The sequence below is a fragment of the Cohnella hashimotonis genome (genome assembly GCF_030014955.1).
GTDB lineage: Bacteria > Bacillota > Bacilli > Paenibacillales > Paenibacillaceae > Cohnella > Cohnella hashimotonis.
On the sequence record NZ_JAGRPV010000001.1, the window covers coordinates 5,415,533 to 5,473,203 of the forward strand.

Genomic DNA, 57,671 nt, shown 5'->3' on the forward strand with positions numbered 1-57,671 from the left:
TCAGCGCGCACCACAGGGCTCTTGGGGTTGAACTGCTTTCCGTCGCCTTGCATCAGGCCTTGCGTCGACGCTTGCTCGACGGCTGCGATTGCCCAGGCGGAGATGTCGGCCTGGTCGGCAAATGCAGTCTTGCCTGCGCTCGCCCCGCTTCCGCCGCTCAGGCTGAAGTATTTGGCCGCGCGGACCAGCGCGACCGCCGCTTCCTCGCGCGTGATCTTGTCATTCGGACGGAAGACGCCGTCGTAGCCGGACAGAATCCCAAGCGCGGATGCCATAGCGACCGGCTCGGCATAGTACTGGCCGGCTGCGACGTCCTTGAACGGCTGGGCCGTGCCGGCAGCCGTCGCCGGCGCTTCGCCCTTCCAATCGACCGCGCGCATCAGGATCGTGGCGAACTCCGCGCGGGTGATGCTCCGCGACGGCTCGTAATGCGTCGCGTCCACGCCGGTGACGATATGCTTGGCAGCCAGCGAGCGGACGGCGGTTTCAGACCAATGCGACGCCAGATCGGCGAAGCGCTTGTCGTACTGAAGCACGGCATACGTCGAGAAGTGCTTCGGCTTAAAGGTCAGCACGCCGCCATCGACCGTGCCGCCCGCATACTCGGCCTGATCTCCGTTCAGGAAATAGACGCCTGCCGTCCGGGCAGAAATGGCCGCCGCCTGTTCCGGCGTCAGCTTGATCGTGACCGTGGCGGGCTTGCCCAGGTTGTGGATGTCAGAGCTCGTGCTGCCGGACAGAAGCTGAATGTTCACCGACAAGACGACGCCTGTGGATTTGTAGGACGCGTCAGAACGAATCGAACGGTCGATCTGGCTTTGCGCATCGTTGGTTAAAGAGGTATTCAGCGTTAGCCGCACCTTGGACTGCGCGTCGCCGGACGCGGGAATCGCGCCGGCGGGCAGCTGGATCTTGAGATCGCCGGCAGACAAGATCAGCTCCCGGTTGTTGTCGCCGAGCGACTTGAACGAGACTGCGGGCAGCTCAAGCGGCGTGCCGTTCTTGAGAGCGGCCGCAGGCAGCTCAATGGTTACGCTGCTGCCAGGCTGCTTGATCGCGGCATCCATCGTGTCGGCACCGATCACATAGCGGCCGTCCTGCGAGAGCTCCGGCTGCGCGACCGAGCCGGATGCCTTGCCGGCTCCCGAAGGGATGGGCGAGCCGTTCGCCGGCGTCGTGCCCGGGTTACTGTTGCCCGGATTGTTGTTGCCCGGGTTCTCGTTGCCCGGGTTCTCATTGCCCGGGTTTTCGTTGCCGCTGCCGAGCTTTTCGACGACAGCGAACGTTTTCTGAGCCGACGCCGAGCCGGATCCGGCGATCACCGTGTAGGTGCCGTACGGCGCCAAGGCCGGGTCGGACGGGATCGTCAGCGTCTTGGCGTAGCTGCCGTGCGTTGCCGTCAGCACGTCGACGTAGAAGGTCGTCCGGGCAGGGCTCACGATTTTCACCGCGACCTGCGCGTCGTTGCCGGCGCCCGTGCCGGACAGCGTGATCGTGCCGCCGCGCAGCACCTCCTTCGCGCTTACGGCAAGCTCGAAGGAAGCGGCTGCATAGCCGGCTGCCGGCGAGAGCGCGAGTATCCATAACATAACGGCCGCCACGTATTTTCTCACCGCGTTCATTCCTCTCCTTCTCTCCGTCACTGAAGCACCTTCGCTCTCGCTAGCTGCTCAGGCAGGCTCGCATTGTTGTCGAACTGATCAAGCACGAGCACCTTCACGCTGTACTCCGCGCCGCTCACATCGAAGAATTGCGCGATGCTGAGCTTGTCTTTCTTGAGCGGCACGGCGTTGATCAGTTGCGGCGTTTCTCCCTTAAGCAGCTGGAACACGACATAGGCATCGCCGTCGTACGTTTCCAGCCGCTCTACCGTAACGTTGGCCTGGAGCTTGTCTCCGCGCTTCAGCTCGCCTGCGATCTGATACGTATCAAGCTTGCCGTTGACCGTAAACGGCGCATCGGAGAGCAGCGGCTCGCCTGCTGCGGTGCCAACCGTTTCATCTGCCGCTACGCGCACCTGTACTTTGCCTGGCGCATAATCCATATCGCCGATCGGCTGCGGGTTGACTGTAGCCGGCTGCCAAGAATCGCCGCCGTCGACGCTGAATTCATAGTCGGACACCTTGTCGTAGCCCTGCACATTCGTCCAGCCGAACGTGTTGCGTCCGTCGTCGACCTTCGGCGCGGTCGGCGCCGCCGGAGAGAGGCCCACCGTGCTCGCGAAAGCCGGATCCGAGTTGTCCCGCTTGTCTACCGCGCGCACCGCAAACTTATAGCCCTTGGACGCGCTCGTTCCTTCTACCGTATAGCTGTAGTCGGTCTGCCCTGCGGCAACCGGCATGTATACGCTCCAGTTGGCGCCGAGCTTGCCCGTCGCTTCGTAGATACGGAAACCGCGAACCGCGTCGTCCGTGTTGGACGCAGGCATGCGCCAGGAAAGCTTCGTCTTGCCAGTTCCCGCCGGGGCGGCCTTCAGTTCCTCAACCGCGGATGGCTTGCCGTCCTTTCGGACGATCGTGTACGTATCGAACGGCTTGTCCTGCCCGGACTTGTACGAATCGATCGTGAAGCTGTCTTCCGTCATCCGGATGCCCGAGTAGATCGGCTCGTACGGCTGCTCGTAGACGGCGGCGTAATAACGATCCACGCCGTTCTTGAGGTCGTAATACTTAGTCCCGGCCGAGTTGTTGATCATATACAGCGTGCCGTCCGGATTGAGCGGATTGCCGTCCTCGTCCTTTTGGATGCTGGCGACCGGCTTGTTGTTGTACATCTGATAAGAACGCATGAACGTATGGTCGTGTCCCTGCAGCACGACGTCGATGCCGAGCTCGTCGAACGCCGGATAGAGCGTTTCGCGCAGGGCCAGGATATCGCTGTCGACGGCGTGGTTGCCGAGCGAGTAGATCGCCTTATGGAACGCGACGACCTTCCACTTTTTGTCCGTCTGCGCAACCTCTCTTTTTAGCCACTCGACCTGTTGTCTGAACGATTCCTTTTGATTGTCGTCCCAACCGATATCCATCGTATTGAGCACCATGATATGAGCGTCGCCATAATCGAACGCGTATACGCTGCCCGGCGGCAACGGCTTCTCGATCGAGTTGTTCGGATAGTTGAGGTGGTAATAGTAATTGTCGTTATAAGGCCCTTCGTGGTTGCCGACCGCGGCCATCAGCGGCAGGTTCATGAGCAGCTTCTGCGGCTTGCCGAAGTAATCCAGCCACTGCGACTCCAGCGCGCCCGCATCCACCTGGTCGCCGGTCATGACCATGAACTTGGCGTTCGGATAATCGTCCAGCGCATTGCCCAGCGTTTTCGCCCACACCTCGTAATCGTTCGTGTTGGCGCCCTGGGAATCGGTCATATAGAGAAATTCGTAATTGTGGTCGTCGTTGCCCTCTGTCGTAAAGCTGCCGACCTGGCTCCAATGGCCGTCGTTGCCTACCCGGTATTGATACGCCGTGCCGGGCGTCAGGCCGTCGACCAGCACCTTATGGCTGATGAATGAGCCGGTGGTGGAGTTCGTAATCTTGAGGTTCGTCAGCACCCGCGTCTCCTCGGGTTTGCCTGCGTAACGCTTCGCGTCCTGCGAGTCGAACGCCTTGCCCGCAGGGACGACCTCGACGATGCTGTCCAAAATGTTGGCCGGCGCCGCATTCGGCTTGTCGTACGGCGTGTACCAGGCGAACGAGCGGTTCGTCTTGGCGCTGCCGTACAGCGACATCGCGATCGCGATCGGCTCGTAGCTGATCGCTTCCGAGTTGTTGGAAGGCGTAAAGCGGAAGGACGCTACCGGCGTGCCGTCCGACAGCTGCAGTCCCGCTTGTCCGTCGTAGGAGACGTTGACACGCTGGCCTGGCTTCACGGCCGTTCCCAGGTTAAGCGTCAGGGACGTCGCCGACGCTCCGGCGCCTGCAGCGAGGAGCTGGAGCGGCTGGTCGTCAGCCGTTATGGTCAGATGCGTCTGCAGCTCTGCCGGCGGCGCGTTTAAGTCCGCATACGTAGCCATCGTGACGCTTAAGCCGTCCGCCGAAATAAAGCCCGACACCGGTCCTGCGTACCCTTCAGGGATATAGAATGCCGATGCCGGCACGATCTCCTTGGCTATCGTCGCCGTGGACCACCTGAGGTAAAGGTTCGAGCCGCCGAAGTCTTCGAAGTACTCGATCTTGATCTTGTGCTTCGTTCCGCCCTGGAGAGAGATCGGCGCGCTCGTCTGCTCCTTGTCCCAATCGTTCACCCAGTGATCGATGACCGGCTGGTCGTCGATCCATAGTCTAAATCCGTTGTCGCCCATCATGTAAAACGTATAATCGCCCGTCTGCGGCACTGCGAGCTGGCCTGTCCAACGCACGTTGGCGTTGTCCTGCTTGCCCGTATAGGTCTGCAAGATGGGATCGAGATTCGTAAAGTTAATCTGCGAATCGATCGTCGTGCCCTTATAGTCGCCGAAGTCGAAGCTGCTCGTGCCGGAAAAGTACTCGCCAAGCAGACCTTGGGCCCCCCCTGCAGCCTGCGTCGCTCCAATCAGATTAGCGCCCGTCTCCGAAGCGACCGTCGTTACGGCTTCCGGAGCTCCCGTCGTACCGTCGCTTCCTGCCGCTTGCACCAGATAATAGCCTCCGGAAAATACCGAAGTCCACAGCAAGACAGCCGCCAGCAGGCGGCTTGTCCGCGCGGGTTTTCTCTTCACTTCCATTCCCTCCCAATGAAAAAGTCGCCAGTCATTAGGTAACCTTACGCGCTGGAAGCGCTGCGCATCTAGGCACGGAATGTAAAGTGATAGTCAAATTTCGGTAAATTATAGTTAGTATGTTGGCTTTAAAAGGAAACGTTTCGTTAGGGAAAAGGGTATATAGATGCATTTACGGGAGGTGCCTTTTCTCCTTTTCGTGCATAATCCGGAAATCCGAAGACATCCAGCCAAATCAATCAATGCGAGCACCTGATTCAGCAGCTCGTGAGCCAAACCCAACAAGCGAGCCAAATGTATCAACAACTGCAGCAGCAGGAGCAGCAAAACGCTTCGCGCCTCGAAGAGCTGGCGCAACGCGAGCATAAGGCCGCCCAAATCATCCAGCAAACGCTGCACGGACACCAGACGGCGATTCAACAGCTGCAGCAAGTCAGCCAGATCTGTCGCCAGCTGGAGCAGACGGTCAACATGCAATTGTCGCAGCAAGCGATTCAATCTCAGCCGTCCCATTCGCAGTTCGGCGGCTTCAATTCGTTCCCGCAGCAGCAACAACAGCCATTCTCGTCGATCAACGGCATGAACAGAAGCTTCCAATAACATCTGACTTCCCACTGCAAAAAGCTGAAAAAGGTCGCCTGCCCGTCCGGTGATATTCACCGGCCGGCAGGCGACCTTTTTCGCAAGCAAGCGGCAGCGTTCGAATGTGCGCATGCCGCATTCAGGTGCGTTCGAACCGCAGGGAGATCGCGTCTCTGTACAGCGCATACAGCTCCCCTTCGCTATCGGGATGCTGCCTGTAATGGTCGCCGAGCATCACCTTGTGATTGATCTCGATGACCAGCGGCCCATGCAGCGCGCTGTCGAGAATGTCGACTGAGCAGAACACCATGTCCAGCGCCGCGGCAGCCTTGACGGCGAGCGGCGACAGCCGCATGCGAACGTTGGCAGGCACCTCGACGGAACTGGCGCCCTCCGCCAGGTTGTGCTTCCATGAACCGTTGCGTCGCTTGCCCACCCATACGCGCGCTTCCCCGGACAGCACGACGATCCGGTACTCAAGCTCCGCCTCGCGATAGGGCGATACTGCCGCATGCCGCTCGATCGCAAAGACGGCGCGAAGCGCCTCCCGCAGCTCGTCCTTATTGCGAACCCGGTAGACGTGTCGGCCCTGCGCTCCGTCGTCCGGCTTGACGACCGCGTCGCCGCCGAACCGCGCGAACGCGGCTTCGGCGCGCATGTACGCGTCCTCTCCGCCGCGGAAACGGTGGCCCGGATGCGGCAGATAGATATGCGCGACACAGGGCACGCCGGCCGCACGCAGCGCATCCGAAGCGGCGGATTTGCTCACCGCGAGCGCCGATGCCGAGCTTGGGTTAAGGCCGAGCTCCGCATCCGTCATCAGGAAGCTCGCCTCTCCCCTTCGCGCGCGGTAAGTCAGGTCGGGCGTTATCGTCTCGAACGAGACGCCCTCCGCCTCGCCGGACCGCTGGATCAGCTTCAGGTAGGGCCGGGTCGTCCCTTGTCCATCCAACAGACCCAGCCAATCATGGCCCTGCGGGAACTGCGTGCCCAGCGCATCGCGCAGCCAAGCGCGCTCCGCTGCAGTCAATTGCGGCCGCACAGTGTCCAGATCCAGCCGATCCTTCTCCCGGATCGACGCGCTGCCGCCCTTATACAACAACTGAATCTCGGGGCGAAGATAAGGAATCCCCCTCTCCGTCCGCAAAAACAGCTCGGCCGCCGGACGGCGAACGGACCGCGATCTGCGATACGTCCACATGCCGTCTACGACATCGATCAGCATGAGCTGGAACGCCCAAGGCGATTGCGCGTCGCGTCTGACCCAAATGTCGGTCTCCTCCGTCAGCCGATCCTCGGCGCCAAGCAGAGTCAGCCGTCCGTTTTCCGCCAAGTGAAGCTCCCAATCCGCGGCCAGCCAGGCATAGATTGAAGCATATTCCGCAAGCGGGAGCAGCACGTCGATATCGTCATGCGGCCGGGTCTGCCGGCCAAGATGCAGGTCCAGCGCCCATCCTCCCGCGATCCCCCAAGCCCCCCGCCAATCCGCGAACAACCGTCGAATCTCCTCTACGCCAAGCGGCGCCCATCGGTACATTGCGTCCGTCATATCCGTTTTCACCCGTTCGCTCGTGATTCTTCTATTGTAATAGATGCCGCGCGCGTTGCGAAGCGATCTGCCGTCCGCCTCCGCGGCTCTCCCTCTCAGCAGCACTCACTCTCATTCAGCCAACTTTCAGGCGGGCTTAAATGGCGTTTAAGGTTGACGGCGCATAATGGGTTACATCATCGATCAAGTTTAATGGCTACGATAAAAGAGGAGGGCGTTTATGGCCCAGCAAAAGTGGATCAAGTGGATCGTCGGACTGTCGGGTGTCGCTTTATTTACAGGGTTTGTCGGGCTGGTGTCGGCCAAAGGCGAGACGGCCTCGAGCACGCCCGCCGAAACGTCGAACAGTTCGATTGCGCAAGGAGACGACCAGGTGACCGACCAGTGGCAAAGTCAGACGGATGACGGACAGACGGGCGGCTTCGGACGCCGCGGCGGAGGCCGATTCGGCAATTCGGAATCGGGCAGCGGCACGAACGACCAGATTCCCTCAGGCAATCAAGGCGGCATGAGAACGCATGCGTCTTAACAATCATTAAGTTTCAGGAGGCGGCGCGTATGGAAAACGATCAATTCCGGGCCATGAATACGACGATCGTCACGCAGGGCTTGCCGGTCCGCTGGCGCGCGCAAGCGAGAAACTGGTTCGCGTTCGCGGAAGCGCAGTTGAGCCGCTTCCTCATGGACAGCGAGCTGTCGCGGCTGAACCGTGCGGAAGGCCGGCCGTTCCTGGCAACGCCGCTGCTCTATCAGGTACTCGCCGAAGCGGATCGTTATTATCGCGAGACCGGTGGGCTGTTCAGCCCTTATCTGGGCAAGGAGATGGAGCGGCTCGGGTATGACATGAGCTTTGAGCGGCTGAAGGGCGCGGAAGAGGAAGCAGGCAAGGCAGACGACGCTGCTGGCCCAAGCTTGGAGGCTGATGGTTGTGCGGATTCAGGCGTAGGTACGAATGTAGTTGCGGGCGTGGCTACGGGCGTAGGTGTGAGTGCAGTTGCGGGCGTAGATTCGGGCGTAGGTGTGAGCGCAGTCGCGGGCGTGAATTGGGGCGTAGGTGTGAGCGCAGTCGCGGGCGTGAACTCGGGCGTAGGTGTGAGCGCAGTCGCGGGCGTGAACTTGGGCGTAGGTGTGAGCGCAGTCGCGGGCGTGAACTCGGGCGTAGGTGTGAGCGCAGTCGCGGGCGTAGGTGTGAGCGCAGTCGCGGGCGTGAACTCGGGCGAGAGCGGCGCATCGCTGCCGAACTCGGGCTTCGCTCCTGCTGCCGAGCTGGAACCGGGCAGCCGCGCGATCCGGCTCCGGCCGGACGCAGCAGCCGATCTTGGCGGCATCGCCAAGGGCTGGACGGCCCGGCATTTGGCGAAGCTCGCCCGTCAGGACGGCGTGCGCACCGGCGGCATCGGCGCGGGAGGCGACCTCGTTCTCTGGGGTTGCCCGCCCGACGGATGGCGGATCGGCGTCGCGGATCCTTGGCGTCCCGAGCAGGACGCGACCGGCCTGACGCTTCGCAGAGGCGCGGGCATCGCTACCAGCAGCGCGGTCAAGCGGCGCTGGAAGGACCGGGACGGACATGTGCGTCATCACATTGTCGATCCGCGCACCGGCCGATCGGCGAGCACCGATCTGGCGCAGGTCACGATCATCGCGCCGGATGCGGTCATGGCCGAAGTATACGCGAAATGCGTACTGCTGCTCGGCTCGGACAAAGGCCCCGCCTGGCTGGAGCGGGCGAACCCCCGCTGCGCGATGGTCGGCGTTCGGAACGACGGGACGCTTGTTTACGCCGGGGATCTGGAAACGTATGTGATAGAGGAGCGTGCTAGCTATGAACGGATTGGCTGACTGGCTGACCGTGTGGACGACAACCCGCGCGGCCGGCATTACCTGTTACCTGCTGCTGTTCGTCTCGACGGCCGCCGGCATACTGACGAGTCTCAAGCTGTTCGCGCCGAAAACCCGCGCAACCGTGCTCTTCATCCATCAATCCGCCGGCTGGTTCGGCTTCTTGTTCGGCGCCCTGCACGGGTCTGTGCTCTTGTTCGACAAGTACGTTGGCTACAGCCCGCTTGAGCTGCTCGTCCCGTTCGCCGCCCACACCCACCCTTATCTTACGGGAATCGGCACGCTGAGCTTTTACATCGCGGTCCTTCTGCTCGCTTCTTCGGACATGATGAAGCGGCTCGGCAAGAAGACCTGGCGCACCATCCACTTTCTCGCATTTCCGGGCTTCTTCATGGGCCTCGTTCACGGACTGCTCCTCGGCACCGATTCGAGCGAGTCCTGGATGAAATGGACCTATATCGCGACCGCCGGCTTGATCGTCGCGCTCACCATCTTCCGCATCGCCGTGCCCAGCCCGGCGGGCGTGCCGAAGCCGCGAGCGAAGGCGGCGGCTTAATTTCTACTTTTCCCATGTGGCCTTAGCGGCACACGCTGCCGCTAAGCCAACAAACCGGCGGCACGCTGGTGTAATAGCGGCACGCGCTGCCGCTAAGGCCCACAAACCGGCGGCACGCTGGTGTAATAGCGGCACGCGTTGCCGCTAAGGCCGTCAAACCGGCGGCACGCTGGTGTAATACCGGCACACGCTGCCGCTAAGGCCGACAAACCGGCGGCACGCTGGTGTAATAGCGGCACGCGCTGCCGCTAAGGCCCACAAACCGGCGGCACGCCGGTATAGTAGCGGCACGCACTGCCGCTAAGGCCCACAAACCGGCGGCACGCCGGTGTAATAGCGGCACGCGTTGCCACGCCGCACGCCGTTCACCAAAGCCTGGCGGCAAAATAAAGCAGGCATGTTCGTCCCGACCCAGGACAATCATGCCTGCTTTTGCATTCAGCCGACTCGCACCACAAGCGCATTGCTCAGCAGGCGCCCCGGCTTCGTTACATATTTGCCGTCCACCCACAGCCCGCTCGAAGCGCCGCCGTCCAAGTTCATCGCCTGCCACGCGCCGGCCTGCTTCATGATCTCCGCCAGCTGCGGTATCGTGGCGCCGCCCGTCGTGAGCAGGATTAGCCGATGGTCCCTGGTAATCCCAAGCGCGCTGCGGGCGCCGCCGTTCGTTAAAATTTTCGGATCCTTGAAGCCTTCGCCGGCGATATCGAGCGCGACTTTGCCGTTCGCGACGAGCTGCGGACCCGCTTGCAAAGCGCCCTCTACGGTGCCTTGGTTAAAGCGTTCCATGAACGAGAGACCCGGTACGATCTCTGCCAGCTGATCGGCGTCGTACAGGAACGTCGCGCGCTTGTCGCCCGAGCTGTTTTTCTTCAGCTTGCCGCCGCCCGCGATGTATCCGTACGGCACCTTGTAGTCGCTGTCGGTATAGGCGTCGAAAAAGGTGCCGTTGATCGCAACCCGCGCCTTCGCTCGTTTCGCCATGCTGCCCAGCTCTTCGACCTTCCCGATCTTGTCCCCGGCGAGCACCGTATCGAGGCGAACGGACGGATGCAGCAGCGCGATGGAGACGACTTGGGCGGAAAAGGTTTTGCCGCCGACCTTGAAGCGCTGAGACGATTGAACGACCGGCGCCAACTCAACAGGATGCTTTCCTCTGGCGACGGGCAGCCGCAGGGTCTCGCCGGATAGCCCCTGCAGCTGCGCCGCGTCGACGTCTCGCTCCCAATACAGCGTCCAGCCGAACGCCGATATCAGCGCGGACAGCGGCACGAAGACACTGCCTCCTTTGATGAACGGCACAGCCTTCAGCGCTGAGGCTTTCCCGTTCAACGCGGCGGTCTTGCTGCCGATCGAGAGTGCCAATTCGGCGTCGCCCCGGTATAGCGCGAAGGAACGACCACCGTCCGCCGAAGCAAGCCGCCCGCCGTCGAATCCGTCCAGCGTGCGAAGCGTTATATAGGACACGCCCTGGGCATCCACATAGATCAAGCTTTTGGCAGACGGAGGCACTGCCGCTGCCCCGGCCCCATGCTGCGGCGCCGAGACGCCTGCGAGCGCCAGGAAGGCGCAGATCAACCACAACCAACTTCTTTTCATCATCCATGTCTCCTCATTTACGACTCTTTTCTTTTTATCGGCAGTACCTGGCACAAAACAAAGAAGCGGACGCTCCTCCCCGCTGGGAAAGAACGTCCGCTCTTGTCGAGAGCGCCGGCATGCACCGATCGTCAGGCAATTATAGCGTTGCCAGCAGCCTCTGTATGTCCGGACTCAGATTCAGCATGTTGAGAAGCACCGTCATCGCTTCAGCCCGTGTCGCGTTCCCCGACGGATCGAACCTGCCCTCGCCTCGTCCGTCGACAATGCCTGCCCTGGCTGCATCTCTAATGGCGTCCGCGGCGTAAGTATGCCCGATATCTGAAAATTCGCCGGTCGAGCCGCCACTGGCCGTTTGCGCTGCGGCTTCGAGGTTGATAATCCGCGAGAGGAGCACGATCATCTCCTCGCGAGAGATCGTACGATCGGGACGGAACGTGCCGTCGCCGTAGCCGCCGACAATACCGGCAGCGGCGAACTTCTCGATCGCCCGGTGCGCCCAGTGGCCGCCGATGTCCCGGAGCTCGGCTGCCCGCGTGCTCTCCACGTCGATCAGGCGGTCCAGCACCGCTACGAACTCGGCGCGACTTATCGGCCGATTCGGCTTCGCGGTCCCGTCCGCGTAGCCTTTCAGAACTTGAAGCTTTAAGAAAGTGTCGATCGTTTTTTCCGCCCAGTGTCCGAGCGCATCGTCAGGCGTCTTCGCCTGCGAGGGGTTTTCGCCGGCTTCGGCAATTCGCGCCTCGAAGGCCTGAGCGATCTTGGCTCCGGATCGGAAAAGCGCATTCCCGGGCGCATTCGTCGGTTCTACCGATGGCGTCGGCGTCGGGCCTTGCGGCGTAACCGGCGACGGTGTCGGCGTCGGTTCTTGCGACGGCTTCGGTGTCTGCTCTCCCGGCTCTCCCGGTTGTTCGGGATCCGCGCCTTCCAGCCGCAGCGCGATCGTCAACGACCTGCCGAGCGTATCCTTCACGTTCGCCTTCAGCTTCACCGTCGGAGACAGTTGCAGCACCTCGATCCGATCGTCCTTGGCAATCAGCCCGGCCGCACTGCGGTCCAGTTCAAGCTGAATGTAGCCTGCATTCTCCAGCGTCGGGTCGGCGACGGCCAATTCGACAGTACCGTCAGCTTCATCCTCGCGGAGCATGACGGATGCCTTGCGGTCGGACGTCAGCCCTCCGGCCGACGCGATCTCATCCCGCCAGAAGCTGAAGCCCGTCGCGTGCAAGCTATCTTCACGCACCGCCTGCACGGACGCCGTGTTGGCGACGATGCTTACGTCCGGCGAGCCGGCATACGACGCCGTTCTCGCTTCGGTCGCGCCGGGCAGCAACACGTACTGATACGTTTCGTCCGACGGGGTCGTGCCGTGAGTCAAGCGCATCGTGAGATAGTAGTCGGACAGCAGCTGGGACGGTACGGTCGCGGACGGCGGATTAGCGAGCGCGATGTCCGACCAACGTCCCTCCTGCAACTGACGCGACACGATCAGCGGCCCGCCGTCGGGGAACACATAGCCGATGTCCGAGCCTTCGCCCGCGTTGCCGTCCAGGTGCGCCCATCGGGCGTTCGCCACAATCCGATCGGCAAAAGTACCTTCCATCGACTCGCCGTCCACGCTGAACGCGTTGGCGTTGTCGCTCTTCAGCTTCCGCTGCTCGACGATCGTCTCTACAGGAAGCGAATCGCCGCTTGAGATACCGGCTCCAAGCGCCACGATCTCGTCGTCGAAGGCGAACCACGACTTGTACGCGTTCAGCGAAGTGCCCGTCTGCATCAGATTCATGCCGGTGACGCCATAGCTGCCCAGCGTCGCGCCGCCGGCCCACGAATTGGCGGGCGTCGTCTCGCCGTCGCCGTTCTGATAGTCGGCGGCCTGTCTGTCGCGAACCGCGACCGTCGTTCCGGGCAGGCGCTTCCAATCGACGGTCGCCCAGAAGCTGTCCGCGTATTGGGACAGGTCGCTGTTGTACAAATACGTCATGCCGTCGCCGGTGTACCAGCCCTTCGGATTTTCCCCGTTCGTCAGCTCATAGGTGGCGATTCGCTTGGAGCTCTTGCTGACCCCGAACAAATAGTCCGATCCTTGGTGAATGCTTCTCGCCATCCCGTTCAGCTCGTAATGGGCCGGCAGCTCCTCTGCCGCCGGGATCGAAACGTCGTTCATCCAGTCCTTGACGGTGTCGGCCAGATCCAGCGGCAGACGATAGTACGACACGCCCCGCTGCAGCTGGTATGCGAACTCGCCTTTGACCAGCGCCTTGAGCGCTTCGGCCTGCGAGGCCGGAGCCGTCTGCGCGATGCGAGCGATACCGGTCAGAATATTGCGCGCCGAGTAGTAGGCGTCGCCGGCCGGACGCACGATCGCTCTGCCCCGCGTCATATCGATCGCTTGCCCCTTGTACAGGATCGGCGCGAAGCCCTTGTCGATCCACTCGTAGATGCGGCCGGCTTCGGGCGCCACGGGCTGCCAGTCGCTGCCGTTAAGCAGCAGCATCAAGTTGCCCAGTCCCTGAATCAGCACCTCGCCGTAGCTGCCGGTATAGGCGATCGTGGTGTGCTGCACGTAGGAGCCGTCTTCGTAGAAGCCGTCGCCGGATGTCACGTATTCGAAAAGCGGCGTCATGCCGTCCCGCGCCTGCATAAGGCGCTTGTAATTGTGCTCAAGCAGGCCGAGCCGCACTTCGATCAGCATGATGTCCGATCGGTTGGCGCCCGTCTGCGTGAACGAAGGGGACGCGATATCTCCGATATGACGATCGATGCTCGCCGCGGCTGCCTTGATCTGCGCCGGCGTCAGCTCGTCGTACATGAGAATCAGAATGTCGGTCAGCCGGTTCGGAACGCCGATCTGCCAGTTCCACCAGTTGCCGTACTGCGCGGCGGTCGGCGTGTACAGATGCGATTGGAGCCAGTCCAGCGCCGCGACGATATCGTCGCCCAACCGCGCATCCTGGTACAGCGACGTGCCCGGCGTGGCGTAGGCCAGAGCCATCGCTTTCAGCCTGGTGTAGTGCGTGTTGATAAACGTCGAGTCCGTGGGCGAAGCCGGGAGATCGGACCAGAGCGTGCCTCCGCTGCCGGACAGCGCCATGCCCGACCAATAATCCCGCGCAGCCTGGGCATTCGCCTCCAGTATGCCTTTGACGGTCGGATCGCTCGGATCGAGCGTGCTTTTGCCGGTCAGCGTCTCTCTCCACCGGATCCGCAGCTTGTCGTAAGCCTCGGGATCCGACAGCTCCGGTGCGCGTACCCGAATGTTGGCCGTCGCCGACTTGCCGGTGGCAGCCGCAGTGATCGTCACCGACCCTTCCGACTTGGCCGTCGCCAGGCCGGCGGCGTCCACAGTCAGAACCGACGGATCGCTGGACGACCAGCTTATGTCCGGGTTGGTAGCGTCCTCGGGCAGCACCCGGGCGCCGAGCTGCAGCGTATCGTCCAGCATCAGTTCGGCCGGATGCGGAAGGATCTCGATGCCGTCTACCTTGACCTCGGCGGTGACGGTCACCTCCGTCGTGCCGGACAGCGACGGATTCGAGACGGACGTCGCCGTCACATGCGCCGTTCCCGCCGATACGGCAGTCACGTTGCCGGCAGCGTCGACCGCAGCAACGCCAGGCGCGTCGGAGCTCCAGGTCAGCGCTTTTTCCGTCGTATCGACCGGCGCGAAGACCGGCTCGATGACCTGCGACGCCGTCTCGGCCAGCGTCAGCGTCGCCGGCAGCTTCACGGACTGCACCGCGATATGCGGCTTCACGTTGACGGTCACCGTCTGCTTGAAGCCGCCGTCCGCTGCAACGACGGTCAGCTCCGCCTGCCCCGCGGCGACGCCGGTTACGCGGCCGTCCGCTACGGCTGCGACGTCAGGATCGCTGCTGCTCCAAATGAGCCGGGCATCGGACGCGTCGGCCGGCAATGCGGCGGCGACAAGCGCGGCGCTCTCCCCGACGGGCAGATCCAGCGACTGGACCGGCACCGATACGCCGGAGACCGGCACATCATCCTTCAGCAGAACGTTGTCGACGAACAGGTGGTTGACTTGTCCGCTCTTGAACGTCTGAAGCAGGTACAGGTGCCGAACGTTGGACCAGCCTGCAGGCAGCGTGCGCTGACCGAGGTACGCTCCGTTCACGAAGTAATCGACGGTTCCGTTCGCGTTGTCCACCAGCAGCTTGAAGTCGTACCACGTGTCGACCGCGTAGGAGACGAGCGGCTGGCCGTCCGCGCCGTTAATCGAGCCGTTATCGGCAAACGAGACGACATTCGCGTTGGTCGTCGCGGAAGTCGACCCACCGTTCAGGCTGCGGAGCTGGATGTCCCGCCTGGCGCTCGTACCGCTCACGCGCAGCGAGGCATCGAGCTCCAGCTTGCCGGTCAGTCCGGTCGTGCCGCCTAGGTTGTTGCGCGCCGTCTGGACGTTTTTGGCGGACGAGACGAAGTGCAGGCTGTAATCGCCCGCATCCCTGCCCGGTCCCTGCTCGGCCGCCACGTAATCCGTATCCGTCTGCGTGTTGGAGATGTTCCAGGTACCGACCGCGCCGGTATAGGTCGTGCCGGCGTACATGTACACGCTCTTCGGAACGGAGGCTTCGTCATAGTTGATTTTCACATATTCCGCGCCGGTCGCATGGACCGCGCGAACGCCGCCGGCAGCGGGAGCCACGAGCTCGAGCAGTAAAGCGCATAATACGATTGCACGGCAAAAGGCTTTCATCAGAAAGATTCCCCCTTGATTGCGTCAACCTGATTGGCGGATCGTCGTTAGCCGATTATCCCTTCACCGCGCCGACGGTCAGACCGGAGATGAAATACCGCTGCAGGAACAAAAACACGGCGACGACGGGAATGAGCGACAGCACCGCGCCCGCCATAATGAGCTGCGTCTCTGACGTAAATTCGCCGTTAAGGGAAGCCAGGCCGAGCGGCAGCGTCTTCAGCTTGTCGCTGAACAGGTAGATCAGCGGCGCCTGGAAGTCGTTCCACACCGAAGCGAATACGAAGATGCCGAGCGTCGCCAGTCCCGGCTTGGCCAGCGGCAGGATGATGCGTGCGAAAATGCCGAACTCCGAGCTGCCGTCGATGCGCGCCGCCTCGGACAGCTCCATCGAGATTCCGGTGAAAAACTGGCGCATCAGGAACACGCCGTAGGCGCTGAAGCTTTCCAGCAAGATCAAGGACCAGTGCGAATCGACGAGCCCGAGCGACCGGACGACCATGTACTGCGGGATCATAATGACCTGGTAAGGAATCATGAACGCCGCCAGGTAGATGATGAACAGTTTGTTTTTGCCCGGGAAGGCCAGACGCGCAAAAGCGTATCCGGCGAGCGAGCAGGTGATCAGCTGTCCCAGCGTGACCGCGACCGACACCTTGATCGAATTGAAGTAGTACAGCGGGAATGGAATCGTCGTCCACAGCTCCGCGTAATTCCCCGGCTTGAACACTTTGGGAATCCACTGGATCGGATACGCGAACACATCCTCCTGGGGCTTGAACGACGCGGAGACCATCCAGACGAAGGGGAAGATCATGACGACCGACAGGATCAGCACGACGACGTAGGTCGGCGTTCTCGCTGCGCCGCGACTCAGTAGTGAACCCATCGTTTCTCCCCCTTAAACTGCAAGTACGTGATGAGCATGACGATCAGGAAGAGCACGATCGCTTCGGCCGAGGCGTACCCGAATTCGCCGTTGCGGAACGACATGGCGTAAATATCGTAGACGAGCATCTTGGTCGAACGTCCCGGTCCGCCGCCGGTCATGATGTAGACGAGATCGAACGACTTGAACAGGCTAATGATGCAGGTGATGATGACGAAAAAGGTGACCGGAGACAGCATCGGCAGCGTGACGCTGCGGAACTGCCGGAAAGCGCCCGCGCCGTCGATCCGCGCCGCCTCGTAATACTCCGAGGAGATGCCCTGAAGGCCCGCCAGAAACAACAGCATGTAATAGCCCGCCATCTTCCAGACCGTGATCAGAATCAAGCTGAACAGCGCCCAGTCCGAGCTCGTCAGCCAGCCGGGCGGGTGGTCCGTGAAGGTTTTGAGAAACATGTTCAACGGCCCCTGCGACGGATTCATGATCGCCTGCCAGACGACCGCGATCGCTACGAACGACGTGATATGCGGGAAGAAGAGGGCGGCCCGGAAAAAGGCCTTGCCCTTCAGCTTGCCGTTGACCAGAATCGCCAGAAGCATCGAGGCGACGACGACCAGCGCGCACGAGGCGAACGTGTAGACGAGCGTGTTGCTGAGCGAGATTCTGAAGTTGCTGTCCTGCAGCAGCCGGGTATAGTTGCGAATGCCGTTCCACTGCATCGGGTTGTAGCCGTCCCACTTCATGAAGCCGAGCACGAAGGCCATCAGCCCGGGAATTGCTATGAACACGGCGAACCCGATCAGGTTGGGCAGGATGAACAGATAGGCCGTGCGGGCTTCGGGCGTCAGGAACCGCCTGATCGCCCGCTTCGGCTTCGTCGCCGAATCCGCGCGGGTCGCGGTCGCTTGCAAAGTTTTGGCGTTCACTGGACCCACTCCTTGCTTATTCCGTTATTTCTTTGTCGCGCCTGCTCTTGATGTTGTCGATCGCCTGCTGCGGCGTGATCTCGCCGAGCAGCGCGCGGGAGCCCTCTTCGTCGAGAATGATGTCCATCTGCGAGATGCCCGCGCGGACTTCGCGCTCCGGCACCGGGATCAGATTAAAGATCGCGTCGAGGTTGACCGAGTCGTTGGTGAAGTTCTGCTTGAACACTTCCCGGACGGTATCCGCATTCGAGGCGGGCGTCTGGTACTTGGCGACGATCTGCTGGCCTTCCTCGCTCGAGATGAAGCCGATCCACTTGATCGCTTCCGCCTGATGCTTGGCGTTTTTGTTCACGCCGCTGACGACGACCGCGGACAGGCTCGTCTTGTTGGCGACGCCTTCCGGATGCGGCGAGTACGTCATGCCCCATTCGAAGTTCAGCTTGCCGTCCTTCTTGTCCTGCTCGAGCATGCCGGGGAACCATGTGCCGGTGTATACCATCGCGACCTTGCCTGTCAAAAAGGCGGTACGGTAGTGCGCGTTGGTAGCGGTGTTCTCGGCGATGCTCGCCTGTGCGCCGGAATCCGTGAGCGCCTTGCGGTCCTCGAGGCCCTTGAGGAACGGCGACAGATCGTCGGCATACAGCGAAGCGCCCTGCTGCACGCCTGCGGCGTACCACGTTTGCGCCCAGTTCGGCATGAACGAGCCCCAAATTTTGTCCTGACCTTCGCCCTTGGTCATTTTTTTCGCGAGCTCGAAGTACTCGTCCCAGGTCAGATCGTCGTCCGGGTAAGGCACGCCAGCCGCATCGAACAGATTTTTGTTGTAATACACCGCCCACCCGTCGTTGCGGAAAGGGAGACCGTACAGCTTGCCGTCGATCTTGACGTTGTCGAAGTATTGGCTGACTGACTTGAATGCGTCGGCGTTCGCGCTCACTTCGTCGTCGAGCTCGGCGATCCGGCCCGTCGAGGCCAGCTTGTAGTAAGAGGGCATATCCTTGAAGGCAAAGGCGTCGACGTCGCCGCCGCCGGTGAGCGTTACGGTCAGCTTTTCGTTGTACGTATTGGCGTCGTTCGTCAGGAAGTCGACTTTGATATTCGGGTTTTCCTCCTCGAACTTCGCCTTCAGCTCATCGTACATGCTCTGCGAGGCCGAATCGCTCCAGAACATGAACTTGATCGTAGCCTTCTCGGCGGAAGGCGCCGCCCCGCTCGCGCCGGCGCTTCCCGATGCGTTGTCGTTTCCGTTCGAACCGCAGCCTGCCAGGACGACGGCGGCCAGGCCGAGCCCTGCCGACGCTTTGTACCATTTGGACATGTTGTCTTTCCCCCATTCGTTTGTTTGGATAGATCGGTTGATAAAACTGATTATAGGGACGTCAAGCGGTCGAGTCGTTAGATCAGCTTTAGATTTATTGTGCTGCAATCCACAAAAATACGCTTACATCTACCTTTTCACGTCATGTTAAATGACATGAATCGGCATATGCAAGCGTTTTGTACGCACCGTTTGACTCGTATTCATTTCATTGTGCTAATCTTCAGGCCGGGCTTGCCGCGACGGCCGATCGCTTCAACCGTTCAGGAAGCCGTTGCGGTACTCGGTCGGCGACTTGCCCGTCGTCTGCTTGAACAACCGCGAGAAGTGGCTCAGATTCGGCATGCCTACCCGCTCTGCGACATCCTGGACGTACAGATCGCTCTGCTTCAACAGCTCCTTGGCGCGTTCGATACGATAGGCCGCAATATAGGACATCGGCGTATCGCCCGTCTTCTCGCGGAACAGCGTCGCGAAATAATTGGCGTTCAGGTGTGTCGCCTCCGCCAGGCGCCGCAGCGTGATCTTCTCCCCATAGTGCTCGCGTATAAAGCGCAGCGCCGCATCGACCTCTCTGCTCGTGCCGGTCCCGGTTCTGCCCCCCGTCGCACGTACGAGCAGCGCCGCCGTCTCCCCTATGAGCTGCTCGGCCGTGCGGCTCGCCTGGAGCCGGCCGATGAACGAGTCGGGGCCGGTCATGCTGTCTTCATGCCAGACCTCCTTGGGCAGGTGCTTCACCAGCAAAAAAGACAGCTCCTGCACCAGCCGCCTGGGGTGCACGCCGCGCGCGTCGGCCTGGCGAATCGCATGCTCGAGCGCAGTCAAAAAGTCGTTGCCGCGCAGCGCGCCGAGCAAAAAAGCGAGTTCCTCCTCGAGCGCCGTGTCGAGCGCGGCCTCGCGGCGATTAAAAGCGCGCTTGCCGGCATAAGCAAGCTGCCTGCCCGCCCCTGCATAGAACAAGTCCTCCTGAAGCTCCTCCGCTTCCCGCAAGCCTCGCTCTGCCTCCCGCGGCAGTTCGATCGGCGAGCTAGCCAGCACAGTCAAGCCCGCTTCGACGCAGCGCGCCGGCAGCTCCCGCTCCTCCTCGCTTCCGTGTTCGAGGATCGCATGCATTCTTTTTTCCACGTCCAAGAACAAACGCCCCTCCGCGACTGCGCCAGGAGAGACCGGCCCCGGAGCCATGTCGCCCGACAGGAGATCAAGCTGAGACTCCGCTCCGGCGTCCAGAACGATATGCCACGTCCAGCGGATTTTCGCATCTTGTCCGGTCATCTGCTTCGTCACCCATTGGACCGGCTCCAGCACCGCGGACAACGGCTGAAGCTGGGCCTCCTTCGCTTCGCCGTCCGCGTCCTCTTGCCGTACCGCCGGCTCGGCGTTCTGCCTGCGGTCCTCGACCGCCCGACGCAGCCGATGCAGACAGTCGCCGATCTCCTCGGGAGACAGGCGAAGCTTGTCCATATACTCGAATACGCCGAGCCGGATGCCCTGCTGCACGAGCTCGAAGTCGGTATGGCTGCTCAGGATGCAGATCGGGATCGTCGGCGCGCGCTCGCGGATGCGGCGAATGAAGGTCAGTCCGTCCATGACGGGCATGCGAATATCGGTGAAAATCACGTCCGGCTTCAGAACCTCGAACCGATCGAGCGCTTCCTCCCCGTTCGTTGACTCCTCGATCACTTCGAAACCGTGGCTTTCCCACGGCACCCGCAGCCGCAGCGCCTCTCGCACCAGCCATTCGTCTTCTACCAGCAGCACGCGAATCATCTGGATCTCTCCTCGTTGTCGAATAAGCTTCTCATCGTGCCATGCTACAGCGGCCTGTCCGGCAGCGTGATCAGGACGCGGCTGCCGCGGCCCGGCTCGCTGTCGAAGGTCAAACCGAACGCTTCGCCGAAATGAATGCGAATCCGCCTGCGGATATTGGCAAGCCCGAGCCCCGAATAGGACAATTCCTGCCGCGTCGGCGCGTCGTCCTCTTCCGGCGACACGGCCGCACTGCCCTTACCGTTATCGGTGACCTCGATCTCGATCGTCCCGTCCGACTCGTAGGCCTGCACCCAGATGAGCAGCGGACCGCTCGCGTCCATGCCGTGATAGATGCTGTTCTCAACCAGCGGCTGGAGCAAAAATCGGGGCACCGCCTGCTTGCGGAGCGACGGCGGCACGTCGACGATGACCTGGAACCGCTCCGGGTACCGGATTTGCATAATGCGCACATAATGCTCGAGCGCTGTCAGTTCTTCCTCGAGCGGGATAAGCGGCCGGTCGGCATAGATGCGCGACGATAAAAAGTAGCCCAGCGAATGAATCGCATCGCGAATCTGCTCCGTCTTCCCCATGAGCGCGAGTCCTTCGATGGACGCCAGCGTATTTTTGATCATATGGGGGTGAATTTGCGACAGCAGCGCCTGGAACTCCAGCTCCAGCTTTTCGCGCTGCTCCTCCTGAATCTGCGTCTTCAATTCCCCCAGATCGTCCGTCATCCGCCGGAATGCCGTCTGCAGCAGCCCCAGCTCCGGGTCTGCCCGAATCTCTCCGTCGCCGCGCCATTCCCCGTCCGCCCGCCACTCTCCGCTGCCCACCTGCCTCATCATTTTAACGAGCTGCTTGACCGGTCTGACGATGCGCCCGATGAACAGATGACCGAGGAAAATCGACAATACGGCACCGGCCGCCGTAATAAGCAGCAGCAGTCGGTTGACCCGCTCCAGTCCGGCCAGCATCGCTCGATACGGAACCGGCTTGATATACACCGTGTCGCTGAGCAGGCGTCCAGCCAAATAAACCGTGTCGTCGGCTCCGCCCGACGGATGGATCACTTCGCTCTCCTCTCCCCGATCGGCGCCGAGCGCAGCGGCTCTTACTTCCTGCGGCAAAGCCGCTGCGTCCCCTCCACCAGGCGCATGGACCACGCCCTCATGAATGAGATAAATGCCCGCGTCGGAGAAAAAAGCCGAGTTCGGCGCGCTGATCACGATTTTGCCGAGCAGCGTGTTCGTCCCCTGCAGATAGTAGTTCGCGACATACGAGATCATCGCGCCGCCGTTCGAAGCGAAGGTAAAGTCCGGATGGGAAAAAGACCAGTAAAAATCGCGGCTCGCCTCCGCATCCACCACGCCCTGAAAGGCAGCGCTCCGGTTCAAATAGTCGGCCAGCGATTCGCCTCCGCCGGTCTCCCAGTTCACGAAGGCTTTGCCGTTGTAGCCGACGACCGTCACGAGCGGCGTCGTCTTGAATTCGACGAACACGTTCTTGTTCAGCATCGAGTTGAATGCCGTCCACTCGTTCAGGTACTGGCGGATATTGTCCGGGGAAGCGTTCGGATCCATCATCCGCGCCATGCCCTCTTCGCGGATCAGCGCACCTGCGAGCTGCTGGAAGGCCAGCAGCTTGCGGTCGATCTGGGCGATCTCCCGCTCGAGCGACTGCGATTGGATGCGCGTCGCCTGGGTGATGATGATGTTCCTCGAAACCTGGTACACGGTCGTGCCGATGGCGGTCATCGGTACGACGCCGAGCAGGAGCAGGACGACGATAAAGCGAGTGCGCAGCGTCCACTGCCCGATCCCTCTGCCGATGCGTATCACTTGCGGCGACACCTCGTTTGCGCCGGCCGGCATGCCGGCGCCGCCGACGCGCGCTGCCGCGCGGCCTGGCCCCCGTCATGCAGCCGGAGATGGACGCATCGTAATCCCTAATCCGGCTTTTTGTCAAGGCTCGGCCTATGCAGGTGCACTCGCCGGCACAGTCAGCGGCATGCAAAAAAGGAATGTCCTGCGGCCCGCCTCGGGCCGTGCAAAACATTCCTTCGTTTGGGATCGCGCAGAGCAGTATCATGCCACGATGCACGTTGGGTACCTGCATGCGTTTGCGGACCACGGGATGGCGACGGGAAGCGCAATCAGCGCCCCTCGGCGCCGTTAAGACCTGCGCGTATCCGTCGGCTGCGCCTTCAGCGAGAATGGCCGCGGCCCTTGGTGCGAACGCCCGGCCGGCTGCTGGCGCCCGCCGCCGGTCTGCGTCTGTCCCGCGCGCCCTTGCGAGGCTGCGCCGCCGCGACCGCCCTGGCCCGCCGGCGCCTGGCCTCGGCCGGCGCCGCTGCCCGGGCGGCCCTCGCCGCGAGGCGCGTCGGACCTGCCGCCGCTGCGCGCCGACTCAGGCCGGCTCCCGCGGTCTGTCTCTTGCCTGCCGCCTGCTGCGCCTTGACGTCCCGCTGCCTGGCCGCCGCTGCGACCGGCTTCTCCCCGGCCGCCTTGGCCGGCTCCCTGCCGCCCACCGCCTTGACGACCGCGTCCGCCGCCGCGCTGCTGGTCGCCTTCGTCCTTCGGCTCGGCCGGCGCGGAGCCCAGCGGATAAGGATGCCCCTTGATTTCGGGGATCTTTTTGCCGATGAGCTTCTGAATATCCCGCAGGTACGGCAGCTCCTCATCTTCGCAGAGCGAGATGGCGGTGCCACTTAGGCCCGCGCGGCCGGTACGGCCGATGCGGTGCACGTAAGTCTCGGGCTCGTTCGGCAGGTTGAAGTTGATCACGTACGGCAGCTCGTCGATGTCGATGCCGCGCGCCGCGATATCGGTCGCGACCAGAATGCGGGTCGTGCCGTTCTTGAAGCCCGCAAGCGCGTTCTGCCGGGCGTTCTGCGACTTGTTGCCGTGGATGGCGGCCGACGAGACGCCCGCCTTGGCCAGATGGCGGACGACGCGGTCGGCGCCGTGCTTGGTCCGGGTGAACACGAGCGCGGACGTGATCTTCTTGTCGCGCAGCAGATCAAGCAGCAAACTCTGCTTGTTGGCCTTGTCCACCAGATAGACGGATTGCTCGATCCGCTCGGCCGTGGAGGATACCGGCGTCACCTCGACCTTGGCGGGATTGACGAGAATCGTCTGCACCATCTTGGTAATCTCGGTCGGCATCGTCGCCGAGAACAGCAGCGTCTGCCGCTTCTGCGGCACCTTCGCGATGATGCGCTTCACGTCGTGCACGAAGCCCATGTCCAGCATTCGGTCGGCTTCGTCAAGCACGAGAATCTGCACGTGCGACAGATCGATGAAGCCCTGGTTCATCAGGTCGATCAGACGCCCCGGCGTAGCGATGACGATATCCGCGCCGCGCGCAAGCGCATCTTCTTGAGGCTTCTGGGACACGCCGCCGAAAATGACGATGCCGCGCACGTCAAGGTGACGTCCGTATGCGCGCACGTTGTCATAAATCTGGATCGCCAGCTCTCGTGTCGGCGTCAGAACGAGGGAACGAATGGGCCGGCGCTTGCCCGGGGGCTTCTGCTGATCGCTCAGCAGCTGAAGCATCGGCAGCGAGAAAGCGGCCGTCTTGCCCGTACCGGTCTGCGCGCAGCCGAACAGGTCCCTGCCCGCCAGCACGACGGGAATCGCCTGCTCCTGGATCGGCGTAGGCGTCGTATAGTTTTCTTCGCTCAGCGCTTTGAGAATCGCCGGCTTGAGCTTAAGGTCATTGAAGTTCATGGAATCTCCTTTATGTTAAAGCGTATCGTACGAATGGTCATGCCAAGCATTATACCTCACTTGAGACTGCGAATGAAAGGCAATGACGCCTTATGGCCGCATGAAAATGCAAAAAAAGGCAATTTCCCCGATGCCGCGAAGCAACTGTCTACCGATTCTGCTACTATTAAAATAAAAGTACCCTTTCCTGAGGGAGGCTACCCATGATGAATAGCGACGCACCGGAACTTACGGAAGGCCGCTTCAAAGTCGTCACGCTGTGCGGATCCACGCGGTTCAAGCCGGAATTTGAGCGTATCAACGCCGAATTGACGCTTGCCGGCAACGTCGTCATTTCCGTCGGCGTATTCGTGCACGCGGGAGGTCCCGCGGTTTCCGAAGCGCAGAAGCGTCTGCTGGACCATATTCATTTGCAAAAAATCGACATGGCCGACGAGATTTTCGTCGTCAATCCGGGCGGTTACATCGGCGACAGCACGAGAGGCGAGATCGAATACGCAACGCAAACGGGCGTCCCCGTCCGTTACCTCGTTCCTCCGGATCAAGGCGAGACAGACAGCCAAAACGACGGGAGGCTCGTCCCTTGACCCTTATCGTCCATATCGAAACGCCGGAAGGACGCCATTTGCGGCAATCGGATCCCGTACTGGGCCAACTGATCGAACGTATCGGCGAGATTCGTCTGTCGCCGAGCCGCTCGCCCTACGAATCCCTGGTGGGCTCCATCGTCTCCCAGATGCTCTCCGCCAAGGTCGCAGGGGTCATCAAGCAGCGGTTAACGACGCTGATCGGCGGGTCGCTCACGCCCGAGTCCCTGCTTGCGCACGACGAGGAGACGCTGCGGAGCATCGGACTCTCCTATGCCAAAATTCGTTCGATCCGCGATCTCTCCCGGCGGACCTTGTCCGGCGAGCTGGACTACGAGGCGCTTGGCGTTCTGCCGGAGGCGGAAGCCGTCGCCATGCTGACGCAGGTGAAGGGTATCGGAAAATGGACGGCCGAGATGTTCCTGATCTTCTCACTCGGCCGCCCGGACGTGCTCTCTCTCGGAGACGCCGGCTTGCAGCGCGCGGCCCAATGGCTGTACGGACGCCTTAATCCCGGCGAGCCGCCGGGTTGCCTGGGTCGGTATGCTGACAGGTGGAGTCCCTACCGCAGCATCGCCTGCCTTTATTTGTGGCGGGCGATCGACGACGGCTACGTGGACGGGCGGTCGGAGCTGTAGCGGGTGAACGCGCATCGCCGGAATGGGTAAAGCATTCTTAGTTCAAACGGACAAGAAGCCCGGACCGAGGGGATGCATGCATGAAGCCGTTCGATTATTCGCTGGACTACGCCAATCTGGATCTGCGGGCGCATCCCGAGCTGTACGCGGTGGGCCGGGGCGAGCAGGGCGTGCTGATGGTGGAACCCTACAAAAGCGAGATTTTGCCGTTTTGGCGATTTAAGACGCCGGAGGAAGCGGTTGAATCGTCCGAGAAAATTTACGCCATGTTCCTGGATTACAAGGCGGCGGACGACTTCGTCGGCATGGATATGGCCCGCAAATTCCTGCAGATGGGCTTCACCCGTGCCCGGCGCTATGCGAACCACAAGAGCGGCCGCAAATACGCGGCGTCCGGCGGCGGCAAACTGCCCGACCGGTACGACCCGGTCAAGGCGAAGTCCGCGACGATCTTTAAAAAGAAATGGGACGAGGCGCGCACCGATCCCGGCTACTTGGAGATGAAGCGGCGCCACCGGGAGCGGTACGAAGGCAACGAGTCATAAGCCCGTCCCGAACTACAAGCAGCCAACAATCCAGCCCTCCAGCGCTGCGGTCCGAAGCTCGTGCGGCGTGAGCGTCTCCAATCGGAAGTACGGCGCGAGCGCGCCTTCCCTGTCGCGCTGCTGCGCCCATTCCGCGACGGCGAAGGCGTCGATCTCATGGGCAGACAGCGTACTGCCGCCACGCGCGTCCGGCGGGGAGAACCTGTACGCGAGACGCTCCTTGCAAATTTTCGGATAAACTTCCGCCACCACATGCCCGTCGACCGGCCGAACGTTCGCCTCCCCGCTCTCGGACACGTGGATATGATCGTAAGGCCAGCATCGGACCCGGCCGCGATCCGCGCGCTGCCTGAGCTCAGCCAACCAGGGCAGACCCGCATGCGTCGAGTAGGAAACGGTTTTAGTCATATGCCCGTAACTGCGATCCAGATCGAGAACGCTGCTGGCGCCGACGGCGTAACGAGCCTCGGCAAGGCGCAATGAATTGGCGTTGCGGTAGGGCGCGCCGCGCTTCTTGCAATCGTCCACGGACCGCTCTCGCGTGTCCCAGTTAAGCGAGAGCCACGCAAGAAAATCGTCCCAGGTTTGCAGCCCATAATAGGCAAGCTCCGACAGCGGGTACGAGAAGCCGTGATCGATGCCGACGAACGCGCGCCGGTCCGTCTGCGCAAGCTCCGACATCAGATAACCGTGGACAGCGGACCGCGACCACCTTCCCTGCGGGTGATGAGGATTGCGTACGACGGCAGGCGGATCGCCGCCTTCGGCCTTTACGACCGCAAGTCCGGGAATCGCCTTGGCGGGAAGTCCGGCTCCCGAGTAGTCTACGCCGATATAGATGTCGAACAGCTTGTCGTTTATCGTCATGCCATTTGTCCTCTCCGCTTTTTTTTGCGCAATCGCCGTTATTGTTCATTTGCGGTTGCGATTCGCGCTCAGCCACTTTTCCGCGGCATCGACCGCTTGTCTCGCCCCGAACAGCCGGCACTCGGCTTCGCCGATTCGGCCGGAAGCGACATGTCCGCTCTTGTCGAAGGGAATCCCGATCCGTTCGAAGTCGTCCGCGTCGTAAGCATAGTCCTCGAACCAGCGCCACGACCGCTCCCCGTCCGTCAGGATGGCGGTTCCCATGCGCTTCTTCGGCATGCCCGGGACACGCGTTTCGGCCAGATGCATGCAGGTACACGATTCGTACCCCGCGCCGAGCAGCAGCACCTTCGCATCCAGCCCGCAGAGCTTGCCGAGCGGCGATGACTCCCCGAACTGCGGCGTCAGCGGATGCTCGGATACGATGTACGCGGCCTGCTGTCCATTTGCCGTAAAGGACACTTGCGGATGGCTTGAGCGCAGCGTGCCCGGCCAGGTCCGGAACAGCTCGGCGATCCGCCCCATCCCCCGCGTCGGCGAGAGCGCCGGATCGAATGCGGGCATCTCGCGGTAGATCGTCTCGAGCCAGTCCGCGGGCACGGCCGGATTCTGCCATTCGGCCGGATCGCTCCAATCGCCGCTCTGCGCCGGCATGACGATCGTGCCGTCTTCGCCGACAGCCTGCAGGAGCGCCACAATCACCGCCTGCGGTCCGCCGCATACCCAGCCCATCCGGGACAAGGAGGAATGGACGAGCAGCGTGTCGCCGAGGCGAACGCCGAGCTGCCCGAGCTGCGTCTTTATCGACGATATCGTGTTCGGCCGCCGCGTGCGATCGACGATGTCTTTTTCGCTCATCGCGTTATCGCCCCTTTCTAATATAATGAAGGCACTCGAAAAAATCGGACAGACTTAACTTTTGCCGCCCGGCGTGTTATATCTGAAGGATAAACGCGTGTATGAATGGAGGATTCCCGGATGAACGTCCCGTCGCTGGTCAAGTACATCCTGACCAAAAAAGGCGCCATTAAAGATTATCCGTTCGGCGACCAGCCGCTCGTGCTGAAGGTGTCGGGCAAAGTGTTCGCGCTGGTGGACGAACGCGGCGAGCCGCCCTCCGTCAGCTTGAAATGCGATCCTGTGCTCGCTGAGAGTCTCAGGCAGCAGTACGCCGCCGTCATTCCCGGCTACCATTTAAACAAGATGCATTGGAACACCGTCCGTCTCGACGGTACCGTGCCTGACGAGGACTTGAAGGCGATGGTCGATCATTCCTACGATGCGGTCGTGAGCAAGCTGAAAAAAGCGGACCGCGAAGCGCTGGAAATGCGGCTAGCCCCATATCCTAAGGACGATGATGCCCGTCGTAATAAGCAGTGAGGCCGCAAGCCGCCTCATCCCCTGCTTTTCCTTCGGCAGCCTTACGCCAAGCGCGGTGCCGAACACCGTTCCGATCGCGCGCATCGGCGCGAGCTGGGTGACCGGCGCATGCCGAACATAACCCGCTTCGCCGATCCGACCTGGAAAGGACCGCTCCTTCGAGCGGTCCTCTTCGTTCCTAATGCTCTTCGTTCCTATCGCTCCACGAACAATTCGCGGTACCGCTCGTAATCCGCCGCCCTGCAGCTGAGAGACAGGCGCGTGCCCGTTTCCTCGTACTCCGTGCTTCGTACGTCAGCATGCTCGTTAAAGTAAGCGACGAGCCGGCCCTGGTCGTACGGAATCAGCACCTCGCCCTCGACATAGTCGCCGAAGACGCGGTCCCTGATCATCTTCACGAGCTCTTCGACGCCTTGGCCGCTCGCGGCGGACAGGTAGACGATATCGCCGTCGACGCGCGGGAAGTCGGCGTCCGGCAGCAGATCCGCCTTGTTGTAGGCATAGATGGCCGGAATCCCGTCGGCGCCCAGGTCCATCAGCGTTTCCCGGGTCACGGCGATATGCTGCTCGTATTCGGGATTGGCGGCGTCCACGACGTGGACGAGCAGATCCGCCTCGGACACTTCCTCTAGCGTGGAGCGAAACGCCTTCACGAGATGGTGCGGCAGCTGGCTGACGAAGCCGACCGTGTCCGCTAACAGAAAGGTTTTGCGGTCAGGCAGCGAGATGCTGCGAACGGCGGTCTCCAGTGTGGCGAACAGCATATCCTTGGCCAGCACGCGCTTGCCGGATTCGGGTTCGTAAGCTGCCAGCAGCGCGTTCATGAGGCTGGACTTGCCGGCGTTCGTGTAGCCGACGAGCGCGACGACAGGCACCTCGTTTTTCTGGCGCTGCTTGCGCTGGACCTGGCGGCGGGCGACCAGCTTCTCGAGCTCCTGCTGCATATGCGAGATGCGCTCCTCGATCCGCCGGCGGTCCAGCTCCAGCTTGGTCTCCCCGGCGCCGCGGTTCTTAAGGCCTGATCCGCCGCCTTGACGTCCGAGCGATTCGCGCAGACCCACCAGCCGAGGCAGCATGTACTGGAGCTTCGCCACCTCGACCTGCAGCTGCGCCTCCTTCGTCTGCGCGCGCTCGGCGAAGATGTCGAGGATCAGGATCGTGCGGTCGATGACCCGACGCTCCAGCGCGGACTCCAGGTTGCGAATTTGCGAGGGGGACAGCTCGTCGTTAAAAATGACCGTCGAGGCGTCGAGCTCCGCGGCGATCGCCTTCAGCTCCTCCACCTTGCCGCTGCCGATATAATGGGCGGAATTCACGCGTTCCGCCTTTTGCGTCAGCTCGCCGACCGTCTCGATGCCGCATGCGTCCGCCAGGTTGCGAAGCTCCTGCATGGCATATTCGAATCCCGGCGCGTTGTTCAGCTGAACGCCCACGACGACGGCGCGCGCCAGGTTGTTCGGTTCGATATCTTCTCGTTCCATATACTCATCATCCTCTCGTGATCGGTAAAACAAAAAAACACAGGCTTCGTCCGCCTGCGTTCAGGGTGATCAGATCGAGGAAACACGATTCCCCCGACATGGGAAAATCGCGCTCGAAATCGTGCCTATCCAAAGGCCGGCCGCCGGCGGACGACAAAGCATCCGCGAACAAGCGAACCGGCGCAGCTCCCGCGCGGGTTGCCTTCGAATGTAGACAGACTTCATCTGAGTCCCCTGCCTGCAGGCAGAGCTTGGGCGCTAATCATTAGCCGACCAAAGTGCGAACTCGGATGTAGTCTATCACACGGCAACCCTCCGTTCCGTAAAGTACCTCGATTCTAACACATGGCACCTTGAAATGGCAAACGCTTCCTCGCGAATGGTTAGCGAACGGCGGCAGCCCTCAGCTCGTCGCTTCAAGCCAACGCCGTATGACGCTCGCCAATTTGTCCCCTTTTTCCCGCACGTCGTCCATGCCCGCGAGCTTGACGATCGCCCGGTCGTCGGCCGCCCATTCAAGCAGTCCGGACGCGTCCTCGCCCCATGCCGCGCGGATATTCAAATTCTTTTTCTTCGCGCCGGCATGGAAGACGAGCCGGATTATGCCCTTGCCCTGCAGGTTAAGCGTGACCCGATCCTCTCCGTCAACGCTGTAGCTGGGTGCGTTCCACTTAATGCCCTCGGCGAGCCGGACGTCCGCGTCGCGTACAAGCGCGCGCAGCGCCTCGATCTCCCGTTTCATCGGATGTTCGAGCTTGTCCATGAAGTCGGCTACCGCGATGGCCGCCGTCTCCCTTTCCTTCTGCATCCGCTCCGCGCTCCTCTTTATTCGAAGTCCCCTGCATACGTCCTATTCTACCATCTGCTTCCTAATCCCGATATCGCGCTTCCCGTTTCTCAACGGTTTCCAATCGCAGCCGGGTCTGATACTATGAGTGTTATAGAGCCGCTTGCGACTGGCGAGATCAGTGGAATCGACCACGAGGGAGCATGCGGCGGGACCCTTCCGTTCGCCTGGGAGAAAAGGATCCGCGAGCAGGACTCGTATGCGCATACGAGCCTGCCGCGGGTCCTTTTTCGTTTAAAAATCGGCATTCCCATTAAAGGAGGACCACGGTATGACGACGATTATGAAAGCCAAGGAAGCGGCGGAACGAATCTACGACCACGTCCGCTCGCGCGCGCAGGCGCTCAAGGAATCCGGCACGCAGCCGCAGCTGGCCGTTATTCTGGTTGAAGGAGATCCGGCTTCCGCTTACTATGCGCAAGCCAAACGCAAAATCGCGGACCGGCTCGGCGTCGCCTACCGACTTCACGAGCTCCCGGCCAGCGCGACCGAAGCGTCCCTCCTGCAGCTGATCGCCGAGTGCAATGCGGATCCCGCCATTCACGGCATCCTGCTGGAGCTGCCGCTGCCCGCCCGTTTGTCCGCGCGCCGCATCGAGCGGGCCATCGCGCCGGCCAAAGACGTCGATGGCGTCACACCCGCCAACAAGCTCGCCGTCGTCACGGGCGAAGCCGGCCTCTACCCGGCCACGCCGCAAGCTTGCATCGCGCTCGTCAAGCATTACGGCTACGCGCTCGAAGGCGCCGACGTCACGCTGGTGGGACGCGGCCAGACCGTCGGGCTGCCGCTCTTCCATCTGCTGCAGCGGGAGCAAGCGACCGTCACCGTCTGCCACTCCCGCACGCCGGATATCGCGGCGCACCTCTCGCGTGCGGCGTTCGCCTTCGTCGCCGTCGGCCGCCCGGATACGGTGACCCCCGGCATGGTCCATCCCGGCCTCGTTCTGGTCGATGCCGGCATCAACGAGCTCGCGGACGGCAGCATCGCCGGCGATGTGGCCGCAGGCGCGGGCGATCGCGCCGCAGCCTATTCGCCTGTGCCCGGCGGCGTAGGTACGTTGACGACCGCGATCGTGTTCAGGAACTTGATGGATGCGATCGATTGGCAGCAGCAAAAGGAGGCGATCGGCGAATGAGCGACATCTCGTGGGATCAATCGATTCGGAGCTTCATCGGACGAGCGGGCAGCGCAGACCCGACGCCCGGCGGCGGCAGCGTAGCCGCAGTGGTTGGCGCGCTGGGGGCCGCGATGACATCGATGGTCGGCCGGCTGTCGCAAGGCGACAAGTTCACGGCGATCCGGCCGCAGATCGAAGAGACGCTCGCGGAGATGAGCCGCCTGAGCGCCGAATGCGAGACGTTGATGCATGCGGATATCGCGTCGTTCGACCGGTACATGAGCGCGCTGCGGCTGCCGAAGGCGACCGAAGAGGAAAAAGCGCAGCGCCGGGCGGCGCTGCGCGAAGCCGCCGTCCAAGCGACCGCGGTGCCCCTCCGTCTCATGGATCAATGCCGGGAAGGCTTGAGCCATACGCTGCGGATCGCAGAAGGCGCCAATAAAAACGTCTTGTCCGACCTGGCGATCGCCGCAATTCTGCTGGAGGCCGCGGCGCGGTCCGCCCTGCTCACCGCGGAGATTAACTTCGGTTCGCTTCAGGACGCAAAGCTGGAAGCGGCATATGCCGAACAGGCGGCCGATCTGATGCGTCTCATCGCGGACATGGCGCGAGAAGCGCAGGACATCGCCCGCCGCAGGATGCTTGAGTGACGGCGGCGCAAACGTTCATCCGCGCCTCCGGCGTTCACGGTCGCCCGCCTTCCTTTGCCCGATCGAACGCCTGCTGATACAACGCTTTCAGCCTGGTCATACTCAGCTTGTTCAGCCCCTCGATAAAGGCGTCCCACTCGGACATCGGCTTGTAGCCGAGAATAAACTGAGAGACGTTGGCCCCGTAATACTTGTCCAACTGCTCCAGCGCCGGTCCCGCCCAGGCGACCTCGCTTGCGGTCAGCTTCGGCGCTTCGCCGGCAATGGGAGACGCGTACTTGGCCGCTTCGCGATAGGCATATTGCTCGCCGGCCCTGCTAAGCGACATGAGCGAGCGATAATCGAAGCGGCCGTACGTGCCCGCCGTCATAATGCCGGCTTCCTTGCGCAGGTCGTTGGGCTCCTTGAACAGCGGCAGCAGCCGGCGTATGCCTTCCTTTATCTCGTAAGTCTCGCCTTCCTTGCCCCAGCTCATCAGGTCCATGCCCTCGTCCGAGTACAAAAAATCCAGATAGCGCAGCGCCGTATTCAGACGGTCCGTTTTGGCGGAGATCGCGAAGCCGAGCGGCTCGTAGTCTTTTCTCGGCAGATAGGCGAAGCCTTCCAGCCCGCTTGGCGGCGCCATGAACGTCAGATGCTCGCCCGCGTTCAACTGCGCGTTCATAATCTCGATCTGGCCGATGTACTGGACGGTAATGAACGATTGATTCGTCGTCATGAACTGCGTCCAGGCCTTGTAATCCATCGAGAGCCAATCCGGAGGCATGAGTCCTTCTTTGTAGAACTTCCTTAAGTATACGATCATCGTTTTAAAATTCGGATCGGTCGGGCCGTATTTGACCTCGCCCGTCTCGGGGTCCTGATAGAACGAAGGGGAAAGGCCGAACGCGGGACCGAACGTGGCCAGCGTGCCGAGCCCATGCCTGAAGACGAACGGGTAGCTGTCGGGATAGAGCCGTTTCAGTTTCTTGGCGGCCTCATAGAGCTCGTCCCATGTGGCAGGCGGCCTCAGTCCGTGCTTGTCGAAAATGTCGTCCCTGTAAAACCACACGATCTGGTTGCCCGCGCCCGCGCCGTCGCTGAGCAGCTGGTACATCTCGCCGCCCGGCGAAGTCATGCGCGCGGCGACATCGGGCCTGGATGCGAGAAACGCCTGGACATGGGGCATTCGGTCCAAGTAACCGGAGAGGTCCAGAAAAGCGCCACGCGAGCCGTACTTCTGGGCGTCGGCCGGATATAGCGTGAACAGATCCGGCATGTCGCCCGACGCGATCGCCAGCGCCATCGATTCAGGCCCCGTCTGCGTCTCCTGCTCGACCGCGATGTTCGTCGCCTCGCGTACCCACCGCCATACGGGCCATTCGGACCGCGCCGGCCAGGCTTGCGATTCTTCCGTCAGCATCGTGAGCGGCGCTGCGGTCGATGCGGATACGGATGCGGACTGCGCGCCCGCCTTGGAGGACGCGGTCGAAACCGCCCGATCATTGCCGTCGTCGTCGAAGCAGCCGGTAAGCGCCGCCAAGACGGCAAGCGTACCGAGAACGGCGAGCGCCATCCGCGCGGCAGCCCTGGATATTCGTTTCCTGCGCTCGATCAAGCCGGATCCCCCTTTCCCCGCTGCTTTTCTCAAGAGATATCTTGCCGCTTCCGGTACTCGCTCGGCGTCATGCCCGTGAACTTCTTGAACATCCGATTGAAGGACGTGATGTTCTGGTAGCCGACCGCCTTCGCCACGTCGTTGATCTTGGCGCGGTTGTCGGACAGCAGCTCCTTCGCCCGGGCGACGCGCGTCTCGTTGATGTAGTCGACGATATTGACGCCCGTTTTTCCCTTAAAATAAGTGGATAGATAGCTGCTGTTCATCTTCAGCTTCTCCGCTAGCGCGTCCAGATAGATGGCCTCCGACAAATGCGCGTTCACGTAGTCGATGACGAAGTCCGTGACCGGATGCTTCTCTTCTTTCTTCGCCTTAAAGGCTTCGGCCGCCTCCGTCACCAGGTCCTCCAGCAGCCGCTCCAGCTCGGCCGCGGTCTCGCACCTCGCGAGCTGCGCTTCGGTATGCGCGAGAATGGACGTCAGCCGGTGCGGATCGGTCGGGGATTGGACGGCGGCGACGCGAATCTTGCTGACCGTCGATTCCGCAAACCGCAGCAGCGCGGACGCCGGCAATGTCCCGGTCTCCCGCCGGTCGAACATTCGCTGCACGATCGCCGCGGCTCGCTGCGCATTTCCTTCCTTCAACTGAACGAGGAACTCCTTGTCCTCATCCGGCGGCAGCTCGAAGGGCGGCTGCGCCGGCGCGGGCTCGGCGATAATCTGCGTCTCGTCGGTCAGCCGCCGATCCTTGACGAGCCGCTGCGCCTCCTCGTAGGCGGACGTCAGCTCGTCCGAGGAGCGATGGACCGGCGTCACGGCGATCGTCACGACGCCATACGCCTTGTCATGGTCGAACACGTCCTTCATGCGCTTTAACAGACCGTCCAGGTCGGCCGTCCGGTCGGTCGGCACGAGACTCAGAATCTGATTGCGCTCGATCTGGAACGTCTGCGCATCGGGAAACTCCGGCTGCAGATGGGCGTCGATATAAGCTTTCAGATAGTAGAGCCACTTGTCGATCGGCTCGACATCGCCCGATTCGCGGCGCCGGAGCTGGACCTGGTACAGAATAAAAACGAACGGCTTGTCCGAAAAGGATAGGCTCGCGCCGTCCGCCTCGCGGCTCCGAATCGCCTTCAGCCGGTTGACGAAGCCGACCTGCCGGCGCAGCTCCCGGCTCCCGCGGAGCTCGTCGTCGATCAGGTTGAACTCCCGGATGCCGGGCCGGTTCGGCATCGCTTCGTTCATCGAGCGCAGCGATTCGATCACGCGCTTCAGCGGATTGTTGATGCGGACGGCGAACATGACCGCGATCAATATGCTGAGCAGCACGGCGGCGGCAAGAATGGCGATCAGCGTCGCGCTCAGCCGCGATTGATAGGCGATCTGCCGGGCCGGAACCCGGTACGCATAGCTGTAACCGGTCGCGGTACCTTTGCGGATAAAATAATAATCGTCGCCGCGAACGAATCGGTTCTTTCCCGGCTTCGTCAGTTCGGCATAGCTCAGGAACGGCTTCTCTCCTTCCCTGCGGTAGAGGACGCGCCCGTCTTTGTCGTAGACGACGAAATCGTCGTATTTGCTTTGCTGGAATGCGTCGTACATTTTCCCGGCGTTAAGGAACACGACCATGTACGATTCCGCGCTGCCGTCGTATTTGAACACGACCGGAATCAAGTCTGCGATCGGCTCGGAGCTGCCTCGGAAGATGGAATTATAAAAAGGGGCCGCAGGGAACACTCGGTAGGTATAGGGTTCGGAAAACTGCGCGGTCCAAAAATCCGGCGGATACGCTTCGCTCGCGTAAAACTTGCCGAACATCGCCCGGGCGCTCGTGCTCGTGTTTTTTTCCAGCACCGTCTTGCCTTGGTCGACGATAAAAGCAATGTTGTCGATGAACAAGTAAGGATTGGCGACCCAGGTTGAGATATCGTTAACGATCTGCGGGAACTCGTCGTAGCGGGGAGGCGACTGAAGCCGCTGGACTTCTTCGCTGAGGAACAGGTACATCTGCTTTTTGACGAGGTCCAGGTGCTTCTCGTAGCCGTTCATCGCGTTGTCCAGCATGAGCGTATTGTAATTGACGATCTCTTGCTTGACGCTGCGCTTGGATACGGAGATCGCATAGACCGTGAGCGAGACGAGCAGCACGATGATGCACAGGAAGCCGGCGATGAGCCGCATGAACAGCGAATAGGATCTGCGTCTGAAAAAAAGCAACGGCTGAAGTTGTCTCATGCGACCCCCAAGCGTGGAAAATAATGTGCTTCGCCGATCGGGCACCTCAATCTTAACAAGGCTATTCGCGCGTGTAAATCGGAACATCCCGTCCGCGTCAGAAAAGCGATCCCCGAATCCGCTTGGATCCGGGGATCGCCCTTATCGTGGAACGCCTGGCGCGAAATCAGATGACGAACGGTACCGTCGGATTGGAGGCGATGTCCGCCGAAGCCTGCTTGATCGTACCGTTTAAAGTGACGCTGAACGTGTAAGTGACGGGCAGCAGCTCCTTGCGCGCGATGCCGCCCGAGAACTCGCCGAACGATCGCCAGCCTCCCGCGTAGTATGCGGCTTCGCCGCCTTCGAGCATGTTGCCTTGGACGTCCTTCAGCTGCAGCGCGACATTCGTCGTCTGGAACACGACGATCGGGTCGACGCTCGTATCCTGGCTCTTCTGAAGGATGCCTCCCGCGTAGGTCACGGCGTACGCATAGTTGCCCGCAAGCAGCTCCTTGGACGTCTCGCCGGAAGCCGCGGTCGTGCCGAGCGTGCGCCAGCCGGTCGCGTAGTAGGCGACCTCGCCGCCTGCGAGCGCCGCGCCCTGGCTGTTTTTCAGCTGAACCCGCACTTTGACCGTCTGAAAGTCAACCGTGGCGTTGTCGCCGGTATTTTGCTCTTTCTGTTGGCTCGTGCCCTCGTACGTCATCGTGAACGAATACGAGCCGGGCAGCAGCTCCTTGGAAACCTCGCCGCCCGTCGCCGGACCGAACGTCCGCCAGCCGTCGGAGTAGAAGGAGACGACGCCTCCGTCCAGCGCGTTGCCCTGGCTGTTCTTCAGCCGGACCTTGACCTTGGCGGTCTGGAAAGCTGAGACGTTGTCGATGCCCGTATTTTGCGTCTTTTGCACCGTCTTGCCTTCATAGGTCATGGCGATCGTGTAGTTGCCGTCCGGCAGCGTCTTGCTCGCCGTCCCGGTCGCATCGGTCGTGCCGAACGTCTTCCAGTCGCCGTCGTAATAGCTGACCGTCGCGCCCGCGATCGGGTTGCCCGCGCTGTCCGCCAGCTTCGCGCGGACGGTCGTCGTCGAGAGCGCAAAGCCTACCGTATGGGCGGATTCGACGTTGCCCGCCTTGTCCGCGGACCGGTACCGCACGCTATAGGCGCCCTGACGGTCGAACGTGACCGGGCCTGCATACGGCAGCCAGGAAGTGCCGTCGCTCAGGCTGTACTCGGTCTTGTCGATGCCCGAGCCGCCGGTATCCGTCGCGCTCAGCGCGAGCGTGACCGGACCGGCATAGGCGCCGCCCGTGCCGTCAGGCTGCGCGGGCGACAGCGTCGCGGTCGTCGTCGGCGCGGTCGTGTCCGCCGCGACAGGCGTCGTGTCCTTGTACATTGCGACATAGTCGAACAGGAACTGCGTCGTGAACCGGCTGCCCGCGAAGCGGAACGTGTCGACGGAATTCACATTTGCGCCGTTCATGAATTTAATGCCGGTTATCTTGTAAACGCCGTTCACGATCGTCCCCGGCGCGTCGACGGGTCCCGTGTAGGTCTTGAACGCGTCCGCCTCTATGGACAGGTCGTACGTTTTGCTCGCCGTGTCGATGTCGACGCGAAGCTTGATCCACTGATTTTGCGGCATCTTGAAGAGCGGATTCAGGTTGTTCGCGGGAATCTTGTAGTCCACGTACTCATTCGTGGCGGCATTCTTCAGGTTGTAGTAGCCGAAGTTCCCCTCCGAGAAGCCGCCGATCTTCACGATGTCGCTGTTCTGGCCGCGAATCTTGAGTTCAAAGGTGCCCAGTTCCGTGTTCATGAACCGCGTCTCGAACGCGACCTTCCCGCTCAAGGGCGCCGTCGCTCGGATAATGGCAGGGCTTTGCGTATAATCCGAAGCGTTAGGCGCGTAGGCGTCTTTTAAGAGCAGCGATTGACCTCCGCCGCCGGGCGTCGCCTCGACCGTGACGGTAGAGACGGTGTCGGCGGCTGCTTTGGCGACCGTCCAGCCGCCGGTCTGGATGAACTCGCCGGCGGGACGTTCGTCGAACGAATCGTAGTAATCGCCGTTGCTGCCGGCGGCGGGCGTCGTGACCGTCACGCTCGGCCCGCTCTCGGTCTCCTGACCCGACGCGCCGATCGCGCGGATCTGGAACGTATACGCCTGGCCCGGCTGGAGCGCGGTCGCATCGTACGCAAGCGTACTGCCGGCTACCGTCCCGATTTTCGTATAGGCCTGCGTACCCTGCTTGCGATAGACGGCATACGAGGCGATGGCGCTGCCGTCGCTCATCGTCGCCGGATCCCACGCCAGTCTGGCGGCGGTCGGGAACAGGTGCGTCTGCGTCGCGGCGGCTCCCGAATCCCACGTCGGAAGGCCGGTCGTGTCCTTGTACATGGTCACGTAGTCGAACAAGAACTGGCTCTTGTAGCGGTTGCCGCTGAACCGGAACGTATCGACGGTGTTCACCTTAGCCAGGAAAGGAATGCCGCGTACGGTGTACGTGCCCTTCTCCTTGTCCAGCGCGCCGGGAGGCACGCTGATGCCGCCGTAGGACTTGAGCGCGTCCGCTTGCAGCGTCAAATCGTACGTGTCGGTATCCGTGTCGAGATCGATGCGCAGCGTGATCCACTGATCCTTGGGCAGCTTGAAGTCGAGGGAGTTCCCCGGGATCTTAACGTTCGTAAAAGCACCGTTCCCTGTCCCCGCGTCTACATAATAGCCGAAGGTGCCTCCCGTAAAGCCGGTGAACCGGACGATATTCGCGCCATTCCCCCGCAAATACAGCTCGTAGTTGCCGTGCTCGTAGCCCGTCGCGTTGTCCTTGAACAGGCTGTTGAACATGAAGCGGGTCTCGAACTTGACCTTCCCCGCGATCGGCGTCGTCGTTCTTGTCGCGATCGGGCTCTCGGTATAGTTGTCGTTGCTCGGAGAAAAGTCGTCCTTGACCTGCAGCGATCGTCCGGCGCCGCCCGGCGTGGCCTCTACCGTGACGGCGGACGCATTGTCGCCGCTCGCCTTCGTGACGGTCCAGCCTGGCATCGACGGCAGGGTGGCTGCCGGATATTCGTCGAACGAATCGTAATAATCCCCGCCGGCGGCGGAAGGCAGCGTCACGTTCAAGCTCGGCCCGTTTTCCGACCGATTGCCGTCCCCGTCGACCGCCTCGACCTTGAACGTATACGCGCCGCCGGACTGCAGCTGGGTCGCATCGTACGCATACACGCTGCCCGCGACCGTCGCGATTTTTTCGAACGTTGTCTGCGACGCCGTTTTGCGAGAGATCTCGTACGAGTCAACTCTACCGGAATCGTCCGTTGCGGCATCCCAAGCCAATCTGACTGCGTTCGTGAAAAGACGGCTTGCTTTGAGGGCAGCGCTCCCCCATTCGGGCGGCAACGTATCGCTGGCCGGCAGCTCAAGCGGCACGCTGTCCAGCGAAGGATTGTCGCTCGTATCGATCGCCCGCACGACGATGGCATACGCCGTGCCGGGCACGAGCCCCGTGACCGTAGCGGTCGTCTGGCCGTTCGGCACGACCGTCTTCTGCACGCCGTTCGCGAAGATCGCGTATTCCTTCACCGCTACGTTGTCCGTTGAAGCCGTCCAGGAGACCGTCGCGGACGTATTCGTGCGGGAGACGAGCTGCAAGCCGCCCGGCACGCTCGGACGAACCTCGTCGTCCTTGTTCTCGATTAAGGCGATCCAGTCCAGGTTCATGGCGCCCTGCGCGTTCCACATCGTAATGTCCACTGGCCCTGCGGGCAACTGCTGGTTCGTATGGATGCGAAGGCCTTTCCAAACTTCCGGCGTTTGGCCGAAGTCGGCCTCGCCGGTCGCGTTCGGCGTGTCGGGCGCTTCGATGTAATAAGGCTTGTCGCCGATCATGGCAAGGCGCCCCGTGATGACGCCTTTCGGGTCGAACCCGGCCACGTATTTGACGACGAAATCGTAATTTCCGGCTTTAGGGACGTTCATTGTCCATTTCACCGACTGTCCTGTCGTCTTCCAATTCCCAAGCCCGACGCCACCCGACAGGAAGGGACGGTTCGAATACTTGCTCGGGCCGTCGACTGCGACGTACGCCTCCGCTTCTTTCCACTGGAGATTTAAAGTCGACCGTTTGTCGTCCGGATTCGTCCATACTTCCGCTGACGTCGGATTGCTGGTACCGATCCGTGCCAGCTTCAGCGAGCCCATCGCCCCGCGAACAAGGATGGAGGCATTAACCTCGAGGTACACGGTGCTCGGCCGTCCGTGCTTCTCGAACACGAAACCTGCCGGCGCTTCCTGAACCTCATACAGGCCAGCCTGGTTGCTCAGCTTGCCCCACGCGACAGGCACGCCGTCCGTATCGCCGTACACCTGCATCGTCACGCTGCTCTGCGCGCCGTCGATCTCGACGGGCAGCGTCACGCTTGGCTGGGCTCCCGGCATCGGCGCCTCGTTCAGCCTGAACGCATGCTGCCCCTTCTCTACGCGCAGCGTCAGCTTGTTGCCTGCCGTCGCCCAATGCACGCCGCGATTGGCGAGACCTTCCGCCACGGCGCCGCCGCTCGGGAAGTCGGTCCCGGTATCGAAGTCGCGAACGCGCTGTACGCCCGGCGCTTCGACGGACACCTGCGTCGGATCCGCTTCGCCCGATACGGACAGACGCTCTCCGGCGTAGGCGATCGTCGCGGGCTGGTCGCTTTCGATCAGCGTAACGCCGTCTTTAACGACCTTTTTCCCGTCGACGAGCAGCACCGAATCGCCCTTCAGCGCGACCGCCGAACCGTCGAAGCGGATGCTTCCGGCATCGATCTCGCCGGCCGTCGCCGTCAGGCGGACATAAACGACCGTGTCGTCCGTGAAGGTCAGCTTCATATAATCGCCGTGTTTTTCCGAAACGACGTTCTGCGCGGCAGAATCCCGCTTGTACGCTTCCAGGGTCGACACGAAAGTGGTCGACGTCGTCTTGGGCGTGCTGAAGACGGCATGCACCTGCTCGTTTGCGGCGAAGCTGCCGCCCGGCTTCACTTCGTTTCCTCCGACGCCGATGTATTGATTCGTCTTGGTAGCGCTCAGGCTATCCGGCGTGTAGAAGCGAACTTTAAGCGCCGCGTCTCCCTTGAGAATCGTCGCGCCGGCGTTGTCGCCGTCGAGATCGAGCTGATCCTGGGCGTGCAGCCGCCATTCGAACTTATTGCCCTGCGGATTCGCGGACTTCAACCTGTCGATCATGACGAACATGCCGGGACGCAAGTAGATGACGTCGCGATCCGACTGGCTGAGCGCGCTGCCATAAGCGGTTTTCGCGTCGGCGCTGACCGCGTCGAATTCGGGCGTCGTGACGAAGCTTTTTACTTTGCCGTCCGCCTCGATATCGTTGGCCTTCTGACCGACGCCGCCGTCGTACGTGATCGCGTTGGCCGCCAACGTCTGTCTTGTGTATTGCTCCCGGTGCGCCGTGTTGTATCCGTCGTAATGACCGGCCTCGATCGCCAGCGACTCCCCGAAGGCATTAATGACGAAGCCGTTCTGATCGGCATAGCTGTGGTTGTAGCTGCCGAACGGGCTCGACCTGAAATACATCGAGACGCGATCCGGATCGTACAGCTCGGAATGCATGGCCACTACGCCGACGTCCTCGAACCATCTGGCTTTCGGCAGATCGACCGGCGGGCGGGAAGCCAGATTGTCGTCCCCGTAGAAGTAGTTGTTGTTAAGCGTGAGAGACGGCCCCCGTCCGATGGCCTCTGCCGCCCATTTCAGGCGTCCGTCTCCGCTCAACTGGGACAAGCGATTGTAAATGGTCACGCTCGTATCGGATGGCAGGTACTGGCTGTCGTCCCCCAACACGCCCTTCGGAATGCCGTGCGGGAAAACGTACAGCGGATACCGCCCCGCGTTGCGGGAATAACCTTTTTCGTACAGATTGAGTCCGGTTGACGCCAGGAGCACGTCCTCGAACTCTTGCGCGATGGTGCTGGACCACTGCCAATAGCCCGTTCCCTGCGCCCAACCGCCGTCCTCCCCGCCCCAGGGCGGCAGGATGTTGATATAGGCGGGCACGATCTTGGCGTACCACTGCTCGGCTCTGCCGTCCGAATATTCGCCCAGCATGGCGGTGGCGATGATGCCGAGATAGCCGAACGCCGACCAGCCGTGCGAGTTGTACGGACGATTCTTAATGTTCGTTTCCGGATTGTCGACGAGTGAGGCTACCATCGCTCCGGCATGCAGGGCGATCAGGTCCCGGAGCGTCGTACGCTCCTGCTCCGTCAGAGCGGCGTACAGCCAATCGTAAGTCATCGCCGAAGCGAGCGCGACCGATCGCTGGATCTGGTCCTGCTGGCCGGACGGGCCTGTCGGGTCCCAGCCGGCGATGCCGGCGACGTTCGGGCCGCCGAACAGCCGGACCTTCACGTCGGTCAGATACTTCGCGTCCTGCGTGATCAGGTATAAAAAGGCCGCGTCCTGCATCCGGTTCAGCAGCGGCTTGGCCTTGTTCGCGTAATCGTCCAACGTCCCGGTCAGTTCAGGGTCCCTTGGCGGATTCTGGTTGGCCGTCAGGAGATCTTTGCTCACCTCTATCTTTTTCTGATCGATGAACGCCTTCCCGCTGCCTGTCAAGGCTAGATTCCTGAATTGCTGCAGCCCGTCGGGCGTCGTCCAGATGCGCGGATGGCCCGCCGGCACCCTGCCCATCAGCTCGCCGATCGGCGGCACTTCGAACTTCACGAACTGCTCTTCGATCCGGAACTTGCGCACGTCGCTCCATACCGATGTCCCCTCGGCCTTGTGGAAGCGGACCCGCCAGTACCAGGTGCCGCTATCGAACGCGTTCGGAAAATTATAGATGTTTTCCGTCAGCGCGAGTTTCTCGTACGCGACGCTCGATACCGATACGTCGCGGCTGACCTGAAGGTCGTAGCTTGTCGCGTTCGGCACCGCTGGCCATCTGAAGTCCGGCGGATTCTGCGTCGTGACCAAACCTTCCGCCGGCGCGAACGGCATATTGTAGCCGCCGAACACCGACGCCGGCCAAGCCAGGCCCGTCTCTTCCGCCTGCGCGCTTCTGAAGGCGATCCCGACGTTCAGCAGGCTCGCGAACATCGTGATGACCATGCTCATCGCCAACGTTTTTTTCTTCGTCCAAACCCTCATCGTCCCAGCTCCTTTTCAAGCTATTAAATGTGATGCGTCAGGCAGACTGCTTCCGGCGGATCCCGCCACGCCATCTTGGAAACGCTTTCGATCAAGCCTCCCTTCCGTACACGCCTATGGTAGCTCAGCCTCTCGCCCGCCGTATATGAACGGATATCGCGATACGTGCAACTATTTCGCTATTTCAAAAAAAGAGATTAGCTTCGAAAAAACAGATTAGAAGCCGCCGCCCCCTGCTCGCCAACCCGCGTTCGACGCCCAACCGCGCTCGCGCTTGCCGCTTGCTCGTTTTCCCTCACCCTCCCGCGGACTGTAGCTCCGTTATTTTCGCTAAATGAGGCCGATCGCACGTTGTTGCGGACTCAGGATCTGTTATTTGAACAAACTGGCGGTTTTTGACCGGCTTTTCGGCACAATAGCGGATCTCCTGTCCGTCTGCACCCAAAAAGCTTCGAAAACGCAAAAATAGCGGATCGTGTGTCCGCGCACACGCTCACCTTCACGCTCGCTCGTCTCCCACTCGCCCACATACTCGCATCCCCCCTCGCCCCCGTCTTCGCTCGGGTCCAGTGGCGTTCGAGCAATCCGAAGCCGATGCTGCAAAGACAAAGAAACCGCCCCTTGCATAACGGCTGCGCGTCGCAGCCGTTCGCAAAGAAACGGTTTCTTTCTAAGTACGGGTTAGTTTACTTCGTCACCTGCACGACCAGCGTCTCGCTCGTCGTCGCGCCGGCCGCATTGGCAAGCTCCGCGCGGTATTCGTAGCTGCCCGGCGCCCGTCCGGAGATCGCAGTCTTCGCGGATTGCGCGGACGGCGTGCCCGCGGTCAGCTGCTGCGTATCGATCAGCTCGCCGTTCTCGTACAGACGGTACGTCCCGCCGTTCGTGCCCCACCACATGTTCATCGACACGTCGTAGCTGCCGTCGCCGTCCCAGTTGTTCGCGGACAGCACCGGCTTGCCCGGCTTCGCGTCCTTGACGGTGACGGTCAGCGTCTCGCTTGTCGTCTTGCCCTTCGCATTGATCAGCTCGGCCCGATAGCGATAAGTGCCGTCGGTTCGTCCCGAGATCGCCGTGACCGCCGATTGCGCGGCCGGAGATGCGCCGGCAAGCGACTGCGTATCGATAAGTACGTCGTTCTCGTACAGCTTGTAAACGGTGCCGTTCTCTCCGTACCACAGATTCATCGTGATCTTGTAGTCGCCGTCGAGCAGGCCCGTATCGTACCCGTTGTCGCTCGACAGCACCGGTTTGCCGGGCAGCCCCGGCCCCTCGGTCGCTTCTTCGCCCTTGATCTGCTCCGCGGTCAGCGTCACCGTGCCGTACGCCGCGATCTTGCCTGCGGCGTCCAGCTCGTAGACGGCGACCGCGTTGCCCTCGGCGGCGGCCAGATCGCTGCCCGCCGCATAGTCGGCCGCGCCTGCCGGCGCCGCGCCGCCCAGATCCGGCGCCGCCGGCAGCTCGGCTGCCGCCTGATACACGGCCGCCTTCAACGCATGGCCCGCCGGCAAGTCGCCCACTGCAAGCCGCGTCGTGCCCGCGGCCGTTCCCGGCGCCGCCGTCACGCTGAGCGCGACAGCCGGATACGGCGCGATGTCGGCCGCGGCGAGCTGCCGCGAGCCGAACCGCGCGATCTTGCCCGTCGCCGTCGACGTCTCGTAGACGCCGACGTAAGCGCCCGCCGCTGCCGCGGGCAGCTCCAGCGCGGTCCCGCTCGCAAGCGGGACCGCACCGCCCGGCAGCGTCGCGCTGCCCAGCTTCGGCGTCGCCAGCGGCGCCGTCGAGACGACCAAGTGCAGGCTGTTCGCCGCATCCGATGCGACCGCGGTCACCTTGGTCGAGCCCGGCGCGCTGCCGGGCGCCACCGCGAGCGGCGTCGACAATTCCGGCGCCGGCTCCTGCGGCAAGACCGAGAAGCGGACGTCGTCGAACAGCAGGTAGCTGAACCCGCTGGCGTAGAAGCCGACCTTGCCCGACGGGCGGTAGCCCGGATCGGTAGCGTCCAGACGCAGCGCCCCGTTCACGTACACCTTGAGATGTCCGCCCTCCGCAAGGACTTTCACATCATAAGTCGTATCGGCCGCCAGATCCCAGCCGGTCTGGGGCGCCGTTTTCAGCACCGCCCAGCTGCCGTTGTACAGCACCCAATCCGACGTGCCGTCCGCCTTCATCTTGTAGCCGATGCGGGTCGAAGCGGTCGCGTCCTGCCGGTCGAAAATGTACAAGGTGCCTCCGCCGGTCGGCAGCGTCGGCGGCGTCCGAAGCTTGAATTCGAGCATATAATCCGAGAACGTCTTATCCAGAATGCCGGTCGCGCCATTCACAATCTTGTACCAGCGGTTCCCGTTCTCGTCCGCATAGATGCTGCGGTTCAGGTCGACGGGCCAGCCGTTGCCGCCCGATTCGAAGTTCGTGAAGTGCATGACGTTCGACACGATCACCTGGATGGCCGCCGTCGCATTCGCGTTTTCGACCGAGGTCGCAGTGATCGTCGCTTCGCCCTCGTTCACGGCGGTGACGACGCCGCTCGCGTTCACGGTCGCTACCGACGAATCGCTGGACGTCCAGGTCAATCCCTGGTTTGCCGCGTTGACCGGATCGAAAGACACGGTCAGCTGCTTCGTCTGTCCGGCGGTCACGCGCACCGGATTTTCCGTCGGAATGATGCCGGACACGTCGGTCGTCAACGCCTTGAACTGGATGTCGTCGAACATCATGTTCGTGACGTTGTTGACGTAGAAGCCGACCTTGCCGGTCGCGTTATGTCCCGGGTCCGAGCCCTTCATCCGGAACGCGCCGTTCACGTAGACGCTGTAGTCCGAGCCCTTTACGAGCGCCTTAATATCGTACGTCGTATTCGGCAGCAGGTCCTGGCCGGGCAGCTTCACTTCCTTGAGCACCGCCCAGGCCGAGTTGTACAAAATCCAGGACGAAGTTCCGTCCTCCCGGACCTTGTAGCCGATCCGCGTCGAGCCGCTGCCTACCTGCTTGTCGAAGATGTACAGCGTCGCGTAGGCCGGCATGACTTCGGGCGTTTTGAGCTTGAAGGTCAGCTCGTAGTCGGTAAAATCCTTGTTGATGAGCGTCGACGCATTGTTCAGCAGCTTATACCACCGATTGTCGTCGACCTTGACGATCGAGCGGTTCGCATCCTGCGGCCACAGGCCGGATCCGGATTCGAAGTCCGTCCGGTCCATGACGCCGTCGCCGGCCTCGACGTGAACGGATGCGACCGCCGTCAGACTCGGATCGACGGCCGAGGCGACCGTGATCGTCGTATCGCCGACCGACTGCCCCGTGACGACGCCCGTCGCGCTGACCGTGGCGACCGACGGATCGGCCGAGACGAACGTGAGCGCCGGATTGCTGGCATTCCACGGCACGACCGCCGTCTGCAGCTTCACCGACTTGAAGCGATCGACGGTGATCGCGTCGTTGTACACCGCGACGCCCGTCACCGGGAATTCGTGCGGTCCCGCGGTCGTTCCCGGCGTTCCTGACGTGCCGATATCGCCGAATGGAATTTGCGGGAAGCCCGGAATCTGGCTGTAGGCAGGGGCGTTTGCCGCTAGCGTCAGATCGCCGCCCGCCAGGTTGACGAAGCCAGGATCGGTCGTCGTCACCCAGTTGTTCGCGTACTGGACGAGGTTGAACTTGTCGTATGCGCCGTATACATTGGTCGTCACGCTCCGGGTCATCGTCGGATTGTAGACAATGTTGCCCTGGAACGTATTGGTGTCCGGGTAATAGCGATTTTCGTCAAAGAAGGCGGCCAACTCCGGATACTTGGTCAGGTACGGCGTGCCGACGAAGTTGTTGTTCGCCGCGAACAGCGCCTGCCACTTCGGCATGTAGTTCTTCGCGATCTGTCCGTCCGGGCTGTCGCCCAGATAGATATCCGCGTAGTCGTACGGCACCTTCGCGTCGACGAAAATGTTGTTGCGCGAGAGAATATGCGCGCCGCCGTTGTTCTTGATGGCGGAGTTGCCCATCTTGTAGAAGACGTTCTCCTCGATCTTGAGCCCCATCGTGAAGTTGTCTGGATAAATGCCCTCGACGCCGGCTTTACTCGTGCCGATGTCGTGGAAATAGTTGCGCCGGATGACGGTGCCCCGCTGCTGCGGCGTCTCGCCCGCGTTCATGTAGATCGCGCCAAGATCGGAAAAGCTTTTGCACACGTCGTAAATCTCGTTGTACTCGATCACATGGTCGTTGCCGAAGACGAGCACGCCGGGGTGCGGCGCGTCGTGAAGCTCGTTGTGCGACATCCGGTTGCCGACGCCCGACAAGATGACGCCGGGATTGTACGCCTTGTGATAATAGGCGAAATCGTGGATATGCGAGTTTTCGACGTAGTTGTTGCCCGGCGCGAGCGTCGTCTTGTTGCCGCCGCTCAGCGTAACCGCGGTGCCGCCGATATGGTGGATATGGGACCCCACGATACCGAGATCGGTGCCCGGCGCGCCGTCGAAGATGTTGTAAAAAAATCGGCTCTGCGTGTTGATCAGCACGCCGCTGTTCGTGAAGTTGCGGATCTCGCTGTTCACGATGCGCACGTGGCTGCCGCCGACGATGACGGCCGCCGAGTCCCGCCCGTTTTCGAGAATAAGCTCCTTGAAGTCGATATAAGAAGCGTCGATCGCATTGATCATCGGCGTCTTCAGCATCGTCACCGTAATCTCGGGATTCGCGGTCTTAAACTCGGCATTCGGCAAAAAGTAAAGCTTGCCGGCGCCGCGGTCGATGTAGTACTCGCCCGGCACGTCGATCTCCTCGAGCAGGTTTTGCGCGAAGTGGAAGTCCGGGTACCAGTTCTTGTACAAGCCGCTCATCTCGCCGTAACGCAGCGTGATCGTCTTGTTCGTCGTGTCGATCGCGGCGATCTTGTTGTATGACCATTCCCAGCTGTAGCCGAAAATGCCGTCCAGCCAGATATCGTCCGCCTGCGTCCAATACTGCGGCCGGTCGTACGTATACGTGAACGTGCCGCCTCGCTGCTGCAGGTCCGCATCCTTGCGCGTCGGGCCCGGGTCGATGATGTCCCCCATCTGGACCGTGCCTTCGTTCGGCCAGCGGGCGAGCGTCATGCCCTGGCCGTTCACGTACATCTCCATCGGCGGCACCTGGCTGAGGTCGTTGGCCAGATAGTAGCCGTGGCGGCTCATCACCCCGTAGTCGGTGATACCGAGCGCCGCGAGGTCGATCTGCAGCACCTTCGACCTTGCGTCCTGGCTGATGATCCGATTCAGCACGGCGCTGTCGGTCACCGGCGCGAACCCGCTCTTCGGGATATCGCGTCCGCCCGACAGGCGGACCGTCTCCCCGGGGTACGCCATGTACGTGATCGTCTTGCCGGCTTCGCCCGAGTCGTCCGCGCCGAGCTCGAAGCTCGACGTCCGCTCGTACAGCCCTGCTCTCAGGTAGACGGTGACGCCGCCGTCCGGCAGGCCGCCGCCTTCCTTCATGTCGCGGATGGCGTCGCGCGCCTTCTCCAGCGTCTTGAAGGGCGCGGCGATCGTGCCGGCATTGGCGTCGCTGCCGTTCGTCGCGACATACAGGACTGCGCCGTTACTGGGCGCCTCGTCGGTCGCAGCGGATACTTGCATCATCGGAAAAGCGCAGAATAATACCATCAAGCCTGCGAGCCAAGCCGTCATCCGTCTTTTCATGAGCATGCGTTTCCATCTCTCCTTAACGTATGAGTCTGGAACACCGCGCCCGACTTCGGCGCCTTTCTAGTTGCCGCGGACCGCTTATACGATTATTTTTTGAGACCCGACGTCTTCAGGTATTCCTCGAATTGCTTGGTAACCTCTGCGACGTACTTTTCCTCGCCGGCTTCCTTCAGCTTCTCGTACAGGCCCGGCCAAGTCTTGTCGAAGTCTAGCGTACCGGTCTGGATGCCTTTCTTGTACTCGCCCCATACCGCGTTCAGGTTGGCGATCTCGGTGACGACGGGCTCCGAGTTGAACTTGAAGCCGCCGACAGGATTCAGCTCGGCCGATTCGTTGATTTTCTTCGTTTGCTCCCATACGTCCTTCGGCTGGCCTTCTTTCAGGTAGCTGTTGAACACATTGCCGAAAATGAAGTCCATATTCGGACGGTATTTGGAATCCGCCGTCGGCGTGATGAACCCTTCCGCGCTCTTCGTATAGTGCTCGCCTTCGATGCCGTTGCTGATCAGGTTATACAGCTCGGCGTCGCTGTTAAGCAGGTTGATGAGCATCATCGCGCGCTCCGGATTTTTGGACGTGCGGCTGATCGACAGGTTGGTCGTCGCGGAGTAGCCGTTCGTGAACCAGTCGCTGATCGGCACGATGACGACGTCGTTGCCGCCGTTGCGGCCTTTGACCTCGGCTTCGACGCCAGGCTTCAGGACGTTTTGGAAATCGACCGCGATCTGGCCCTTCGCTTGGTAATCCGTCATCTTGGCCGTCGCCGCGTCCTTATAGATATAGCCGGCTTTGTACCACTTGCTCGCCAATCGGAAGGTGTTCAGCTCTTCCTCCGGATAGCGGTACAGCTTGTAGGTCGGGTCGCCCGACTTGATGAAGAAGTGGTCGTCAAGCCCCGGCACGCCCCAATACGTTGCGTCGTGCAGCACGGTGTTGTAGTAGCCGTTGAACGGAATGATGTCCGGCTCTCCCTGCTTGATCTTCTCGAGGAACGGCTCGATGTCTTCCATCTTCTTGATGGAGGCGGTGTCGAGCTGATACTTGTCGGCGAAGCGCTTCTGAATGATGAAGCCGTAGCGCGAGCCGTTGATTTGCTGGTTGGCGACGCCGTAGATTTTGCCGTCTACCGTGAGGCCGTCCCACATGTACTGCGGCATATCCGCTTTGAGCGCAGGCGCGTATTGTTGAATGAGATCGTCGAGCGGCTGCAGCGCGCCCTTGCGGACGAGCTCCTCCGGCTTGATCAGGTAGCCGGTCCACATGATGTCGAACGTCTCGCTGGCGGCCAGCACGGTGTTCATCTTTTGCACGTAGTCGCCGAGTGCAACCGGTTTCAGTTTGACGGTCGCGTTGATCTTTTCTTTGACGATCTTGTTGACCGCGTCTTCGACCTTCTGCTGATCCGGCTGCATCTGATTGAGCGGATAGTACCACGTCAGCTCGACCGGCTTGAGCGACGAGTCGCTCGAAGCCGTTGCCGCCGCGCTGGAAGCGGCCGGGGACGAACCGCTCGCGCTAGGCGAAGCGGCGGCGTTGCCCCCGTTATTGTTGTTGTTGCCGCAAGCCGCCAGCGCGGTAGCGGTCAGCAGCGCAAGCGCCGCCGTGGAGCCGATTTTTCTTTTCAGCATTTCTGTGACCTCCTAGTTTTTTGCTCTGATTCGAATATGTTAACCCTTGAGGGAGCCAACCGTAAGTCCTTTGACGAAAAAACGCTGGAAAAACGGGAACACGATAAGCATCGGCCCGCCCGCCAGAACGGCGATCGCCATTCGCGCGGAGTTGTTCGGGAAATGCGACAGATCGATGCCCAGCTGCTGGGCGAAGTCCGAGTTGGCCGTGATGAACTCGATGCTGTTCAGCGTCCGCACCAGCAGCAGCTGCAGCGGCACCTTGTTCGGATCGTCGATGTACAGCATGGCGTTGAACCATTCGTTCCAGTAGGCGAATGCGATGAGCAGTCCCATCGTCGCCAGGGCCGGCGTCGACAGCGGCAGGATGATGCGGAAGAAAATCTTGAACTCCCGCGCCCCGTCGATCTTGGCCGACTCGATCACCTCGAACGGCAGCTTCGACAGGAACCCTTTCATCACCATGATGTTGAACGGCGACAGCAGGACGGGAAGGATCAGCGCCAGCAGACTGTCCTTCAAGTGCAAGTACTGCGTGACCAAAATGTAAGAAGGAACGAGTCCTCCGCTGAACAGCATCGTGAAGAAAACGTAGAACGTGGTCATCCGGTTGTACCGGTAATCCGGACGGGAGACGACGTAGGCGGTCATCGCGGTAATCAATAAGCTGACGATCGTGCCGACGACCGTGACCAGAAGCGTCACCTCGTAAGCCCGGAACAGAATGACCGGCGAGTCGAGCATGTACCGGTAGGCATTGAGACTGAAGACGCTCGGCCAAAATTGATAACCGTGCTGCGTCAGCGCCTGTTCGTCCGTGAGGGACACGGCAACGACGAGCAGGAAAGGCAGGATCATGGCGACGGAGAGAATGACGAAGAACAGGTGGATAAACGTGCGCGGGATCGGACTTGCTTGCTGCATCTGCGATTCCTCCTTACCACATCGAGTGATCCGGGTTGATTTTGCGTACGATGCCGTTCGCGACGAGCACCAGGATGAAACCGACGACCGATTGATAGAAGCCTACCGCGGCCGACATGCTCACGTTCCCGACCTCGCGAAGCGCCCGGTATACGTAGGTGTCGATGACGTCCGTGGAGGAGAACAGGAAACCCGAATTGTTCGGAATGAAGTAATGCAGCCCGAAGTCGCCGCGGAACATGCCGCCGATCGAGAGAATGAGCATGATGATGATGAGCGGCGTCAGCAGCGGTACGGTGATTTTTAGCGCCATCTGCGCCTTGGTCGCGCCGTCGATCCGCGCTGCTTCGTAATAATCCCCGCTGATGCCCATGATGCCCGCGAAGTAGATGAGCGTCGTGAAGCCGATCGCCTTCCACAGATGGACGACGATGAGGATAACCGGCCAAGGACCCGAATCCTGATACCAGCTGACCGGATCGAACCCGAGGGAGATCAGCATCCGGTTGATGAAGCCGTCCGAATGATTGAGGAACGCGTAGGCGATATAGCCCACGAGCACCCAGGACAGGAAGTGTGGCAAGAACAGGGCCGTCTGATAAAACTTCGTATACTTCGCCTTCAGCTCGTTCATGAGCACCGCGAGGAACAGGGCGCCGAGCGTCGTGATCAGCATATAGCCGGCGTTGTACAACACGGTGTTGCGCGTAATCCGCCAGGCGGTATCCGTCGTGAACAGGAACCGGAAATTGTCCAGGCCGACCCACTTGCTCCCGAACATCCCGAGATCGTAACGATAATTTTTGAAGGCGATGATGAGCCCAATCATCGGCAGGTACGCGAAGATCAGCTTGTACAAGAGTCCGGGCAGCGACAGCAGGAACAGCTCCCGGTTGTTCTTAAAGTGTTTGAGCTCTCTTCTTAAGAAAGACTTGCGCTTCGGCTTGTTGGCAATGCCGACCGGCGGAGATTCCGCGCCGGCTAATGCGCTTGGACGGCTCTGGTCGCTCAGGGCGACCGATGCTTTGTTCGGCATGACGAATGCTCCTTCCCTTGCTTCCCGTGCTTCTCTTGCTGCCCTTGTTTCTCCGGCTTGCACGTCTAACGATAGCGCAGGGTGCCGAAATCGCGGTACTGTACATATGCAGGATTCCTGTAAACGCGGGCTGTACGTATGCCAGAATGCTGTAACGGCGCGGCTCGCGGGTTGTACAGGTGCAGTACAGGTCGTGTACGGGCAACTCGCCGTTGTCCGGAAGTTTCGTGAGCGTCACTTCACTCCACCACCCTGCCGTTCTTCCAGAAGTGACGTCCGTGAACGTTACTTCGACCACCAACCCGCCGTGCTACCGAAAGTAACGTCCGCTAACGTTACCTCGACCAGCCAACCCGCCGTTCTCCCGAAAGTGACGTCCGTGAACGTTACTTCACTCCGCCAACCCGCCGTTCTCCCGAAAGTGACGTCCGTGAACGTTACTTCGACCCGCCAACCCGCCGTTCTCCCGAAAGTGACGTCCGTGAACGTTACTTCACTCCGCCAACCGCCGTTCTCCCGAAAGTGACGTCCGTGAACGTTACTTCGACCCGCCAACCCGCCGTTCTCCCGCAAGTAACGTCTATTTTTTTGCGATCTTGAGATGTCCGCATAAAAAAAGCCCGTTCCGGCATGCCGGACGGGCGTCGTTCACGTATTGCGTTCGATAGCGGACTTGAGCCTGTATTCCTTGGGCGTGACGCTGTACCGGCGCTTGAACAGCCGGTAAAAATAGCTTTCGTTGCCGAAGCCGACCCGCTCCATAATTTCCGACACCGTCAAGTCCTGCTGCTCGAGCAGCAGCCTCGCCTGCGCGAGCCGCGCGGAGTTGATCCGGTCGACCACCGTCTCGCCGGACTGCGCTTTGTAAACCTGGCCCAGATAAACCGGGTTCATCTTAAGCATGTCGGCAATCTTCTGAACGTTCAAGTCCGGGTCGGCGAAGTGTTTGTCCACGATCTCCGCGATCGTGTCGGCAAGCAGCCGGCTCTTGTCCTCCTTGCCGCTCTGTCGCTGCTCGAACATCTCCCGCGCCACGGAGAGAAGGACGTCCCGCGCTTCGTCCAGCGTCTCGGTCCCGACCAGGCGCCGGTTGACCGCGTGAAGGTCGACGGATACCGGATTCAGGTTGAATTGATTGATCTCGCCGAGCGTATTGCTGATCGTCATCCCCATCTGCAGCAGCGCCGAAAACATATTCTCGAAGCTGAACGCGCCGATCGCCCGCTTCCAGCTCTCGATCGCTTCCGTCGTCTGCGCCAGATCGCCGCTCTTGAGCCCCTCGATTAGCTGCTTGTCCAGCTCGCCAGGAATCCGGAATTGCTCGTTGCGCTCGTTGGCTTCGATATCCTCCGGCTCGATGACCGCCCCGTAGCCGAGAATCATCCGGTAATCGGACTGCCGGAGCGTCAACGCGTAGTGACGGGAAATGTCGCGATAATGCCCGAACCCGCGGCTCAGGGCGACGGTAAACGAGACCCTGTAGTAGGACATAACCGTCGCTTGCAGCTCGCGGAACCGCTCGCCCAGCGCCTCCAGGCCTTCCTCGCCTTTGCCGCTGACGATAAATACGAGATGGCCGTCCTTCATGTCCGCATATTCGCATGCGTAATCGCGGCGAAGCAGCTCCTCGCCGATGTTGGCGATGGCGAAGGTGAATAGCGATGCCGAGCTCTCGCCGGACGCCGCGACGAGCGCCTCCCGCCGGTCGAGACGGACGACGGCAAGCCTGAGCGCGCCCGACGCCGCGATGTCGATGCCGTATTGCTCCCGGTTCTGTCCGAACTCGGCTTCGGAGACGGCCTCGCTTCCGCCGAGCAGGCTGCGCAGATGGTATACCTTGGCGATGTTGCGCTTGGACGCCTCGTCACGCTCCAATCCCTTCAGCTTGTCGACCATACCCATATAATTGGCGGCGATCAGCGTCAGCTCGTCCTTGGCCTGCGGGTGTCCGCGCGGGTCCTCGGGAATGAGGCTGAGCAGACGCCCGACCGGACGATACAACCGCAGGGAAAAGAACACCGACACCAGCACGGCGAACAGGACGACCGACAGCATGACCCCGATCTCCGTCCACTTCATCCGGTTCACGTTCCCCAGTACCGAATCGTAGTCGCGCAGGCTCAGGATGCGCCAGTTGTTCATCCCCTTTTCCAGATAGGCGACTTTGTACTTCTTGCCCCCATGCCGGTAAACGAAGTCCTCCAGCGTGCTGGACGAAGCAGCGATCCGCGGCATCACCTTGTCCTTGAGCGCCAGCTGCGCCGGAGACAGCGGCTCGCTCGACATGAGGACGTTGCCGTCCCCGTCGGTCACGAGGAGCAGGTCCTTCTCCCGGTCTGCCAGCTTGTTCAGCGCCTTCACGTTGTCCAGCATCCAGTCCGGCTTTACGGTCAGGATCAGCACGCTGCCGTTGACCGAACCGAGCGAGGGGCCGTCGTAAAGAAAACAGGCGAAAACGTCGATACCGCTGCCTCCGCCGTCCAGGTCGAGCGGCATGAGCTGCAGCTTCGGAACGTCCGGATGCTGCTGCAAATAGCCGCCTAAGACCTCGTACAACCGACTGTTGTCCATGCCGTGATTAAGCGAGGAGAAAAAACGCTTCTGGCTCGGGTTGTAAAAAGCGACGGCATGCAAATAGGGCGACTCGGCGACGGTCCGGTCGAGACGGTCGATCTTCAGGATGCTCTGCCGGTAGTCGGCCCCCGCCTTCAGCGCGATCAATTCGTCGTCGTTGAACAGGGACACCGCCATATCCTTGACGATGCCGTTCATGTTCTCGATATTATAATTGATCTGCGTAAGCAGCTTGCGATCGGCGTCGTTCTGCAGGCTGAGCACCTTGCCGCGGGCGTTGACGTTAAGCAAATAGGCGGTCACCGCCAGGGTGACGACGACGAACATGAAGCTGAGGAGAATCCGCTGCAGGAACTTGCGCGTGCGAAGCGTTCGGAACACGTTCATAAGGCTCTCTCCCGAGTTGCATTGGTGCACTAACTATAATCGCTCTTACTTTTTGTTGTCAACGGATGGCAAAAAGAGAGCAGACGGACGTTGTGTGCGCGTCCGCCGCTCCCGTTCGCGTCTATTTAATTGCGTCCGTAATACAGCTTGAGATTGGCGATATCTACGAGGTACAGGATATCGGCGCCGTTCGCGTTCCGCTCGACCGCGAGGCGCTGGATCGGAATGCCCGGCGCGAGCGACGCCTGGCTCCAGCCCGTGCCCGACTGTGCGGCCATGAAGGCGCGGTCCGTCCCCGCGGCCGTCACATAGTAGACGCGCGACTGCGTGCCTGTCCACGTGATGTCGATGGCGGCCGTCGTCTCGGCGGCGTCGTAGACGGTCTGCAGATTCCAGCCGGTGGCGCCGCGCGTCGCCTGCTTAACGGAGAATGTCGTACTCCCCTCCTCGCGGTAACGGTAGGCGATGACCGGCCGGTTCGCCGAATCGACGGTCAGCTTGGCGCTTTGCACGCCGGGGCCTCCGGGATCGCTGCCGCTCTGCACGTAGATTTCGGTCGGCGCCATCGGCTGCACGATGTCCGCGGTCGTCAGCGACACGGGGACAGACACAGGCGTACCGTCCGCTTTGGAGAACGTATTCGTGGACGGGCTATATTTGAGATAAGACAGTTGGTGACGCAGCGGACTGGCCGCGAAGTAAGCCCATTCGAACAAAATGTGCAGGTCGCCGTTCGCGTCGAACGCCAGATCGTCCGGATATACCGAGCGATTGAGCGTGGATGCGATGACCGCAATCTGGCTCCACGTCGACGCCGAGTTGTCCCAGCGCAGCAGCACGCCGGTGCGCTTGCCGGCGGTATCCTGACTGGACCGGACGAGCAGGTATAAGTCTCCGTTCGGCGCCGTCGTCACGACCGGATACGTGACCTTCATCGTCTGGTCGGGCATATCCGCCGAATGGTTTTGCGGCGCGCCGCCGACCGTGTCCGAACGGAAATAATGCCACGCCGAATCGTGCATAGAGGCGAACACGTGGAAGCGGCCGCTGCCGTCCCGCGCGATCGACGGCTGGTTGTGGCCATTGTCGTCGGCGTACTCGGCCACAGCGGCGCCGTCCATGACGGGAATGTTCGACCATGTCCCCGCCCCGTCGCGCCTTGCGATGTATACTTTGTGCGTGCCCGCGGTGCTGCCCGGCGCGTTGTACGCCATGTAGGCATATTCGAGTCCGGTGCCGTACGTCTCGAGCGGACTCCACCATCCGGCCTGGTTGCTCGAATCTATTGCGTAAGGCACCTCCGTCAGCGTCGCCGCCGCGCTCCCGGTGCCCATGGGCAGAAGCGAGATCAGCAAGAGCCCCGCGACCCACGCCCGCCATTGCTTTTTCCAATTCATCATTCACCTTCTCCTCTCCATCGCTTGGAATGAACCGCAGCTTGCGGAGCGTCCGCTTCGGAAGCGGACGCCGGTGAAGCGCTTGCATGAACCGCCGCCGAACATCCGGCGACAGGCTAATCGTATCATGCGGGCCGAAGCGCGCGTCAGCAACAAAATGATGCAGGAGATAGAACAAAATGAGGGGATTCAAGGGCGGGTAGAACAAAATTGTACTTGGGGGTTGGCGGGAACCTGGAGATGAGGCTCGAAGTGTGCGCGTAGATCATCGTTGGCGCTTAGCGCGGCGATGGCGCTTGAAGCGTAAATCTACCTTCAGGAAAACCGCGCAAAATGCGCGGTTCCCGAAGACGAGTCCTGAATCAGGCGAACTTGTACGTATAGAAGCGCTCCGTGCCGAATCGTTCCTGCACTTCGCGGTTCTTATGCGGATTTTTCTCGAACAGCTGCGGGACGTAAAACTGCGATCGATGCGACAAAACCGAGGCGATCTTCTGCTGCAGGAATTCGCTGACGTCCACCAGAACGTCCGGAGCGCCGATCGACTCCTGGTGATTGTGCGAAAAGGCGAGGCAATGCACGGGCGGACGGGCGGACGGCTGCAGCTTGCCGATCGTGCGGACGACGGCGGCGCCTGTAGCGTCATGGTCCGGGTGGACTGCGAAGCCCGGGAAAAAGGTGATGACGAGCGTCGGATTAAGCTCCGCGAGCAGCTCGCCGATTTTCAGATCCAGCAGGTCCTGATCCTCGAATTCGAGCGTCTTGTCGTGGAAGCCGAGCAGGCGAAGATCCTGAATGCCGATGGCCTTGCAGGACTGCTCGAG

General features: G+C 61.4%; 36 protein-coding genes and 1 riboswitch (2 of these 37 running past the window's edge). Of the genes, 10 read left to right on the plus strand and 26 right to left on the minus strand.

The annotated features are described in order from the left end of the window. Both KB449_RS22030 and KB449_RS22035 read right to left on the minus strand, forming a co-directional pair. Positions 1–1,622: the 5' portion of an S-layer homology domain-containing protein gene (locus KB449_RS22030; RefSeq protein ID WP_282910398.1), read on the minus strand. It extends 46 nt beyond the left edge of the window; 1,622 of the gene's 1,668 nt are visible here — the first part of the coding sequence; its start codon is at positions 1,620–1,622; its stop codon lies beyond the left edge, outside the window. Between the two features lie 17 nt (positions 1,623–1,639). Then, entirely contained in the window at positions 1,640–4,696 is a 3,057-nt protein-coding gene (locus KB449_RS22035) for a PA14 domain-containing protein (RefSeq protein ID WP_282910399.1), read from the minus strand. 234 nt (positions 4,697–4,930) lie between these two features. On the opposite strand from KB449_RS22035, the gene KB449_RS22040 reads away from it, so the two are divergent. Further along, on the plus strand, positions 4,931–5,296 hold the full coding sequence (locus KB449_RS22040; RefSeq protein WP_282912885.1) for a hypothetical protein: 366 nt from the start codon (positions 4,931–4,933) through the stop codon (positions 5,294–5,296). A gap of 121 nt (positions 5,297–5,417) precedes the next feature. Here the strand turns inward: KB449_RS22040 and KB449_RS22045 are convergent, their stop codons facing one another. Further along, entirely contained in the window at positions 5,418–6,932 is a 1,515-nt protein-coding gene (locus tag KB449_RS22045; protein ID WP_282910400.1) for an ATP-grasp domain-containing protein, read from the minus strand. Between the two features lie 115 nt (positions 6,933–7,047). Between KB449_RS22045 and KB449_RS22050 the strand changes: the two genes are divergently transcribed. From KB449_RS22050 to KB449_RS22060, 3 genes are read left to right on the plus strand one after another with little or no spacing between them, the layout of a single operon-like run. Then, the gene (locus tag KB449_RS22050) at positions 7,048–7,356 is read left to right on the plus strand and encodes a hypothetical protein (protein ID WP_282910401.1); all 309 of its coding nucleotides are present in this window, start codon (positions 7,048–7,050) and stop codon (positions 7,354–7,356) included. A gap of 29 nt (positions 7,357–7,385) precedes the next feature. Continuing rightward, entirely contained in the window at positions 7,386–8,666 is a 1,281-nt protein-coding gene (locus KB449_RS22055) for an FAD:protein FMN transferase (protein ID WP_282910402.1), read from the plus strand. After that, on the plus strand, positions 8,650–9,222 hold the full coding sequence (locus KB449_RS22060) for a ferric reductase-like transmembrane domain-containing protein (protein WP_282910403.1): 573 nt from the start codon (positions 8,650–8,652) through the stop codon (positions 9,220–9,222). The genes KB449_RS22055 and KB449_RS22060 overlap by 17 nt, the downstream gene beginning before the upstream one ends. Before the next feature lie 438 nt (positions 9,223–9,660). Here the strand turns inward: KB449_RS22060 and KB449_RS22065 are convergent, their stop codons facing one another. From KB449_RS22065 to KB449_RS22100, 8 genes are all read right to left on the minus strand, one after another. Next, complete coding sequence (locus KB449_RS22065) at positions 9,661–10,821, minus strand: phosphodiester glycosidase family protein (protein ID WP_282910404.1); 1,161 nt, start codon at positions 10,819–10,821, stop codon at positions 9,661–9,663. Positions 10,822–10,960: 139 nt separating this feature from the next. Beyond that, complete coding sequence (locus KB449_RS22070) at positions 10,961–15,535, minus strand: polysaccharide lyase family 8 super-sandwich domain-containing protein (RefSeq protein ID WP_282910405.1); 4,575 nt, start codon at positions 15,533–15,535, stop codon at positions 10,961–10,963. Between the two features lie 55 nt (positions 15,536–15,590). Continuing rightward, the gene (locus KB449_RS22075; RefSeq protein ID WP_282910406.1) at positions 15,591–16,424 is read right to left on the minus strand and encodes a carbohydrate ABC transporter permease; all 834 of its coding nucleotides are present in this window, start codon (positions 16,422–16,424) and stop codon (positions 15,591–15,593) included. Further along, the gene (locus KB449_RS22080) at positions 16,409–17,350 is read right to left on the minus strand and encodes a carbohydrate ABC transporter permease (protein ID WP_282910407.1); all 942 of its coding nucleotides are present in this window, start codon (positions 17,348–17,350) and stop codon (positions 16,409–16,411) included. Before KB449_RS22080 ends, KB449_RS22075 begins: the two co-directional genes overlap by 16 nt. A 16-nt stretch (positions 17,351–17,366) precedes the next feature. Continuing rightward, entirely contained in the window at positions 17,367–18,668 is a 1,302-nt protein-coding gene (locus KB449_RS22085; protein WP_282910408.1) for an ABC transporter substrate-binding protein, read from the minus strand. Positions 18,669–18,923: 255 nt separating this feature from the next. Then, entirely contained in the window at positions 18,924–20,435 is a 1,512-nt protein-coding gene (locus KB449_RS22090) for a response regulator (RefSeq protein ID WP_282910409.1), read from the minus strand. Positions 20,436–20,479: 44 nt separating this feature from the next. Then, the gene (locus tag KB449_RS22095) at positions 20,480–22,291 is read right to left on the minus strand and encodes a sensor histidine kinase (RefSeq protein WP_282910410.1); all 1,812 of its coding nucleotides are present in this window, start codon (positions 22,289–22,291) and stop codon (positions 20,480–20,482) included. A gap of 300 nt (positions 22,292–22,591) precedes the next feature. Then, positions 22,592–24,151 carry a DEAD/DEAH box helicase gene (locus tag KB449_RS22100; RefSeq protein ID WP_282910411.1) on the minus strand — a complete coding sequence of 520 codons (1,560 nt, stop codon included), beginning with the start codon at positions 24,149–24,151 and terminating at the stop codon, positions 22,592–22,594. A gap of 206 nt (positions 24,152–24,357) precedes the next feature. Between KB449_RS22100 and KB449_RS22105 the strand changes: the two genes are divergently transcribed. The 3 genes from KB449_RS22105 (at position 24,358) to KB449_RS22115 (ending at position 25,921) form a co-directional block, all read left to right on the plus strand. Further along, positions 24,358–24,738, plus strand: coding sequence for a hypothetical protein (locus tag KB449_RS22105; RefSeq protein ID WP_282910412.1), 381 nt, complete (start codon positions 24,358–24,360; stop codon positions 24,736–24,738). Then, the gene (locus KB449_RS22110) at positions 24,735–25,376 is read left to right on the plus strand and encodes a DNA-3-methyladenine glycosylase family protein (protein WP_282910413.1); all 642 of its coding nucleotides are present in this window, start codon (positions 24,735–24,737) and stop codon (positions 25,374–25,376) included. Before KB449_RS22105 ends, KB449_RS22110 begins: the two co-directional genes overlap by 4 nt. Before the next feature lie 80 nt (positions 25,377–25,456). After that, a complete protein-coding gene (locus KB449_RS22115) occupies positions 25,457–25,921 on the plus strand; it encodes a DUF4385 domain-containing protein (RefSeq protein WP_282910414.1) in 465 nt (154 codons plus the stop codon). Between the two features lie 12 nt (positions 25,922–25,933). Here the strand turns inward: KB449_RS22115 and KB449_RS22120 are convergent, their stop codons facing one another. Together KB449_RS22120 and KB449_RS22125 are read right to left on the minus strand one after the other, a co-directional pair. Then, the gene (locus KB449_RS22120; RefSeq protein ID WP_282910415.1) at positions 25,934–26,788 is read right to left on the minus strand and encodes a hypothetical protein; all 855 of its coding nucleotides are present in this window, start codon (positions 26,786–26,788) and stop codon (positions 25,934–25,936) included. Between the two features lie 45 nt (positions 26,789–26,833). Continuing rightward, positions 26,834–27,646: an AAC(3) family N-acetyltransferase gene (locus KB449_RS22125; protein ID WP_282910416.1), complete on the minus strand. Its 813-nt coding sequence runs from the start codon at positions 27,644–27,646 to the stop codon at positions 26,834–26,836. 120 nt (positions 27,647–27,766) lie between these two features. On the opposite strand from KB449_RS22125, the gene KB449_RS22130 reads away from it, so the two are divergent. Then, entirely contained in the window at positions 27,767–28,168 is a 402-nt protein-coding gene (locus KB449_RS22130) for an MmcQ/YjbR family DNA-binding protein (RefSeq protein ID WP_282910417.1), read from the plus strand. Between the two features lie 194 nt (positions 28,169–28,362). Here KB449_RS22130 and hflX read toward each other — a convergent pair whose 3' ends face one another. Both hflX and KB449_RS22140 read right to left on the minus strand, forming a co-directional pair. Further along, positions 28,363–29,649 carry a GTPase HflX gene (gene hflX, locus KB449_RS22135; protein ID WP_282910418.1) on the minus strand — a complete coding sequence of 429 codons (1,287 nt, stop codon included), beginning with the start codon at positions 29,647–29,649 and terminating at the stop codon, positions 28,363–28,365. A 403-nt stretch (positions 29,650–30,052) separates the two neighbouring features. Next, the gene (locus KB449_RS22140; protein ID WP_282910419.1) at positions 30,053–30,457 is read right to left on the minus strand and encodes a DUF1801 domain-containing protein; all 405 of its coding nucleotides are present in this window, start codon (positions 30,455–30,457) and stop codon (positions 30,053–30,055) included. Between the two features lie 134 nt (positions 30,458–30,591). Then, a riboswitch (ZMP/ZTP riboswitch) is annotated at positions 30,592–30,676 on the plus strand. A 91-nt stretch (positions 30,677–30,767) separates the two neighbouring features. Between KB449_RS22140 and KB449_RS22145 the strand changes: the two genes are divergently transcribed. Then, a complete protein-coding gene (locus KB449_RS22145; RefSeq protein WP_282910420.1) occupies positions 30,768–31,631 on the plus strand; it encodes a bifunctional 5,10-methylenetetrahydrofolate dehydrogenase/5,10-methenyltetrahydrofolate cyclohydrolase in 864 nt (287 codons plus the stop codon). Beyond that, positions 31,628–32,263, plus strand: coding sequence for a cyclodeaminase/cyclohydrolase family protein (locus KB449_RS22150; RefSeq protein ID WP_282910421.1), 636 nt, complete (start codon positions 31,628–31,630; stop codon positions 32,261–32,263). The genes KB449_RS22145 and KB449_RS22150 overlap by 4 nt, the downstream gene beginning before the upstream one ends. Positions 32,264–32,297: 34 nt before the next feature. On the opposite strand, the gene KB449_RS22155 is transcribed toward KB449_RS22150, so the two are convergent. The 11 genes from KB449_RS22155 to bshB2 form a co-directional block, all read right to left on the minus strand. Beyond that, positions 32,298–33,860, minus strand: a complete 1,563-nt coding sequence (locus KB449_RS22155; RefSeq protein ID WP_282910422.1) for an extracellular solute-binding protein — start codon at positions 33,858–33,860, stop codon at positions 32,298–32,300. A gap of 29 nt (positions 33,861–33,889) precedes the next feature. Next, a complete protein-coding gene (locus KB449_RS22160) occupies positions 33,890–36,097 on the minus strand; it encodes a helix-turn-helix domain-containing protein (protein WP_282910423.1) in 2,208 nt (735 codons plus the stop codon). A gap of 166 nt (positions 36,098–36,263) precedes the next feature. Next, positions 36,264–43,226, minus strand: a complete 6,963-nt coding sequence (locus tag KB449_RS22165) for a fibronectin type III domain-containing protein (RefSeq protein ID WP_282910424.1) — start codon at positions 43,224–43,226, stop codon at positions 36,264–36,266. 686 nt (positions 43,227–43,912) lie between these two features. After that, the gene (locus tag KB449_RS22170; RefSeq protein WP_350356279.1) at positions 43,913–48,895 is read right to left on the minus strand and encodes an Ig-like domain-containing protein; all 4,983 of its coding nucleotides are present in this window, start codon (positions 48,893–48,895) and stop codon (positions 43,913–43,915) included. A gap of 92 nt (positions 48,896–48,987) precedes the next feature. Beyond that, positions 48,988–50,529 (minus strand): ABC transporter substrate-binding protein, encoded by a 1,542-nt coding sequence (locus KB449_RS22175; RefSeq protein ID WP_282910426.1) that lies wholly within the window; start codon positions 50,527–50,529, stop codon positions 48,988–48,990. Between the two features lie 39 nt (positions 50,530–50,568). Continuing rightward, positions 50,569–51,453: a carbohydrate ABC transporter permease gene (locus KB449_RS22180; RefSeq protein WP_090108609.1), complete on the minus strand. Its 885-nt coding sequence runs from the start codon at positions 51,451–51,453 to the stop codon at positions 50,569–50,571. Between the two features lie 13 nt (positions 51,454–51,466). Then, positions 51,467–52,489 (minus strand): ABC transporter permease, encoded by a 1,023-nt coding sequence (locus tag KB449_RS22185; protein ID WP_282910427.1) that lies wholly within the window; start codon positions 52,487–52,489, stop codon positions 51,467–51,469. Positions 52,490–52,774: 285 nt separating this feature from the next. After that, positions 52,775–53,044, minus strand: a complete 270-nt coding sequence (locus KB449_RS22190) for a hypothetical protein (protein ID WP_282910428.1) — start codon at positions 53,042–53,044, stop codon at positions 52,775–52,777. A gap of 93 nt (positions 53,045–53,137) precedes the next feature. After that, entirely contained in the window at positions 53,138–55,450 is a 2,313-nt protein-coding gene (locus KB449_RS22195) for a helix-turn-helix domain-containing protein (protein ID WP_282910429.1), read from the minus strand. Between the two features lie 125 nt (positions 55,451–55,575). Further along, positions 55,576–56,847 (minus strand): BNR-4 repeat-containing protein, encoded by a 1,272-nt coding sequence (locus KB449_RS22200; protein WP_282910430.1) that lies wholly within the window; start codon positions 56,845–56,847, stop codon positions 55,576–55,578. A gap of 362 nt (positions 56,848–57,209) precedes the next feature. Continuing rightward, on the minus strand, positions 57,210–57,671 hold the 3' portion of the coding sequence (gene bshB2, locus KB449_RS22205) for a bacillithiol biosynthesis deacetylase BshB2 (protein WP_282910431.1). It continues 195 nt past the right edge of the window; only the last 462 of its 657 coding nucleotides appear in the window; its start codon lies beyond the right edge, outside the window; its stop codon occupies positions 57,210–57,212.

Excerpts from the sequence above, each read along its gene's own strand:
- KB449_RS22140 (WP_282910419.1), bottom strand. The coding sequence starts at position 30,457 with ATGCAGAAGGAAAGGGAGACGGCGGCCATCGCGGTAGCCGACTTCATG.
- KB449_RS22185 (WP_282910427.1), bottom strand. The coding sequence starts at position 52,489 with ATGCCGAACAAAGCATCGGTCGCCCTGAGCGACCAGAGCCGTCCAAGC.
- KB449_RS22115 (WP_282910414.1), top strand. The coding sequence starts at position 25,457 with ATGAAGCCGTTCGATTATTCGCTGGACTACGCCAATCTGGATCTGCGG.
- KB449_RS22160 (WP_282910423.1), bottom strand. The coding sequence starts at position 36,097 with ATGAGACAACTTCAGCCGTTGCTTTTTTTCAGACGCAGATCCTATTCG.
- KB449_RS22180 (WP_090108609.1), bottom strand. The coding sequence starts at position 51,453 with ATGCAGCAAGCAAGTCCGATCCCGCGCACGTTTATCCACCTGTTCTTC.
- KB449_RS22090 (WP_282910409.1), bottom strand. The coding sequence starts at position 20,435 with ATGATTCGCGTGCTGCTGGTAGAAGACGAATGGCTGGTGCGAGAGGCG.
- KB449_RS22060 (WP_282910403.1), top strand. The coding sequence starts at position 8,650 with ATGAACGGATTGGCTGACTGGCTGACCGTGTGGACGACAACCCGCGCG.
- KB449_RS22105 (WP_282910412.1), top strand. The coding sequence starts at position 24,358 with ATGAATAGCGACGCACCGGAACTTACGGAAGGCCGCTTCAAAGTCGTC.
- KB449_RS22145 (WP_282910420.1), top strand. The coding sequence starts at position 30,768 with ATGACGACGATTATGAAAGCCAAGGAAGCGGCGGAACGAATCTACGAC.
- KB449_RS22100 (WP_282910411.1), bottom strand. The coding sequence starts at position 24,151 with ATGAACTTCAATGACCTTAAGCTCAAGCCGGCGATTCTCAAAGCGCTG.
- KB449_RS22150 (WP_282910421.1), top strand. The coding sequence starts at position 31,628 with ATGAGCGACATCTCGTGGGATCAATCGATTCGGAGCTTCATCGGACGA.
- KB449_RS22065 (WP_282910404.1), bottom strand. The coding sequence starts at position 10,821 with ATGAAAAGAAGTTGGTTGTGGTTGATCTGCGCCTTCCTGGCGCTCGCA.
- KB449_RS22200 (WP_282910430.1), bottom strand. The coding sequence starts at position 56,847 with ATGAATTGGAAAAAGCAATGGCGGGCGTGGGTCGCGGGGCTCTTGCTG.
- hflX (WP_282910418.1), bottom strand. The coding sequence starts at position 29,649 with ATGGAACGAGAAGATATCGAACCGAACAACCTGGCGCGCGCCGTCGTC.
- KB449_RS22165 (WP_282910424.1), bottom strand. The coding sequence starts at position 43,226 with ATGAGGGTTTGGACGAAGAAAAAAACGTTGGCGATGAGCATGGTCATC.
- KB449_RS22130 (WP_282910417.1), top strand. The coding sequence starts at position 27,767 with ATGAACGTCCCGTCGCTGGTCAAGTACATCCTGACCAAAAAAGGCGCC.
- KB449_RS22170 (WP_350356279.1), bottom strand. The coding sequence starts at position 48,895 with ATGAAAAGACGGATGACGGCTTGGCTCGCAGGCTTGATGGTATTATTC.
- KB449_RS22085 (WP_282910408.1), bottom strand. The coding sequence starts at position 18,668 with ATGTCCAAATGGTACAAAGCGTCGGCAGGGCTCGGCCTGGCCGCCGTC.
- KB449_RS22050 (WP_282910401.1), top strand. The coding sequence starts at position 7,048 with ATGGCCCAGCAAAAGTGGATCAAGTGGATCGTCGGACTGTCGGGTGTC.
- KB449_RS22120 (WP_282910415.1), bottom strand. The coding sequence starts at position 26,788 with ATGACGATAAACGACAAGCTGTTCGACATCTATATCGGCGTAGACTAC.
- KB449_RS22055 (WP_282910402.1), top strand. The coding sequence starts at position 7,386 with ATGGAAAACGATCAATTCCGGGCCATGAATACGACGATCGTCACGCAG.
- KB449_RS22175 (WP_282910426.1), bottom strand. The coding sequence starts at position 50,529 with ATGCTGAAAAGAAAAATCGGCTCCACGGCGGCGCTTGCGCTGCTGACC.
- KB449_RS22195 (WP_282910429.1), bottom strand. The coding sequence starts at position 55,450 with ATGAACGTGTTCCGAACGCTTCGCACGCGCAAGTTCCTGCAGCGGATT.
- KB449_RS22070 (WP_282910405.1), bottom strand. The coding sequence starts at position 15,535 with ATGAAAGCCTTTTGCCGTGCAATCGTATTATGCGCTTTACTGCTCGAG.
- KB449_RS22075 (WP_282910406.1), bottom strand. The coding sequence starts at position 16,424 with ATGGGTTCACTACTGAGTCGCGGCGCAGCGAGAACGCCGACCTACGTC.
- KB449_RS22095 (WP_282910410.1), bottom strand. The coding sequence starts at position 22,291 with ATGCCGGCCGGCGCAAACGAGGTGTCGCCGCAAGTGATACGCATCGGC.
- KB449_RS22125 (WP_282910416.1), bottom strand. The coding sequence starts at position 27,646 with ATGAGCGAAAAAGACATCGTCGATCGCACGCGGCGGCCGAACACGATA.